This window comes from Exiguobacterium sp. s183, from assembly GCF_018617655.1.
Lineage (GTDB): Bacteria > Bacillota > Bacilli > Exiguobacteriales > Exiguobacteriaceae > Exiguobacterium > Exiguobacterium aestuarii_A.
Map to the genome: position 1 here is coordinate 57672 of NZ_JACSKN010000005.1, position 57671 is coordinate 115342.

General features: G+C 46.3%; 61 protein-coding genes, 2 tRNA genes and 1 other annotated feature (2 of these 64 cut by a window edge). Of the genes, 19 read left to right on the plus strand and 44 right to left on the minus strand.

What is annotated here, in order from left to right; translation table 11 throughout:
* Positions 1-847 carry the 5' portion of a CvfB family protein gene (locus KNP62_RS12155; protein ID WP_214696385.1) on the minus strand. The gene continues 5 nt to the left of window position 1, outside the view, so the window shows 847 of its 852 coding nt (coding positions 1-847); its start codon is at positions 845-847; its stop codon lies off the left edge, out of view.
* Positions 848-1135: 288 nt separating this feature from the next.
* On the opposite strand from KNP62_RS12155, the gene KNP62_RS12160 reads away from it, so the two are divergent.
* From KNP62_RS12160 to KNP62_RS12180, 5 genes are all read left to right on the plus strand, one after another.
* Positions 1136-1288 carry a hypothetical protein gene (locus KNP62_RS12160; protein WP_015880844.1) on the plus strand — a complete coding sequence of 51 codons (153 nt, stop codon included), beginning with the start codon at positions 1136-1138 and terminating at the stop codon, positions 1286-1288.
* Between the two features lie 129 nt (positions 1289-1417).
* On the plus strand, positions 1418-1660 hold the full coding sequence (locus tag KNP62_RS12165) for a hypothetical protein (protein WP_074033069.1): 243 nt from the start codon (positions 1418-1420) through the stop codon (positions 1658-1660).
* Positions 1661-1747: 87 nt separating this feature from the next.
* Positions 1748-2008 (plus strand): hypothetical protein, encoded by a 261-nt coding sequence (locus tag KNP62_RS12170; protein ID WP_026826759.1) that lies wholly within the window; start codon positions 1748-1750, stop codon positions 2006-2008.
* A gap of 78 nt (positions 2009-2086) precedes the next feature.
* The gene (locus tag KNP62_RS12175) at positions 2087-2788 is read left to right on the plus strand and encodes a lysophospholipid acyltransferase family protein (RefSeq protein ID WP_214785692.1); all 702 of its coding nucleotides are present in this window, start codon (positions 2087-2089) and stop codon (positions 2786-2788) included.
* The gene (locus KNP62_RS12180; RefSeq protein WP_214785693.1) at positions 2785-4683 is read left to right on the plus strand and encodes an ABC-F family ATP-binding cassette domain-containing protein; all 1899 of its coding nucleotides are present in this window, start codon (positions 2785-2787) and stop codon (positions 4681-4683) included. The genes KNP62_RS12175 and KNP62_RS12180 overlap by 4 nt, the downstream gene beginning before the upstream one ends.
* Before the next feature lie 83 nt (positions 4684-4766).
* On the opposite strand, the gene KNP62_RS12185 is transcribed toward KNP62_RS12180, so the two are convergent.
* The 7 genes from KNP62_RS12185 to KNP62_RS12215 all read right to left on the minus strand — a co-directional run bounded on the left by KNP62_RS12185 (position 4767) and on the right by KNP62_RS12215 (position 9807).
* Positions 4767-5696 carry an NADP-dependent oxidoreductase gene (locus KNP62_RS12185; protein WP_214785694.1) on the minus strand — a complete coding sequence of 310 codons (930 nt, stop codon included), beginning with the start codon at positions 5694-5696 and terminating at the stop codon, positions 4767-4769.
* Between the two features lie 93 nt (positions 5697-5789).
* On the minus strand, positions 5790-6329 hold the full coding sequence (locus KNP62_RS12190) for a GNAT family N-acetyltransferase (protein WP_214785695.1): 540 nt from the start codon (positions 6327-6329) through the stop codon (positions 5790-5792).
* Entirely contained in the window at positions 6326-6961 is a 636-nt protein-coding gene (locus KNP62_RS12195; protein ID WP_015880838.1) for a response regulator, read from the minus strand. The genes KNP62_RS12190 and KNP62_RS12195 overlap by 4 nt, the downstream gene beginning before the upstream one ends.
* A gap of 2 nt (positions 6962-6963) precedes the next feature.
* Positions 6964-7986, minus strand: coding sequence for a sensor histidine kinase (locus KNP62_RS12200; RefSeq protein ID WP_074033063.1), 1023 nt, complete (start codon positions 7984-7986; stop codon positions 6964-6966).
* Positions 7983-8672, minus strand: coding sequence for a cell wall-active antibiotics response protein LiaF (gene liaF / locus KNP62_RS12205; protein WP_214785696.1), 690 nt, complete (start codon positions 8670-8672; stop codon positions 7983-7985). The genes KNP62_RS12200 and liaF overlap by 4 nt, the downstream gene beginning before the upstream one ends.
* A 78-nt stretch (positions 8673-8750) precedes the next feature.
* Positions 8751-9395 (minus strand): PspA/IM30 family protein, encoded by a 645-nt coding sequence (locus KNP62_RS12210; RefSeq protein ID WP_214696394.1) that lies wholly within the window; start codon positions 9393-9395, stop codon positions 8751-8753.
* A gap of 22 nt (positions 9396-9417) precedes the next feature.
* Positions 9418-9807 (minus strand): lmo0954 family membrane protein, encoded by a 390-nt coding sequence (locus KNP62_RS12215; protein ID WP_214696396.1) that lies wholly within the window; start codon positions 9805-9807, stop codon positions 9418-9420.
* 245 nt (positions 9808-10052) lie between these two features.
* Between KNP62_RS12215 and rsgA the strand changes: the two genes are divergently transcribed.
* Entirely contained in the window at positions 10053-11018 is a 966-nt protein-coding gene (gene rsgA / locus KNP62_RS12220) for a ribosome small subunit-dependent GTPase A (protein WP_214785697.1), read from the plus strand.
* Positions 11019-11056: 38 nt separating this feature from the next.
* Here rsgA and pflA read toward each other — a convergent pair whose 3' ends face one another.
* The gene (pflA, locus tag KNP62_RS12225; RefSeq protein WP_026826768.1) at positions 11057-11773 is read right to left on the minus strand and encodes a pyruvate formate-lyase-activating protein; all 717 of its coding nucleotides are present in this window, start codon (positions 11771-11773) and stop codon (positions 11057-11059) included.
* A 56-nt stretch (positions 11774-11829) separates the two neighbouring features.
* Positions 11830-14076 (minus strand): formate C-acetyltransferase, encoded by a 2247-nt coding sequence (gene pflB, locus KNP62_RS12230; protein WP_214785698.1) that lies wholly within the window; start codon positions 14074-14076, stop codon positions 11830-11832.
* A 361-nt stretch (positions 14077-14437) separates the two neighbouring features.
* On the opposite strand from pflB, the gene KNP62_RS12235 reads away from it, so the two are divergent.
* The 3 genes from KNP62_RS12235 to KNP62_RS12245 are packed head-to-tail and all read left to right on the plus strand — an operon-like array spanning position 14438 to position 16721.
* Positions 14438-14860, plus strand: a complete 423-nt coding sequence (locus KNP62_RS12235) for a hypothetical protein (protein WP_214785699.1) — start codon at positions 14438-14440, stop codon at positions 14858-14860.
* A 53-nt stretch (positions 14861-14913) separates the two neighbouring features.
* A complete protein-coding gene (locus KNP62_RS12240) occupies positions 14914-16080 on the plus strand; it encodes a DEAD/DEAH box helicase (RefSeq protein WP_214785700.1) in 1167 nt (388 codons plus the stop codon).
* Positions 16077-16721: a hypothetical protein gene (locus tag KNP62_RS12245; RefSeq protein WP_015880828.1), complete on the plus strand. Its 645-nt coding sequence runs from the start codon at positions 16077-16079 to the stop codon at positions 16719-16721. The genes KNP62_RS12240 and KNP62_RS12245 overlap by 4 nt, the downstream gene beginning before the upstream one ends.
* A gap of 22 nt (positions 16722-16743) precedes the next feature.
* Here KNP62_RS12245 and KNP62_RS12250 read toward each other — a convergent pair whose 3' ends face one another.
* From KNP62_RS12250 to KNP62_RS12370, 25 genes are all read right to left on the minus strand, one after another.
* Entirely contained in the window at positions 16744-17856 is a 1113-nt protein-coding gene (locus tag KNP62_RS12250) for a hypothetical protein (protein WP_214785701.1), read from the minus strand.
* Positions 17857-17865: 9 nt separating this feature from the next.
* On the minus strand, positions 17866-18672 hold the full coding sequence (locus tag KNP62_RS12255) for a hypothetical protein (RefSeq protein WP_214785702.1): 807 nt from the start codon (positions 18670-18672) through the stop codon (positions 17866-17868).
* On the minus strand, positions 18669-19349 hold the full coding sequence (locus KNP62_RS12260; RefSeq protein WP_214785703.1) for an ATP-binding cassette domain-containing protein: 681 nt from the start codon (positions 19347-19349) through the stop codon (positions 18669-18671). The genes KNP62_RS12255 and KNP62_RS12260 overlap by 4 nt, the downstream gene beginning before the upstream one ends.
* Positions 19327-19719 carry a GntR family transcriptional regulator gene (locus tag KNP62_RS12265; protein WP_214747253.1) on the minus strand — a complete coding sequence of 131 codons (393 nt, stop codon included), beginning with the start codon at positions 19717-19719 and terminating at the stop codon, positions 19327-19329. Before KNP62_RS12265 ends, KNP62_RS12260 begins: the two co-directional genes overlap by 23 nt.
* 139 nt (positions 19720-19858) lie before the next feature.
* A complete protein-coding gene (locus KNP62_RS12270; protein WP_214785704.1) occupies positions 19859-20449 on the minus strand; it encodes a kinase in 591 nt (196 codons plus the stop codon).
* Between the two features lie 51 nt (positions 20450-20500).
* Positions 20501-22186 carry a b(o/a)3-type cytochrome-c oxidase subunit 1 gene (locus KNP62_RS12275; protein WP_214785705.1) on the minus strand — a complete coding sequence of 562 codons (1686 nt, stop codon included), beginning with the start codon at positions 22184-22186 and terminating at the stop codon, positions 20501-20503.
* A complete protein-coding gene (locus tag KNP62_RS12280) occupies positions 22187-22657 on the minus strand; it encodes a cytochrome c oxidase subunit II (RefSeq protein WP_214785706.1) in 471 nt (156 codons plus the stop codon).
* Positions 22658-22681: 24 nt separating this feature from the next.
* Entirely contained in the window at positions 22682-22801 is a 120-nt protein-coding gene (locus tag KNP62_RS12285) for a cytochrome c oxidase subunit 2A (RefSeq protein ID WP_224863290.1), read from the minus strand.
* Positions 22802-22979: 178 nt separating this feature from the next.
* Positions 22980-23690: a Crp/Fnr family transcriptional regulator gene (locus KNP62_RS12290; RefSeq protein WP_214785707.1), complete on the minus strand. Its 711-nt coding sequence runs from the start codon at positions 23688-23690 to the stop codon at positions 22980-22982.
* 153 nt (positions 23691-23843) lie between these two features.
* A complete protein-coding gene (locus KNP62_RS12295) occupies positions 23844-25229 on the minus strand; it encodes an aldehyde dehydrogenase (protein WP_214785708.1) in 1386 nt (461 codons plus the stop codon).
* Between the two features lie 149 nt (positions 25230-25378).
* Positions 25379-26524: an MFS transporter gene (locus KNP62_RS12300; RefSeq protein ID WP_214785709.1), complete on the minus strand. Its 1146-nt coding sequence runs from the start codon at positions 26522-26524 to the stop codon at positions 25379-25381.
* A 121-nt stretch (positions 26525-26645) separates the two neighbouring features.
* Entirely contained in the window at positions 26646-27359 is a 714-nt protein-coding gene (gene deoD, locus KNP62_RS12305; protein WP_074033044.1) for a purine-nucleoside phosphorylase, read from the minus strand.
* 15 nt (positions 27360-27374) lie between these two features.
* Positions 27375-28085, minus strand: a complete 711-nt coding sequence (locus tag KNP62_RS12310) for a response regulator (RefSeq protein ID WP_214785710.1) — start codon at positions 28083-28085, stop codon at positions 27375-27377.
* Positions 28082-29833 carry a sensor histidine kinase gene (locus tag KNP62_RS12315; RefSeq protein WP_214785711.1) on the minus strand — a complete coding sequence of 584 codons (1752 nt, stop codon included), beginning with the start codon at positions 29831-29833 and terminating at the stop codon, positions 28082-28084. Before KNP62_RS12315 ends, KNP62_RS12310 begins: the two co-directional genes overlap by 4 nt.
* A 101-nt stretch (positions 29834-29934) precedes the next feature.
* Entirely contained in the window at positions 29935-31152 is a 1218-nt protein-coding gene (locus tag KNP62_RS12320) for a M48 family metallopeptidase (RefSeq protein ID WP_214785712.1), read from the minus strand.
* Positions 31153-31248: 96 nt separating this feature from the next.
* Positions 31249-32346 carry a PQQ-dependent sugar dehydrogenase gene (locus KNP62_RS12325; protein ID WP_214785713.1) on the minus strand — a complete coding sequence of 366 codons (1098 nt, stop codon included), beginning with the start codon at positions 32344-32346 and terminating at the stop codon, positions 31249-31251.
* Positions 32347-32383: 37 nt separating this feature from the next.
* On the minus strand, positions 32384-33844 hold the full coding sequence (locus KNP62_RS12330; RefSeq protein ID WP_214785714.1) for an MDR family MFS transporter: 1461 nt from the start codon (positions 33842-33844) through the stop codon (positions 32384-32386).
* 63 nt (positions 33845-33907) lie between these two features.
* Complete coding sequence (locus KNP62_RS12335; protein WP_214785715.1) at positions 33908-34627, minus strand: ABC transporter ATP-binding protein; 720 nt, start codon at positions 34625-34627, stop codon at positions 33908-33910.
* Positions 34624-35415: a hypothetical protein gene (locus tag KNP62_RS12340; RefSeq protein ID WP_214785716.1), complete on the minus strand. Its 792-nt coding sequence runs from the start codon at positions 35413-35415 to the stop codon at positions 34624-34626. Before KNP62_RS12340 ends, KNP62_RS12335 begins: the two co-directional genes overlap by 4 nt.
* A 3-nt stretch (positions 35416-35418) precedes the next feature.
* Positions 35419-35997, minus strand: a complete 579-nt coding sequence (locus KNP62_RS12345; RefSeq protein ID WP_214785717.1) for a nitrous oxide reductase accessory protein NosL — start codon at positions 35995-35997, stop codon at positions 35419-35421.
* Complete coding sequence (locus KNP62_RS12350) at positions 35984-37168, minus strand: NosD domain-containing protein (protein WP_214785718.1); 1185 nt, start codon at positions 37166-37168, stop codon at positions 35984-35986. The genes KNP62_RS12345 and KNP62_RS12350 overlap by 14 nt, the downstream gene beginning before the upstream one ends.
* Positions 37169-37315: 147 nt before the next feature.
* A complete protein-coding gene (locus tag KNP62_RS12355) occupies positions 37316-38608 on the minus strand; it encodes an ABC transporter substrate-binding protein (protein ID WP_214785719.1) in 1293 nt (430 codons plus the stop codon).
* Positions 38609-38769: 161 nt separating this feature from the next.
* Positions 38770-39750 carry an aspartate--ammonia ligase gene (gene asnA, locus KNP62_RS12360; RefSeq protein WP_214785720.1) on the minus strand — a complete coding sequence of 327 codons (981 nt, stop codon included), beginning with the start codon at positions 39748-39750 and terminating at the stop codon, positions 38770-38772.
* Positions 39751-39820: 70 nt separating this feature from the next.
* Positions 39821-40061, minus strand: a binding site (T-box leader).
* Positions 40062-40166: 105 nt separating this feature from the next.
* Entirely contained in the window at positions 40167-41069 is a 903-nt protein-coding gene (locus KNP62_RS12365; protein ID WP_251125703.1) for a carbohydrate ABC transporter permease, read from the minus strand.
* Complete coding sequence (locus KNP62_RS12370; RefSeq protein WP_483299215.1) at positions 41066-41971, minus strand: carbohydrate ABC transporter permease; 906 nt, start codon at positions 41969-41971, stop codon at positions 41066-41068. Before KNP62_RS12370 ends, KNP62_RS12365 begins: the two co-directional genes overlap by 4 nt.
* A gap of 242 nt (positions 41972-42213) precedes the next feature.
* On the opposite strand from KNP62_RS12370, the gene KNP62_RS12375 reads away from it, so the two are divergent.
* From KNP62_RS12375 to KNP62_RS12385, 3 genes are all read left to right on the plus strand, one after another.
* Complete coding sequence (locus tag KNP62_RS12375) at positions 42214-43899, plus strand: formate--tetrahydrofolate ligase (RefSeq protein WP_214785721.1); 1686 nt, start codon at positions 42214-42216, stop codon at positions 43897-43899.
* Positions 43900-43913: 14 nt separating this feature from the next.
* The gene (locus tag KNP62_RS12380; protein WP_214785722.1) at positions 43914-44822 is read left to right on the plus strand and encodes an alpha/beta fold hydrolase; all 909 of its coding nucleotides are present in this window, start codon (positions 43914-43916) and stop codon (positions 44820-44822) included.
* Positions 44823-45012: 190 nt separating this feature from the next.
* A complete protein-coding gene (locus tag KNP62_RS12385; RefSeq protein WP_214785723.1) occupies positions 45013-47772 on the plus strand; it encodes an SH3 domain-containing protein in 2760 nt (919 codons plus the stop codon).
* A gap of 42 nt (positions 47773-47814) precedes the next feature.
* On the opposite strand, the gene KNP62_RS12390 is transcribed toward KNP62_RS12385, so the two are convergent.
* From KNP62_RS12390 to KNP62_RS12400, 3 genes are read right to left on the minus strand one after another with little or no spacing between them, the layout of a single operon-like run.
* Positions 47815-48228 carry a DUF3805 domain-containing protein gene (locus KNP62_RS12390; RefSeq protein WP_214785724.1) on the minus strand — a complete coding sequence of 138 codons (414 nt, stop codon included), beginning with the start codon at positions 48226-48228 and terminating at the stop codon, positions 47815-47817.
* Entirely contained in the window at positions 48225-48779 is a 555-nt protein-coding gene (locus KNP62_RS12395) for a hypothetical protein (protein ID WP_224863319.1), read from the minus strand. The genes KNP62_RS12390 and KNP62_RS12395 overlap by 4 nt, the downstream gene beginning before the upstream one ends.
* A gap of 2 nt (positions 48780-48781) precedes the next feature.
* On the minus strand, positions 48782-49141 hold the full coding sequence (locus KNP62_RS12400; protein WP_214696459.1) for a hypothetical protein: 360 nt from the start codon (positions 49139-49141) through the stop codon (positions 48782-48784).
* Between the two features lie 130 nt (positions 49142-49271).
* On the opposite strand from KNP62_RS12400, the gene KNP62_RS12405 reads away from it, so the two are divergent.
* The 4 genes from KNP62_RS12405 to KNP62_RS12420 all read left to right on the plus strand — a co-directional run bounded on the left by KNP62_RS12405 (position 49272) and on the right by KNP62_RS12420 (position 51004).
* Positions 49272-49345, plus strand: a tRNA-Gly gene (locus tag KNP62_RS12405).
* Positions 49346-49359: 14 nt separating this feature from the next.
* Positions 49360-49433: transfer RNA gene (locus KNP62_RS12410), tRNA-Gly, on the plus strand.
* A 156-nt stretch (positions 49434-49589) separates the two neighbouring features.
* Positions 49590-50390 (plus strand): MBL fold metallo-hydrolase, encoded by an 801-nt coding sequence (locus KNP62_RS12415; RefSeq protein ID WP_214785725.1) that lies wholly within the window; start codon positions 49590-49592, stop codon positions 50388-50390.
* Between the two features lie 407 nt (positions 50391-50797).
* Complete coding sequence (locus KNP62_RS12420; protein WP_015880796.1) at positions 50798-51004, plus strand: DUF3006 domain-containing protein; 207 nt, start codon at positions 50798-50800, stop codon at positions 51002-51004.
* 48 nt (positions 51005-51052) lie between these two features.
* Here the strand turns inward: KNP62_RS12420 and KNP62_RS12425 are convergent, their stop codons facing one another.
* Positions 51053-51619, minus strand: a complete 567-nt coding sequence (locus tag KNP62_RS12425) for a TlpA family protein disulfide reductase (protein WP_224863322.1) — start codon at positions 51617-51619, stop codon at positions 51053-51055.
* 74 nt (positions 51620-51693) lie between these two features.
* On the opposite strand from KNP62_RS12425, the gene KNP62_RS12430 reads away from it, so the two are divergent.
* A complete protein-coding gene (locus KNP62_RS12430; protein WP_214785727.1) occupies positions 51694-52548 on the plus strand; it encodes an aldose 1-epimerase family protein in 855 nt (284 codons plus the stop codon).
* A gap of 37 nt (positions 52549-52585) precedes the next feature.
* Here the strand turns inward: KNP62_RS12430 and KNP62_RS12435 are convergent, their stop codons facing one another.
* The 3 genes from KNP62_RS12435 to KNP62_RS12445 all read right to left on the minus strand — a co-directional run bounded on the left by KNP62_RS12435 (position 52586) and on the right by KNP62_RS12445 (position 54835).
* Positions 52586-52804, minus strand: a complete 219-nt coding sequence (locus tag KNP62_RS12435) for a PspC domain-containing protein (protein WP_074033027.1) — start codon at positions 52802-52804, stop codon at positions 52586-52588.
* Positions 52805-52824: 20 nt separating this feature from the next.
* Entirely contained in the window at positions 52825-53532 is a 708-nt protein-coding gene (locus tag KNP62_RS12440) for an SDR family oxidoreductase (protein WP_074033026.1), read from the minus strand.
* A gap of 79 nt (positions 53533-53611) precedes the next feature.
* A complete protein-coding gene (locus KNP62_RS12445) occupies positions 53612-54835 on the minus strand; it encodes an LCP family protein (protein WP_214785728.1) in 1224 nt (407 codons plus the stop codon).
* 196 nt (positions 54836-55031) lie between these two features.
* Between KNP62_RS12445 and KNP62_RS12450 the strand changes: the two genes are divergently transcribed.
* Positions 55032-55946 carry a hypothetical protein gene (locus KNP62_RS12450; RefSeq protein ID WP_074033024.1) on the plus strand — a complete coding sequence of 305 codons (915 nt, stop codon included), beginning with the start codon at positions 55032-55034 and terminating at the stop codon, positions 55944-55946.
* A gap of 185 nt (positions 55947-56131) precedes the next feature.
* On the opposite strand, the gene KNP62_RS12455 is transcribed toward KNP62_RS12450, so the two are convergent.
* On the minus strand, positions 56132-56359 hold the full coding sequence (locus tag KNP62_RS12455) for a hypothetical protein (protein WP_214785729.1): 228 nt from the start codon (positions 56357-56359) through the stop codon (positions 56132-56134).
* A 274-nt stretch (positions 56360-56633) separates the two neighbouring features.
* Between KNP62_RS12455 and KNP62_RS12460 the strand changes: the two genes are divergently transcribed.
* The gene (locus KNP62_RS12460) at positions 56634-57503 is read left to right on the plus strand and encodes a hypothetical protein (RefSeq protein WP_214785730.1); all 870 of its coding nucleotides are present in this window, start codon (positions 56634-56636) and stop codon (positions 57501-57503) included.
* Positions 57504-57569: 66 nt separating this feature from the next.
* Here KNP62_RS12460 and KNP62_RS12465 read toward each other — a convergent pair whose 3' ends face one another.
* Positions 57570-57671: the final stretch of a hypothetical protein gene (locus KNP62_RS12465; RefSeq protein ID WP_074033021.1), read on the minus strand. It continues 270 nt past the right edge of the window; 102 of the gene's 372 nt are visible here — the last part of the coding sequence; the start codon falls outside the window, past its right edge — the gene reads right to left on this strand; the stop codon is at positions 57570-57572.

Sequence of the window (57671 nt, forward strand, 5' to 3'; positions counted from 1 at the left end):
TCAATTTGTAGCCGTTGTCGAGCTTTTCAACTTGCTTTTCTTTTAGTAGTTTTCCGAGCGCCCGTTTAAACGCGGCTTTGCTCATCCCGAACTCACGGTCAATGACGTCAGGGGCTGTCTTGTCGCCGTAAGGCATTTGACCACCACGTTCCTCGATATAAGAGAGGACGCTCGCCGCATCGCCGTCAATCGCCTCATAGGCACGTGGTTTCATAGAAACGAGAACCGTTCCATCTTGTTTCACTTGTGTCACTCGAACCGTCAATTGTTCACCGAGACGTGGCCAACGTGTCATTTCTGCTTCATGTAAGAAACCGAGTGATTCTCCTTCGACCCATACGTTGACGCCAACTTCACGTTTATTGACGACAGTCGCTTGAACATCTTGGTTGTTCCATTCTTCTTTCGATGGACGTGCCAACAAGTTCAAGTATGCGTAAGGTGCCGGATCCCCAAGCAAACGTCCTTTTTGGTCATATTTCAAACGAATACACAATTGGTCTCCCGTTTGCGGCCAGTATGACCGGTTCTCTGGTAAGTCGTCCATCGAGACGAGAACATCTTTTTGAATCCCGATATTGACGAAGACACCTGTGTTATATCGAACGCCAGTCACTTCACACCATTCATACTCATCGAAAGAGACCGTCGGAATCGTCATCGTTGATGCGAGACGCCCTTCTGAGTCATGATATAAAAAGACACGAACCGTTTGACCGACCGTCACTTCTTCCGTCTGTTCTTTTCGATGAAGGAGTACCTCTTCGCGACCGTTACTAATGAATACTCCAAAATCAGCAGAACGTTCCGCGACCAAGTCTACTACTTCTCCTGCGCGCAATGCCATTACACCCACATCCTTTTCTAATCTATTACTGTCAGTATACCTATCTACACACGTTCCTAATCATATCATGTTCACTTTCAACATTTTGAATAAATGTGACGAATTTGTGAACGTGAAGTGAAAAGGGAAACCCGTCACAAGAAATGGAAGGAAGATGATTTATTAAAATTTTGTGACAATTTTGTGAACGTCTTTTTTTCTTCTAGTATCCTATTTTTGAAAACGTTATTATATAGGAAGTGTCCGGTATAGATAAGGTTTCATTTAGGATTGATCGGGGGATAATAAATGTTTGATATACAGTCTCGTTCGTTTGCAAAACGTTTTACAAAAGGGCTACTCGTCGCCTTTTTCGCATTACTCGCATCACTCAGCTTCATTTTTTCAAACGGTGTGGATACAAACGTATCGTCATCATCGACTTATATGACTCAAGAGTAAACGTCTTCCGAGCTACTGGAGGCGTTTTTTCTTTGCCAAACGCAAACAGGAATTTCCTACAAAAGGTCGAATACGATTAAAAGACCTTGCCTTTTTCTTTACTATCACATAAGAAAAGGAGACTCCGCTATGATTTTCTATTTTCTTACGACCATCTTATCGACTGCAGGCCTCGCTTTTTTGTTCCAGTCCGAACTATATAAAGATCCGATTGGAACTTTTCTATTTGCTGTCTTGATTGCGATGGGACTGTCTTCTTTCAAACAACTCTTTATGCAAGCGAGCGAGTTCTTTGTGGAAAGACGGAACCAGAAACGAATCAAACGCGTCGTGGCCAGAATGCATTCGACGACACGGAAACGCTCTACATAACGCTCGTCTTCCCTCTCCACATTTGGTATTCTATGAAGGAACAGACAACGTACATTGGATTTATAATCGCAGGAGGCACACAATCGTATGAATGAAATTCCGTTATCGAACGAATGGCTACTTCGTTATTCACCTGTCATGGAGCTTTGGTTAAAGGAAGATGGAATCTTACTTGTCGATGACGACAATCGCATCCGCCTCACCCTTGAAATCGGGAACGACCAAGCCATGCAAATTAAAAGTATTGAACAAGACGGCGCTTATTTCGTCGTCGATCCTGTGAATAAACGCATTACGTTCGAGCTTGAGGAAGAGGAAGAAGAGAGCGATTCTCGCTTTTGGGAATAAGGATTCATGCCGAAGGGTCGGATTCTCGTCAAGAGAAGAAGACTCTTTCTTGTTGTCATTATGAGAGGAGAAAATAAAATGATTCGAACAGCTGTATGGTTTTTCTCATTTTTTGCGGTGTTACCGATCACCGTCCCATTTTTACAAAAGGCGAAAAAAATCGATCCACCAAAGCGTTATCGCTACGTACAAGACATCGCCTATAAATGGGCGCAATTTTTATTGAAGGTTGCCGGTGCTGACATTCGTGTCCATGGACAAGAGCAGATTCCGGATGAACCGGTCGTCTACGTATCGAACCACCAAGGAAACTTCGATGTTCCCATCATGTTGACGGCTACGAAACGACCGAAAGCCTTCATCTCAAAAATTGAGGTACAAAAATTCCCGATCATTCCGCGTTGGATGGAATTGATGGGCTGTATCTTCATCGATCGTAGCGATCGTCGTCAATCAATCAAAGCGATTCGCTCTGGTGTCGAGACGATTCAGTCTGGTCAGTCGATGATTGTATTCCCGGAAGGTACACGCTCGAAGGGTGGTCCTATGAAAGAGTTTAAAGCTGGGAGTTTGACACTTGCGACGTCAAGCGGTGCGAAGATTGTTCCCGTTGCCATTCAAGGAAGCTACAAACTGTTAGAGGCTAAAAACCGAATTACCCCGGCAACGGTTGACGTCACTTTCTTACCCGCGATCGATCCGGCTGACTTACCGAATAAGGAAATCGCTGCAACAATCGAAGCAGCCATTCGTCAACAGATTGAAGGAGAGAACGCATGAGTTTATTAATGATTGAGGGCATTCATAAAGAGTTTGCCGACAAAGTCCTATTTGATGATGTGACGATGACGATTCATCCAGGAGACCGCATCGGAATCATCGGGGTGAACGGTTCTGGAAAATCGACATTCATGAAAATCATCGCCGGCGCCGAGACGGCAGACCGGGGAGCGATGCAACATCCAAACGATTACCGCATTCGTTATTTGACCCAAACGGTCCAGTTCGACGAAGGGCAAACAATTCTTGATGCCTTGTTCACGAGTGATACACCATCCGTTCAAGCTCTTAAACAATTCGAACGTGCCCGCCAAGCGCTCGAAGCGGATCCAACGAGTGAGCAGTTACTCGAACGTTTCATGAAAGCTCAGCAGGCTGTCGATGCCGCAGACGCTTGGGAAACGGAAGCAAAACTGAAGTCGATCTTGAACCGTCTTGGTCTTCCTGACGTGTCCGTCGATGTGAACGCCTTGTCAGGTGGACAACAAAAGCGTGTCGCTCTCGCCGCAGCATTACTCGACGAAGCAGACTTACTGCTCTTAGATGAGCCGACGAACGAACTGGATGCCGATACGATCGCATGGCTCGAGACGATGCTTGCGGATTATCGGGGAGCCATCCTTCTCATCACCCACGATCGTTATTTCTTAAATCGTGTCACAAACCATATCTTAGAGATTGCAGACGGGACGAGTTATTTCTATAACGGGAACTATGAGCTGTTCCTTGAGAAGCGGGCCGAACGAAAAGCACGGGCACAATCGATGGAACAGAAACGGCAAAATATTTTACGTCGTGAACTCGCTTGGTTACGTCGAGGCGCAAAAGCACGAACAACGAAACAAAAAGCACGCATTCAACGTGTCGAAGACTTGAAACATCAAGAAAGCTTGGCCGAAGAAGAGTCACTCGACGTTTCCGTCGGATCACGCCGACTCGGTAAAAAGGTCATCGAAGTCGAGGACTTGTCTTTTGGATACGACGATTCGCTCCTCATTCAGCAGTTCAATTGGATTTTCGGACGCCGTGAACGCTACGGCATTGTCGGACCGAACGGGAGCGGGAAATCAACACTTATGAACCTGCTCGCCAAGCGTTTGGAACCGACAAACGGTACCATCGTGCACGGGGAAACGGTCCATCTCGGCTATTACGGTCAACAAGTCGAGTTTGAAGACGAATCACGACGCGTGATAGACGAAATCGAGCGGATTGCGAAAGTGATTTATACGCCGGACGGCGAGACAATCACGGCCGGTCAAATGCTCGAACGCTTCCTCTTTTCACCGGACGCGCAATATAAACCGATTGCGAAGTTATCGGGTGGAGAAAAACGACGCCTTGTCCTCCTGCGGATTCTCATGGACGAACCGAACGTCTTGTTCCTCGATGAGCCGACGAACGATTTGGATACGGAAACGTTATCCGTGTTAGAAGACTATTTAGAATCGTTCCCTGGCACCGTCATCGCCGTCAGCCACGATCGTTATTTCTTAGACCGTGTTGCCGGACAATTGATCGCATTTGAAGACGGGACCATCCAGGTATATCATGCAGAATACAGCGATTACTTGACGATGCGCCAAGAAGAGGTTCGTCAAGTGAAGAAAGAGAAAGAACCAAAAGAGAAAAAAGAACGGGCGAAGTCGGAAGTCGTGAAATTCACCTTCAAAGAACAGAAGGAATGGGACACGATTGAAGAAGACATCGCCGCGCTTGAAGAACAGATTGAAGCACAAGAAGCGACGCTTGCGACCGCGGGCAGCGACCTCGGAAAAGTAAATGAATTGTACGCAACAATCGCCGAACTGAAAGAATCACTCGATGCCAAGATGGAACGTTGGACGTACTTGTCTGAAATCGATGAACAGATACAAGCACAGAAAAAGGGCTGATCTTCACATGAGGTAGCCTCTCAAATAAAATGAAAAGGAGTTGGATTTCCGGTGCGTACTTCGGGAATCCAACTCCTTTTTTATCATTTCACTTTAATGACGATTTTCCCTTTAGCATGCCCTTCTTCTCCATAGTCATGAGCGAGTTTCGTGTCTTCTAAATCAAAGACCCGGTCAATCACAGGTTTCAATTCGCCTTTTTCAACAGCTTCCGCAATTTTTTTCAAGCGCTCCCCTGTCGGTTGCATGAAGACATACTCGGCGCGGGCATTTGCTTGTTTGGCTTCCTCTTCATTCGGTGGTGTGGAGATGGAGACGAGCATCCCATTTTCTTTAAGCATGTGATACAGTTTGCTCTGTCCGTCTCCTCCCATCGTATCGAATACGAAGTCAAGATCGCGGACGGTCTCTGATGGATCTTGTCGTTTATAATCGATGACCTCGTCGGCCCCAAGTTCGCTGACCCAGTCCACGTTCGGCGTACTGGTTGACGTGACGACATACAATCCGTGTGCTTTCGCAAGCTGGATGGCAACCGTTCCGACACCACCTGAACCAGCACCGATGAAGATTCGGTCACCCGGTTTCGCATCCATCACTTCGAACATGACTTGCCATGCCGTATGCGCGACGAGCGGAAGTGACGCGGCCTCCTCGAAGCTCAATGAATTGGGTTTCTTGACGACGAGATGGGCATCGACCGCCACATATTCGGCATATGTGCCTTGCCGCGCAATATCCGGACGGCTGAATACTTCATCGCCGACCTCAAGCTCGGTCACATTCGCCCCGACTTCTTTGATGACTCCCGATACATCCCATCCGATGACCAGCGGCATATCGAAATGAAGCATTTCTTTTAAGTATCCTTCACGTAACTTCCAATCCACCGGGTTGACACTTGCGGCATGAACCTCAATCAATACGTCATCTGCATCGATTGTCGGTTGGTCAAGCTCCCCTACTTTGAATTCGTCTGACCCACCATACTGTTCGATATATGCTGCTTTCATCCTATCGTCCTCCTTTGAATGATTCACCTTTATTCGGTTCCCATTTTAGTCGCATCACAAACGAAAAAGCACACCGCTCGTTAGGCGATGTGCTTAGATTGACTGATGGGTCATATAGCTATAGACATAGACGTCATGGGCTTGTCCCCGCTGACGCATGTAATTATGTAGTCGACCTTCTTGAACGAACCCATTCTTCTCAAGCATGCGTTGCGACGCGAGATTGTCGATATAGACAATGGCACCGACACGTTCAATCTCACATGTCTCGGCAAACTGTAGGGCCGCATGGAGGGCTTCGGTCGCATAACCCGAACGCCAATATTCTGGTCTGAGTTCATAACCGATTTCGGCGCGACGGTGTGACGGCGCCCGATTGTGAAAACCGATTGTTCCAATTAACGCTTTTGATTCTCGATGTTCAATCGCAAAACGGATGATGGCCCCCGTCTCAATTTGGGTGAGCATATGGGTAAGCATCTGCTCCGTCTCTTCAAGCGTTTGATGCGGCTCCATCCCATAATGCTGGAGCACGCGTTCATTTGAAAAAATGGCGAATACGTGTGGACTATCCTCCATTTGAAGGGGGCGCAGTCGAAGACGTTCCGTATCAATCACCGGGAGCCGATTCATCCTTTACTCACCAGATTATGTTGAAACGCATACACGACAGCTTGTGTTCGGTCATAGACATCAAGTTTCGTCAAGATGTTCGAGACGTGCGTCTTCACCGTCTTCAGTGAAATAAACAATTCGTCCGCAATGACTTGATTCGACTTCCCTTCTGCCATGAGTTGCAAAATTTCTCGTTCACGTGCAGTCAAGCTCTCATGGAGGGTCATCTCCGGGTGACGTAGACGTTCGAGCATCTTTCCTGTCACTTGGGCAGCCATAACGGGATTGCCGGCAGCCGTCTGACGAATCGCGTCGGCAATTTCATTGGCGTTTGCCGTCTTGAGGACATAGCTCATCGCGCCGGCTTCAATCACCGGATATACTTTCTCGTCATCCAAGAAACTCGTCACGACTAGAATCTTTGCCTCTTTCCAGCTTGCTTTGATTCGTTTTGTCGATTCAACCCCATCCACAGGTTCCATGACTAAGTCCATGAGGACGACGTCCGGTTTTTCCGCAATCGCAAGCTCCGCTCCCGTCGCGCCGTCCGATGCCTCACCGACGACTTCAATGTCCGGTTGTGTCGATAAAAAGGCAGACACGCCCGCTCGGACCATTTCATGATCATCAATTAATACAACTCGAATCATCATTACCCCTCCACTTGTTGTTTCACACGTACTTCGATTTGTGTTCCGACATTCGGCACACTGACCAATCGTAACGTCCCACCGACTTCCGCCGTGCGCTCTCTTATCGATTGTAATCCATATGAGGCGACTTGTGTATCGTCCACGTTAAATCCGATTCCGTCATCGTTGATCTTTAAAATAACCGTCTGTTGCACGGTTCGCATCTCAATTTCTAGGCGAGTCGCCTTCGCATGCCGCAACGTGTTACTGATTGCCTCTTGGACGATGCGGAACAGTTCATTTTCGGTATGCCGTGATAGCTTCACTTCTTCTAGACGCCAGACGAGTTCAGTCGACTGTTTACGCGACAGTTCTTCTAATAGGCGTTCGATCCCGGTTTTTAACGTCATGCCCTCTAATTCCACCGGTCGTAGTTGTAGGAGTAACGAGCGCATCTCTGCCTGTGCCGTTTGAGCCATGAGCTCCACTTGCTCCATTTGTTTACTCGCTAATTCCGGTTTCGTTTGCATCGTTTGTTTGACCGCAGTCGTCATCATCGAGATGGCGTAAAGCTGTTGACTCACGGAGTCGTGCAGTTCGCGAGCGACGCGACGTCTTTCTTCGACGACCGCTTCACTACGCGCCTCTTCGACACTGACCGGGCGTTCGCCAACTCGTTTCGCCATTTCAATCATCTCTTGACGTTGTTTTGAGACGCGAACGATTCGTTCGAGCGTGTCTCGGTAAGGAGACAACGGTCGGAACGTGATCTCTTTTTGGTTCTCTAGTTTCCAAAGGGCGTTCGCGACCTCTCGAAAGTCTCGACGTAAGTAAAAGTATGATGCGACTCCAAAGATACTGCCAATCAAAACGGCAATCACCAAAATGGACACACCGAAAGGCAACCCTTCTTCACGCGAAAATAAGTCGCTAAGTGAAGTCGAGTCACCTATGAGAAACGCTACTGTAATCAAGAAAGCCGTCAAGAGGCTACTGAACAATTGATGCCAGACGACCGTTCGTGGATAAGAATCCTTTTTCATACCGTCATCACCTCAACACTTCCGCTCATGAGCACGATATGAATCCGAACTTTCCGCGTAGCCTGGACATAATCATCAGACGCCGTATAGAAGCGACGGTTAAAAACCGGTGAATAGTTCGAATCATCAACTTGGACTTTCCCAAATCCAATCGACGCATCAATCGAATAATCATAACCAGCCGGAATGAGGATACGGATGTCTCCCGCAAGTCCATTTAGGAGCAAGAACGTCTCCCCTTCAGGAATGATGGCTTTTGATAGATCCATCTCAACATCACGTAGCAAAAAGAACTCATTCGTATCCCGTAACACATAGTGTCCCGATTCTTTCATACCGAACGAGAAGGCTTGTTCCTGACGAAGAGGCGTCCGAATTTTTGATTCGACCGGTCGATTCTTATAGAGTCGGTACCCGAATAGCAACAACAGACCCGAGAGCACAAACCCAAACGCGGCTGACGAGAAGATCAAGCCAATCAAGAGAATGCCTCCGATGGCGTAAAAGATATAGCTGGCCGACTGTTTACCTCGACGACTGAAGCGTCTTCCAATATAAAGAAGAAGCAATGGGAGGATCATGCTGAATAAGACGCTATTCCCACCCGTCACGATGTCGATAAAGAGTCCAACTGAAAATAAAATAATCATGAATCCAATGATTTGACGTGTGTTCCAACGTTCCATGTCCATTCCCCCTTTCTGTTCATATGTATGAAGCAAAGAAAGCGATGACCTTGTTCAGGTCATCGCCGAACCGTCACCTCACTCTTGTTTAAAGCGACGCTCCAGTTCTTTTAGTTTTGCTTCAAAATCATCTTCATCTGCTTGCGTGTCTTTCTTCTCTTCAACAGGTTGTTCTTTCTTCTCTTCCTCGGTAAACGGATGAGACTGCGACGTGTTTTGACCGAAGATTTGGTCAAGTGCCCCTTTTAGAAGATCTAAATTTTCACGCATCGCAAATTCATATCGTTTGTTTTGCATTTCATCGAGCTTGAGTTTCATCTCGAGTGCACGACGCTCTAGCGCATCCAATTCACGCTCTCCTTCATCAATCAACCCTTCGAAATAACGATACTGTTCTCCGTAGTGTTTTGACTCAAGAGCTGCACGTTCTGCCAACTTCTCTTCACCAGCCTGCTTCGCCAGTTCTGTCTGTTCATATCGTTTATCTGCCATCTTTTTGGCATCATCACGCTTTTCAGCAAGCTCTGCAAGTAGTGTGCGTTGACGTTCGACGAGACGCTCAACCGATAACGCTTCCTTCTCCGCTCCACGGATATGACGGTTCAATTCCGCTTCTCCACTCGAACGTGGCATCTCTTTATCTTGATACTTCTTCACTTCTTTTGAAATCTCTTTCGTCAATTCATTCGCTAGTTCACGAAACTGATCAAACGGTGTCTTCATGGTGAATCCTCCTTATGAAATCTTAACGACGATTAACAAATTTTTGCCACACTTGATCGAACTGTTGGAAGCTGCTACGGCTAGCACGCGTTCCGTCTGCATTTAAAATCTCGACTTCCGGGTCACGTTTTTCACCTGTATACATCATATACCCTTTAAACAACAACCACGCGACAATGATTCCGACGAGTGCCCAGATGTTTGAGAGCATCGTCCCAATCCCGATGACGGCAAGGATCCCGAAACCAACTTTAGCACCGATGTGTGTCACAGCCTGAAAACGGACTCCAGCCCAAAGCGTCAAGAGCGCTCCTAATCCGAATAAGATCATATTCGGTAAAGAACCGATCAACACGAGCACTAGAGCGATCGCGGCTACGATGAACAACACCTTTTTCACTTGGTGATTCATCTGTCATCCCTCCTTGTTAAGTACACTCTTATCATAATACGTTATTTTGTATAGGTCGACGAGCGGAAGGCTTGTTTTGCCTAGGTCTGTAGACTGAGATGTTATCGTTTTCAATTCATGTGGTACACTTATGCTATCGAACAATGAAAGGATGATGTTTTATGAGCAACATGATGCATGCACGTCACCAAATGTCAGCGAATCGGAGGGCTGCCGTCCTCCATCATTAAAAGGAGGATTCTAATTTGTTTCAACAAACTGAAACGGGACGTGTCACGGCACAGTTCCAACATCTTTATACGGTATCAATCGGAGAGAACGGCTATATGTGCGGGGTTTCCGGAAAATTTCGACATGAGGCGACGAGCGAACGAGACTACCCGGTCATCGGCGATTATGTCACGATTCAAGTTCGCGAGCATGGTCAAGGTACGATTCACCATCTCCTTGAGCGTCGGACCATTCTATCACGAGCGGCAGCCGGCAACGAGACGCGTGAACAACTGATCTGCGCGAACGTCGACTACGTCTTGATCACGATGGCATGCGGACACGACTTCAACATCCGCCGCCTTGAGCGCTATACGCTAGCCGCTTGGGACACCGGGGCCATCCCCATCATCGTCCTGACAAAAACGGACCAAGTCGACTCGGTCGACACACTGCTCGAAGACATTGAGCTAAACGCACCTGGAATTCAAGTATTTCCTGTCAGTGCAGTGACGGGAGCAGGGGTTTCTGAACTTCGTCAGGCGTTACCGAGTGAAAGTACGATTGCCTTCGTCGGTTCGTCCGGAGTCGGAAAATCTACGCTGACAAACGCCCTCGCCCACGAGACACTTGCCGCCACGCAAGCCGTCCGGACGCAGGACGAGCGCGGGAAACATACGACGACACACCGCGAACTGTTTCGAATCGACGACTTATACGTCATCGACACACCAGGGATGCGCGAGTTCGGACTATGGGAAGGAAGCGAGCATCTCGATGAGACATTTCGTGACATCGAAGCGCTTGCCGAGACTTGCCGCTTCCGCGACTGCTCACATCAGAAAGAACCGGGCTGCGCCGTCCAAGAGGCGCTAACGAACGGTACGTTAGATGCGAAACGCTATGCAAGCTTCGTCAAACTAGAACGGGAACTTCTCTATATGGAGAAGAAACAGGCAGAGCACGCCCGCGTCTTAGAAAAGAAGAAAAAGCGAGTTTAACGTCAAACAAGCGCAGACCACATCGGTCTGCGCTTGTTTTATACAGTTCCCTGTAAGATTCCTTCCGCCCATTCGACTTCATCAGACGTCGGGGGTTTTGTTCCTTTGAGCGGATAATCGAGTCCGAGCGCCTCCCATTTATAGACGCCCATCTCATGGTAAGGCAGAATCTCGACTTTCTCGACATGGTCTAGTTTTTGAATGAACGCGGCGGTGCGACGAAGCGCCCCTTCTTCAAGCGTCCATCCAGGTACGAGGACGTGGCGAATCCACATTTTCGTTCCGCGCTCGGAAAGGTGTTCGGCAAGCGCGAGCGTGTTGGCATTGCTACGTCCGGTCAATTTTTTACACATGTCGTCGTCGATATGCTTGATATCGAGTAAGACGAGATCGGTGTGATCTAAAATCGCATCCAAGTTAGGAGGACGGAGCGCACCGGACGTATCGAGTGTCGTATGGAGCCCATGCTTTTTCGCTTCACGCAGTAGTGCCTCTAAAAATTCAGGTTGCGCGAGTGGATCACCACCTGAGATGGTGATGCCGCCGTTCGATGCCTCCATGAACGGTCGGTAACTGAGCGCCTCTTGAATGACGTCTTCAGCCGAGCGGTGGTTATTCTTTTTGAAATCCCATGTGTCCGCGTTATGGCAATAGAGACAACGTAACGCACAACCTTGTAAAAAGACGATGAAGCGAATCCCTGGGCCGTCAACTGTTCCGAATGATTCGACCGAATGTACATATCCCATTGTCATCGAAATGACCTCCTAACGAATGAGCGGCCCACCGTGGAAGGCCGCTAAGCCTTTACTTACAACGAACCGTGGAACGTACGGTTGATGACATCAATCTGTTGCTCACGTGTCAACTTGATGAAGTTGACCGCATATCCAGATACGCGGATCGTGAGTTGTGGATACTCTTCCGGATGTTCCATTGCGTCGAGAAGCGTCTCTCGGTTGAAGACGTTGACGTTCAAATGATGTCCTTTGTACTCTCCACTCATATACCCATCGAGAAGTGCCGCCAAGTTGAGTTCACGTGCGATTTCTTCTTTTCCGAGTGCTTTCGGTACGATTGAGAACGTATACGAGATCCCGTCTTGTGCGTGTTCAAACGGAAGTTTCGCAACAGATGAGAGCGATGCAGCCGCACCTTTCGTATCCCGTCCATGCATCGGGTTGGCACCTGGAGCGAATGGTTCACCGGCACGGCGACCGTCTGGCGTATTCCCTGTTTTCTTACCGTAGACGACGTTCGATGTGATGGTGAGGACCGATTGCGTATGAAGCGCGTCACGGTATGTTTTATGTTTCCGTACTTTTTCCATGAACGATTCGACGAGTTCTACGGCGATTGCGTCGACACGGTCGTCATTGTTACCGAATTTCGGGAAGTCGCCTTCCGTTTCGAAGTCGACGATGATTCCTTCTTCGTTACGAACCGGTTTGACGTTCGCATATTTGATTGCTGAAAGACTATCTGCCGTCACGGAGAGACCTGCGATCCCACAAGCCATCGTCCGTAAGATTTCTGGATCGTGAAGCGCCATTTCGATGCGTTCGTACGCATATTTGTCATGCATGAAGTGAATGACGTTGAGCGTATTGACGTATAGCTCTGCCAACCAGTCGAGTGTACGGTCAAAGTCGGCATATACTTTATCGTACGTGAGCACATCTTCTGCATTCATCTCCCAAGCTGGAGCAATTTGAGCGCCGCTCTTCTCATCACGTCCGCCGTTCATGCTATAAAGAAGGGCTTTTGCCATGTTGGCACGCGCACCGAAGAATTGCATTTGTTTTCCGATCTTCATCGGTGACACACAACATGCGATACCATAGTCGTCACCGAATTGTGGCATCATCAAGTCATCATTCTCATACTGAATCGCCGATGTTTCAATCGACATTTTCGCACAGTATTGTTTGAATCCTTCGGGAAGCTTCGTCGACCAGAGAACGGTCAAGTTCGGCTCTGGAGCAGGACCGAGGTTCGTGAGTGAATGTAAGAATCGGAACGAGCTCTTCGTGACGTTCGAGCGACCATCTTCACTCATCCCACCGATTGACTCCGTTACCCAAGTCGGGTCACCTGAGAACAATTCGTTATAGTCTGGTGTCCGTAAGAATTTGACGATCCGAAGCTTCATGATGAAGTGATCGACGATTTCCTGAACGTCTGATTCTGTTAAACGACCAGCTTCAAGGTCACGTTCAGCGTACACATCAAGGAATGTCGAGACGCGTCCGAGTGACATCGCGGCACCGTTTTGTTCTTTGATCGCAGCAAGGTATGCCAAGTACACCCATTGATACGCTTCTTGCGTGTTTTCCGCAGGGCGACCGAGATCAAATCCATAAGCGGCTCCGAGTTGTTTGAGTTCTTGGAGGGCACGAAGTTGTTCCGATAGTTCCTCCCGGTCACGAATGTCTGATTCAGATAAGAATCCACCTCGTTTCGCCAAGTCTTTTTTGCGCTCTGCCATCAAGAAATCAATTCCGTAGAGAGCGACGCGGCGATAGTCACCAATAATGCGTCCACGACCGTACGCATCCGGAAGACCTGTGATAATCCCTGATTTACGAGCAGCTCGCATTTCAGGCGTATAGGCATCGAACACACCTTGGTTATGTGTTTTACGAATCTCTGAATAAATTTTTGTGATTTCTTCATCTGGTTCGAAACCATATGATTCGAGTGCGGCATCCACCATGCGAATCCCGCCATTCGGGTGAATCGAACGTTTGAACGGCTCATCCGTCTGAACGCCAACGACTTTCTCTAATTCTTTGTTTAAGTAACCTGGTCCATGCGACACGATTGTCGATGGTGTGTGTTGATCGACGTCCCAAACGCCTCCGCGTTCACGCTCTTCTTTTGTCAGTTCCATCACACGATTCCAAAGAACGTTTGTCGCTTCTGTCGGACCTGCTAAGAACGTATCGTTCCCTGTGTATTCATGACGATTCAAACGGATAAACTCACTGACATTGACTTCATTCGTCCACTGACCAGGGATAAAACCTGACCATGCGGATTTGATTTCGGTTGCCATGTTGATTCACTCCTCATTCTCGAAAGTAACTGCGTGTTATCTATACTGTGAGTGTACGTGAAAACGTGAACAATATGTTTTACATTCTTGTGAAACTTGTAACAATCTTATGAACGTGATGAAATAGCCGTTTTTGAAAGCGTTTTACAAACTGTTATATTCGATTAATTATATAGTTTGAAACAGCTAAATCCCATTTAATTAGGGTCGAACTATGATCTGTACTAATTTGATTGTTCTGTGACGAACTATACAGTTTTTGGGGTGATAAATCTCACATCACTCGGTTAGAACTTGAATTTTTGTGTCGTATCAGACACAATGAAGGCAGAACATTGTATAAGAGGAAGGGGTTCTACTCATGACGTACGAACCATTAACACCAAGCCACGCCTTTCAAGTCGGCGATCGCATCTCATTGAAGGTCGAAGAAGCCGGTGAAAAGCGTGATGGATTTATCACAGAATTTGAAGATGGAGGGTTTTGGATTCGCTTTGACGATGACATCGAGAACGAAGATTTTATCGATTATCGCGACCAATTACTCGCCGGACTTTTGTCGCGTCCAATCCATGTCATCACGACACATCCGGAACTGAAACCGTTCGAGAAAATGACGTCCGAGTTACAGTATCGCGTTTATCAAGGATTCACGATTGAGAAAGTGGAATTGACAGCAGAAGGCGCGGATGCCCACATCCAACTCATCGAAGACGGTCAAACGTATACACAGACGTTACGTTCTTCAATGGAAGATGGTCAGGAGCATGTTCGCTATATTTGACGAGGGAGCGCTTTCGCTTCCTTTGTTTTTGCCTAAAGATAAGGAGACCTATTATGAATTTTACAAAACCTTTTATTAACGAGACGTGGGAACGGATGGGCTTTAACGAGCCGATGCCGGTCCAAAAAGAGGCGTTTCCCCTACTATTAGATGGAAAAGACGTGACAATCGAGGCACCGACCGGAACGGGTAAAACGCTCGCTTACCTGCTACCAGCGATTGAAAAAATCGATCCATCGAACGACCGAATCCAAGTTGTCATTGTCGCTCCAACTCGTGAACTTGTCATGCAGATCCAACAGGTCGCACAACGTTTCACCGAAAAAGGCGATGTTCGCATCGGCTCGTTCATTGGCGGTGTCGAATTGAAACGTCAAATCGATCGAATCAAGAAAAAGCCGCATTTAATCGTCGGGACACCGGGACGTCTCGTCGAATTGATTGACAAGAAAAAGCTGAAGCTCCATGAGACGCATACGGTCATTCTCGATGAAGCCGACCAAATCATCGACAGCGGTTTGACAGAGGCGGCTGAGCGCATCATCAAGCATACCGCGCATGAGCGTCAACTTGCACTCGTCTCGGCAACACTCACCGATTCACTCAAAGAATGGTCGGCACCGTTCATGAACGAGCCGGCACAAATCAAAATCGAACGTGCTGTCAGCGATCAAGTGACGTACGGTTACTTGTTGACGACGCGTCGCTACAAACCCGAACTGTTACGCCGTCTTTCGCACGTCGATGGCGTAAAGGCACTTGCGTTCATTAATAACCGCTCGTTCTTGCCACCACTTCGTGGGGAGCTTGAAAAGTTGAAAGTGGACTACCGCATGCTCGACAGCTTGAAAGGAAAGCGCGAACGCGTCGAGACGCTTCGTGAATTCCGTAAAGGCGAATACCCGCTCCTCATCACGACGGGTCTCGCAGCGCGTGGTCTCGATATCGAAGATGTGACGCACGTCGTCCATTTCGATTTACCAGAATCCATCGATGACTTTATCCACCGTTCAGGCCGTACGGCTCGTGGTAACGCAGGCGGGACCGTCCTTTCTCTCGTGACGACGGACGATTTACCACACTTGAAATCATTCGCGCGTCAACTCGGTGTCGAATTGAAAGAACTCGAGATTTATCGTGGTGATGTAATCGAGAAACGAATTGAGGAGAAGCCTCCTGTCGTCAAACGCCCTGCGAACAAGCGAGGACCGCGCCGATGAAAAAAGACCGGAAAGTAATTCCCTTCCCTTTGCTCGTCGAAGAGTCCGAATTGCTTGCCGAACTGAAAAAGTTATATGAGCAAGCCGCTCTTGCGCGAAGCACACAATGGACGAACTATATTCAAGAAATCGCATCAGAAGGGACATGGCATTTAAAAGATGCCGAGCTCTTCCGTGACCTCTTCATTGATTGGGCCGTCTTCTTTGAAACGGACGAAGATGGCATGACGCCCCACGGTCGCTATTTGGCTGATCATAAGGGCGACATGTCACCTGCTCTTTATCACGCACTCCGTGGACTAGCCGTCCCGCGCTGCAGCATCTTTGAAGTGACGGAAGACGGTCAGTTGAAAGACTGGGAGTCAAAAGAGACGTACGCTGTTCAGTTACCCGAAGAACGCGAGACCGGCGACCTCGTCCTCGGAAAGTTACTCGACATCCGAGGCAGCTGGCGCTTCGGTTCGGCGTTCCTCGCCTTACCTGCGAAAATGTCTGGAAACGTGGCCGACCTATATATCGACTTTACGGATGAAGTCGGTCCCGGTGCCTTTTTGGAGCAGTTTCCGGAGTTCTGCGCGGAACTGATCGACTTGTTGCTTGATTTAGAAGAAGGCGTCATCATACCGAAACCATCAAAATAAGCAAAGGGCCGCGGCCCTTTGCTTATTTTTGTCTGACGTACACGTCAATCTGTTTGAGTATGTCACGAGCTTCTTCATTTTCAGGCGTGATTGCCGCACTTGAGATTTGTTCCCCATCCTCGTATACATCGATGACGACACCATCTTTCGCTTGACGCGTTTGGTACAGACGACCGTTTGAATAGAAGGAGTGATCAACCGAGTCGAGAACGCTTCGGGTCATGTTCTTCCCTGTGTTCAAGTCGATGACGACTTCCTCGCCATCTTCATTTATCGCTAACAGGTTTTGGCCCGACGTTGTATAATCCCAAAAGCCTTGGTCTTCAGCCAATTGAACGACTTTCTCCGTTTTCGTGTCATAAGCGAATTGACCTGGCAATCTGTCTTCAACATTGAACTTATCTTCTCCTTCTTCGATAACATCGTAGAAGCTAACACCGACAGGGATATAACGTGTTTCTGTCATCTGAGAGGATACATCGGTAGCGTAAAAACGATTCGTATTGATGACATGGGTGATAAATCCTTTGTCCATGTTCAATTCTTTGACGCTTACGTCATTCATCGCTTCATTAAACGTGGCAATCATTGTTTTTACGTCTTCGTCACCATCATATTCATCCCGATAGATTAAGTTTAACTGGCCATCATTTAGGAATATGCCTGACCATACCCCGTTCACGATGTCGTATATTTTTGAATCACTTGCATCGAACGCGAATCTCGATATTTCTTTTCCTTTTAATTGTTGAAAAACGATGAGCTCTTTCATCCCATCCTGCCCGACTCCGATATATCCGTCTTGTGTTTGAATCGACTGCGCATACGTCCATCCATTCATGAGTCTATGGATGGAACGTACATCTCCATTCAAACGTTCACGATATTGTTGTCCCTCAGCTATATAGTTCAAGTTTGATGTGATGCGACTTTCATCAGCCGTCACTTCAAACCGTTGATCAACAGCATCATCAGAACTATAAGTCATCTCAACAATTTGATTTTCCCAAACAGCTGGATTCGAACTGATGTCTAACGACCATTCTGCTTTCGGTTCTGTCGCATCAACAGCAAACGTCCCAAGCCCAATCACGATGACCGCACCGAGCGCAGCCACGTTCCACATTCGTTTCATCTTCTCACCTCACACATTCAATTTCGTCTGTAAAAATCTTCGACCTAGCCAAATCGTCACACTTGCCCAAACGACCAATACCATACCGACGTACACGATCGTCTCATCATAAATCAGTCGATTCGACAGGAACGCGTAGCCTAAAATGGGAATAGTTAAGATGACAACTAGAATCGATAAACTAAGTACAGGCGACCACATCGTCCGTTGCCAGAAACTGCGTTCAATCAATACAAATGTAAAAATAAATAACACAACGATGATGATCAACAATTGATGGATGACGAAATTTACGAGTGAAGAAGGATACATGACCGTAAACATCCCATGATAGGAAATCGCTTGCTCGAAGGAACCTCTCATTGGAATCATCTTTTCATCGAACCAACTCGTGAACGCTATGTACTGTAACTTGAGAGCAATCCATTCGATGGCAAACAGTCCCAACGTCATCATCAAAATCGTAGCGAGTTTAGCGAAGAACAAGGTCATTCGTTTTTGTGGCATCGTCAGGAGTCGCAACATGAACGTCCCTCGTCCTTGAAAATCGCGATACCAGATCCAGGCGCTGTATAATAACATCGCCGCGACCGCAATTCCGAGTGACAAGAGATATGGCGTACTGCCGAGATAATCCAAGAACGTATATTGATAGTCCGCGTTCCCTTCACGTCGTAACCGTTCAAATAGATTTGTCTCATCCCATAAAAAGTAACCGAGATACCCAAACTGGACGACGAGGAGGCCAGTAACTAACATCAAGAACGGTTTTGTGACACGCTCGATTTCCCAACTCAAAAGTTTCAATAGATTCATGCCCCGTACTCCTCTCTCATCACATCGACGATGGACTTCCCGTGAATGAAACGGACATCTTCGACATCAAACTCACGGACGATTCTTCCGTTATTCAACATGACGGCCTTGTCGATCAAGTACTCGATATCTTCAATCTCGTGTGTCGTAATGAGCACGCCACGATTCTCCATGACCTCGCTCGAAAATAGTTCGACAATCTGTTCTTTTGAGAAGACATCGATTCCTGAGAACGGTTCATCAAGCAATAAATAATCCGGGTCTTGCGCAATCCCGAGTGCGAGGTTCGCTTTCGCGAGCGTCCCTTTCGATAACTCGCTCAACTTATCTTCCGGAAACAACTTGAAATCATCGACGAGACGGGTAAATAATACCGAATCAAATGTCGGATAAAAATCTTTCATGAACGCCTCACATTGTTCGATTGTAAAGTGAATCGGGAACATCGCATGGTCGGCGACGAAGGCGACACGATTCAAATCAATCGGTTTCCCATCGATCAATACCGAACCTTTGTCGAAAGGTGTCAATCCCATGATGCCTTTCAACAACGTCGACTTCCCCGTACCGTTCAAGCCGATGAGACACGTGATTTCACCTTTATTCGCTGTGAACGATACGTCTTCAATGACTTGTTTCCGCCGATAACGTTTTTTAACTCCCAACACTTCGATCATCGTACATCCCCTCCTTGTACTGTCGTTTGATTTTTTCAACAAGTTCGTCTACCGAGACATCAAGTTCTTGAATCGATTCTACAAATACGGCGACCGCGTCATCTACGATTTCAGAGCGGATTTGTGCCAATACCGTTCGATCTGTCGTCACGCGACTCGGTCGATTTCGTTCGGTCGTAATCAATTGTTGGTCCTCCATTTCCTTGAACGCTTTTTGAACCGTGTTCGGATTAATTTTTAAATCATTCGCAAGCTCACGCCGAGATGGCATCTCATCCCCGGCTTTCAGTTCACCGAGCGCCATCTTCTTTTTGAAGTAATCGACGACTTGTAGGTAAACCGGTGCCCTCGTATTGAATTGCATGTTCATCACCTTTCTAAGTGTATGACATGGTTAATACACTTTCTAACTGTATTATTAGCATAATACACTTTGACGTCAATCATTTTTTCAAATTTTCTCCAAATTAAAAACACCTGACGCACGCGTCAGATGTTGAAACGTTCAGTCAGAGCACGATATCTGCTCCTCTTTTCGGGTCGACGAGTTGAAGATAAAGATCTTCCCCTGGCCAATAGCGCCTCTTGTATTTCGCAAGCCGTTCCTCCGGGACGCCGAGATATGTATCTCGATTCAATACCCGTTCATACCGAACCTCGCGGGGACAGTCGAGATAAACCACGTAATCGTAATATGGTCGCCATTCCGGTCGTTGTAGAAAAATCCCTTCGACGACAATGGTATAAGCAGATGACACATCGATTACTTCTTCAACGATGACATCTCGTTCATGATCATATCGCGGTAATGCTAACTCCTTAACCCCTTCTGTTAAAGGACGGAACAGTTCGTTCTCAAGACGCGACACGTCCCATTGAAGTGCGTAATACTCGGTCGATTCAGGCTGTCCGGTCTCATAGCGTTTGTCTCGTTCGACAATATAGTCATCAATGTGAAGAACAAGTATAGTCGGCTCTTCGCTCAAACGCGAGACGAGCGTTGTCTTGCCCGCTCCACTCAATCCATCAATCGCCACGACAAACGGGCGATTGGCTGAATGCATCGAACGCGCTTCATGGATGACGTCTAATACGTTCATATCGTTCCTCCCCACACAAAAAAGTCAGCTCACGTATGAGCTGACTTTAGTTTACCAGAGTACCCAACCACGCGCTCCAGGAGGCGCACTCTCAATCAAGTGCCAAATTGGAACCGTGTATGCAAATGCAATCAAGACGAACGTTACCGTAATCCACAATTTCCAGTTTTCGAAATAGCGCGGTGTATCCATCGCCGCCTCTTCTGTCTCAGCGAGCGGGAATTCCTCTTCGCCTTTTGGAGCGAGGAATGACAAGTTGAACATCGAGTAGACGAAGATCAGAACCGAGATGAATAAAATCGTTCCTCCAATCGCCATCATGACGTGGTACGGAATCCATTCACGCGTCAATGCATCCGAGAAGTAAGTTGCTGGACCCGTACGACGTGGGTTACCATTCAATCCTGAAATGTGCATCGCATATGACATGATGGCCATACCGAACGCCCACGTCCCTGCTTGAATCAATCCAAGCTTGTTCATCGCTTTTGTCAACGTGCGACCACGAAGTACTGGTACGAGCCAGTATGCCGTTCCGAAGAACGTCAAGGCGACAGCCGTTCCGACTGTGATATGGAAGTGACCTGTGACCCAAAGCGTATTGTGAACCATCGCGTTCAATTGGTGAGACGCGTTGATGATCCCACCTGCACCGGCAGGAATGAAGAATAGCATCCCGATGAATGGTGCGAGGAAACGAACATCACCATACGGCATTTTCTTCACCCAACCGAACAATCCTTTCGCGCCGAGCGCACGTCCACGAAGTTCGAACGTCGCAAAGAGCGAGAATGCTGTCATGAACGATGGGATGACGACCAAGAACGTCAAGATAACTTGAACGAACTTCCAGAACGGTTCAATCCCCGGTTCTGTCAACTGATGGTGGAAGCCGACCGGGAATGAGAAGAGCAAGAACAACAAGAACGCCATCCGTGCCAACGCATCCGAGAAGATCTTCCCACCGATGACTTTCGGCACGACTGTGTACCATACAATATATGCCGGCATGAGCCAGAAATAAACGAGCGGGTGACCGAAGTACCAGAACAATGTACGAGATAACTCAATTCCGACTGTATCTGTCCATCCTAACGAGAGAGGAAGGAGTTGGAACAGAATCGTTGCTGCGACACCGAGTGTCGCAATGTCCCATAGAAGCATCGTCATAATACTCATATAAGCCGGGAGCGGCGGATGAACGCCTGGGTTGTCGCGTTTGTAGTCCGCATACATACGGAACATCGCGAATGACGACAACCACGTTCCGACTACGAACAGGACGAGTCCGACATAAAAGAGCGGATCTGCCATGAGCGGTGCATAGAATGTATACAATACTGTCCCTTTGTTGGCCAAAATCATGACCGTTACCATGACGGCACCGATAATTATCGTCCAAAAACCGAGCCAAGCGACACGTGTCGGGAATGATTCAAACCGACCGAACGACTTCGCAAGCAACGCATACAAGAGACCGATGATGAACATTGTCGTGAAGACGAGCCCGAGCATAATACCGTGAGCCGTTAGTAATTGATAATATCCAAAGATTTCAGGAATGACTCCGGTTCGAATCAACGTCTGTGTCAAACCGGCCAACGCGCCGATCAAGACGGCGAGAATTGATACGAGAACGTGACCGTATGCAAGGCGCGCCTCTTTCGCTCCGATACTTGGAACAGGAACCCCTCGCTCCATCTCCCATTGTTTCAGTTTAGATGATACGTCGTTCATTTACTCCACCACCTTGATTTTAGTCGACATCATGTGATGCCCTGTCCCACAATATTCGTTACAAAGAATCAAAAATTCGCCAGCTTCCTCGAACGTGTACGTCAATGAGTTAATATGTCCAGGGACAACCATCATGTTGACCGGAGTACCTGTCAACTGGAATCCGTGTACGACATCAGGTGACGTCACAAGGAATGTTACTTTTGCGCCTTTTGGAATTTCAACATTCCCTGGTGTGAACGTAAACGCTTGTGCGATCATGACGAGTTCGTATTCATTCTCACCAATTTGATGAATTCCTGGTTTGTCGAATGGAGCCGTCTGATTTACTTTGGCCGGGTCAATCAAATCCGCATCCGATGCTGGCTGGTTCCCTGCCGCGAATGCCGATACCCCGAGAACAGTCAAGAAGACCGCGAGTAGGATAATACCAAATGTAAGCCAATACTTTTCTAGTTTATGAATATGCACGATGAGACCCTCCTCCCTACATGTTTATCGTGTGACGAATAAGTAAAATACTGATGACCACATGGCGATGATGACACCTGCAACGATCATGACCGATGTAAACGTTCCTTTTAGGTTCGGTTCTTGCCCATCTTTATGTTCCACGTGTAAGACCCCTTTCGGTTGTTTTTCCACTTTCATTGTATGCAATCACCTAAGGGATAATATGTGACTTTTGTCACTCAAAAAGTGACAATCACATCAATTTTGCGTAGTTTCAACACACAAAATTCACATTTCCATAAAAATAGGTCACAAAAAAACCGCCTTCACATGAGGCGGTTCATAAACGACATATTCCTGATGGACAACCCTCGCAATGACAAAGCTCTTTCAAAAAATCAACATCATGGATGACGATTGATTTGGTCGTCGTACTAATGACTCCTTCTTTTCGCCATTGACTGATCAAGCGGTTCACCGTCTCGCGTGGCGCTCCGATCAATTGTCCGAGTTCTCCGTCTGACGGATGGCGAGGAATGACGATTGTATCCTCTTCCTCCACACCGTGCATAGCTGCCATACGGAGTAGTGTCGAGGCCAGAGCGCCTGGCTTTCCGTACAACAATAAGTCGCGTACCTTCATCTCTGAATGTTTGCGCATCATCGATGTCCATCGCAAAATTTCTCCGGCAAAGCGGATGTCACGTTGCATGAGCGATTCCAATTCGCGTTTTGAAATGGTCCCGATGGTACTTTCCTCAGTCGTCTCGATACTGTATGAGCTAGGGAAAGTTTCGACGATGTCAAACTCACCAAAGAAGTCATCCGAACCATACATGAACATGACGAGTGGATTACCTTTTTTCGTGATTTTTGTGAATTTGACAGAACCACTCTTCAAGTAAAAGAACTTATCACACTTTTCACCTTCCCAACATACGATACTCGCTTTCGGATGATGTTGAATCGTCATCATTTCCAGTAGCAATTGTTTCGTTTCATCTGAGAATACAAAACTGTTCGGTTGGGTCGTTCCACATTGCATTGACATAGGTCGGTGCTCCCTCCACGTTTCATTCGTACGTTCCAATTATGACTTTATTATACAGGAGTGTGACAGGGAGTATCAGAAAAGTATGTGACATTTCAAACAATCTTTTTCAAAAAAAGAGACCCGGCATTCGTACCGAGTCTCTCTATAGCTTTATCGTTGAATCAATCGAATCAATTGTTCGGCCGGTTTGAAGTTCGGATACCGGACTGGTAAATCAAATTTTGTCGTGTTTTTCAAAATAGACTTCGCATGACTAAACGTCTCAAAGCTCGTACGTCCGTGATAGGCACCCATACCGCTCTCACCCACTCCACCAAACGGGAGATTCGGGTTCGTCAAATGCATGATGACATCGTTCACACATCCTCCTCCAAAGGAGAGGTGTTTCATGATCGTTCTTTCCACATCTTTCGATTCCGTAAAGAGATAGAGCGCGAGTGGATGCGGCCGGTCAGAGATGAACTCGATCACTTCATCTAGTTGACGATAAGGAATAACCGGTAAAATCGGACCAAAAATCTCGTCTTTCATCACATCAGCATCTTCTTCGAGATTCGTCATGACAGTCGGTGCAATTTTTAGCTCATCCCGGTTCGTTTCCCCGCCAAAAGCAAGTTCACCTTCTGTCAAATAGTGAGACAAACGGTCGAAATGCGATTCGTTGACGATGCGCGTGTATCGTTTCGTACCGACACCGTTCCCGAACATCGCAAACGCCTCTTGTTTGATCGCCTCTAAAAATGCCTCTTGCTGCGATTCATGCACGAGTACATAGTCTGGCGCGACACACGTTTGCCCGGCGTTCATCCATTTCCCCCACGCGACACGTTTTGCCGCAATGGAGACATTCGCATCTCCGTGAACGATGACAGGTGATTTCCCTCCGAGTTCGAGTGTGACAGGTGTCAGATGTTCTGCTGCCGCTTTATTCACGATTCGACCGACTTGCGTCGAACCTGTAAAGAAAATGTAGTCCCATTTTTGATTCAAGAGCTCTTGGGCTGTGTCTTTATCCCCTTCGACACTGGCTATATATCGATCGGTGAAAGCACGTTCTAGCACTTGTGTCAGGACACGCGCGACGTTCGGTGTCAGTTCTGAAGGTTTGACGACCGCTGTGTTTCCCGCGGCAATGGCACCAATGAGTGGCGCGACCGCTAGTTGGAACGGATAATTCCACGGAGCGATGATCAATACCGTACCGTATGGCTCATATTGAATTTCACTCTTCATTCCAAGATGGATGGCAGTTCCACGTACACGCTTCGGACGCATCCATCGTTTTAATTCGCGTGTCGTCCGGGAAATCTCGTCATAAATGAATCCGATTTCTGTCGTATACGCATCCATCTCCGATTTGTTCAAGTCCTCTTTAAGCGCTTCTAGCAAATCCGCTTCATAATGCTTGATCGATTCCTTTAAAAACGTCAGCATACTTAAACGGAATGCCATTGATTTCGTCGCCTGTGTTTTAAAGAAACGACGTTGTTTTTGGACAAGCTCGTCAATCGTCAATTGTTCAATCGGTGCCAGCATGAACTTTCCTCCTTATGATTCATCACATTGATTTCATTTTATCATCGAGTGAAAAGTGAATCAAAAAAACGCTTTCATCGATGCGAGTTACACTAACCGTTTAAATGTTTAAACATTTAAACATAGAGTAATACATTACTTCTATCGTGTCAAAATATCTGTCTCCTCTTTACCACACTGACAAGAAAGAGGAGGCTCGCCCCCCATAAAATTAAACCAGTCAGCGTGAACTGCTCGACGACTGAAAGTGGCAGAGCACTTAAAAAAGAAGATCCCGCTACCGTACCGAGAGAGAAAAAGGCATAGAATGCCCCGTATGCTTTTCCTCGATTTTGAGGAGAAGTTGATTGAATCAACAATGTGTTGATGGCCGGGAAAAGAATCGCAAACCCGACACCATATAAGGCAAGTACCCCATAAAGGCTCGTTTGTACACCTGCTTGTCCAATTAACATCTGGCACGTCCCAATAATCGCCACCCCAAGTGCCGTCAATTTGGTCGGTGAAAATCGATCGAACAATCGGTTCGTCGGTAATAAAAAGAATAAGACGGCGACCACGCCGAACATACTGAGCAACGTCCCACTCAATCGTGAATCATAGCCAAGCTCCTGCACATGAACCGGTAACAAAAACGCAAGTGCCCCTTGGGAAAACATGAGGAAGAATGCCCCCCAATAGGCTCGAATCACTTTCGGGTCTGGTTTTATCGGTGCTGTATGGGTATCTTTCTTCGAATCCACCGTTTGATTCAGTCGCATCGTTACGATTGTCACGAACAGAATCACCCAGCCGAATAAAGAAACAAATAAAAAGACGGTCGGTGGTGATGTGATACTGGCGACAATTCCACTGAACGCAGGACCGATAATGGCCGCTAATCCGACGAAACTACCGGTGATGGCGACTTTCTTCCCTTGACGATTCATTGCTGTGATGTTCGCAGACAAGGTAAACGCAGCCGGGACGATCAGTCCAGCCATAAAGCCGTGGACACACCGGACAAGCAGTAATATGGATGGCGAGTCGACGAATTGGTAAGCGAGTAAACTTAAGCTCGTCAGAAACAAACCGAGAACCAATACGCGATATGGACCATTCTTGTCAGTCCATATACCGGACAGCACATTTCCAAACGTGTTCGTCAACGAATAAATTGCGATGGAAAAACCAGCGATAAATGAGGATGCCCCAACGGATAACGCAAATGTGCTCATGATTGGAAGTTGGGCGAACAGATCAAAAAAAGCAAAAAATACAATTGCATATAATATAAAACGTGATGGAGTTTTCATTAGACATTTCCTCTTTCTCGGTATCTTATCCTTAGTCTAGCTGGAGCTCCAACCGTTTCATAGGGATGAATGGGTTTGGACACAAAAAATCCCTACAGCCAAAGACTGTAGGGATAACTGTTTAGTTCGTCACTTCAACCGCTGTATCGAGAGCGACACGAATCATTTCATCAAACGTCGTCTGACGCTCTTCTGAAGTCGTTTCTTCACCTGTCAACAAGTGGTCAGAGATTGTGAGGATTGTCAACGCGTTTACTTTATGCTTCGCCGCAAGCGTGTAAAGACCCGCTGCTTCCATCTCGATTGCGAGGCAACCGAAGTCCGCCCACTTCTTGAAGTGGTGGAAGTCATCTTGATAGAATTGGTCCGCTGTGAAGATTTGTCCTACTTTGACCGGGATGCCGGCTTTCTCTGCATTCATATACGCACGATGTAGGAGGTCGAACGTCGCTGTTGGTGCATAGTCCATTCCGTTGAAGCGGACACGGTTTTGACCCATCTCACTTGATGCGCTCATGGCGATGACGACATCACGCACTTTGACGTCTTCTTGAATTCCGCCGGCAGTTCCGACACGGATCAAGTTTTTTGCACCGTACGACATGATGAGTTCGTTCACGTAAATCGACATCGAAGGCACACCCATCCCCGTTCCTTGGACCGAGATGCGTTTTCCTTTGTACGTACCTGTGAAACCGTACATCCCACGAACTTCATTATATAATTCGACGTCTTCTAAAAACGTCTCCGCAATATACTTGGCGCGAAGCGGATCCCCTGGAAGTAATACCGTTTCTGCAATTTGTCCTTCTTGAGCTCCAATGTGTACACTCATGTTTGAATTCCTCCTTTAAGCTTGTCGTTGAACCTTTTCCCGAAATTCGTTCGGAGTAACACCGACTTGTTTTTTAAAGACCTTCCGGAAATATTTATCGTCCGAAAAGCCGACTGCTTGGGCGACTTCATAGATACGCTGTCTACTCGTCTCTAACAGGCGCTTCGCTTCGTTCATCCGAATCGTCAATACGTATTCGGACAAGTTCACGCCATATTGTTGTTTAAAACGTCGCGAGATGTACTCTCGACTTAAGTAAAATCGTTCGCTCATCCCTTGCAAACTCAGTTCTTCCGAAAAATGCTGTTCAATGAACGTTCCAATCTGAGAAATCGGGTCTTCACTCAATCGATCCACCACGTCCCCTAACGCGCGTGCCAACGTATCATTCAATACATCCGGGTCGATCGGTTTTAACAAATAATCAAAGCTCCCATACTGGATGGCGCGTCGCATATACGAATATTCATCGTATCCTGTCAACACGACAAGCTTAGAAAATGAAGCATGGTCGTGTACCCACTCCATCAGCTCGATCCCATCACAATGGGGCATTTGAATATCGGATAAGATGAGCGCTGGACGTTCTTGTTCGATGAGCGCCTGTGCTTCACGCCCATCCGTTGCTTCAAGAACCGTCGTCACACCGAACCGTTCCCATTCACCGAGTAATTTCACCGCTTCCCTTACCGGAGATTCATCATCTACAATCAACACTTTCGTCATGACGCCACCCCCTCAGAAGAAGCGGGAAAACGCATCATAATTCGAAAACCGCCTGTTTCAGGTGTAGCCAACATAAATTCTGCCTCCCGATTATAGTTTAACATGAGTCGATCGCGAATGTTTCGTAATCCTGTGCCTTCCGTGTCATAAAATGTCGAATCACTTTGTTCAATCCGTGACATGACTCGTTCCCATTCTTCGGTCGTCAGCGAACGACCACTGTTCTCACAACGAATCACGAGTGACGTGCCGTCCATCCAGGCCGTCACATCAAATCGATTCGCTAAAGCAGAGCCGTCCCGCTCGAACCCATGCTTGAAAAAGTTCTCTGCCAACGGCTGCAAAATCATTTTTGGAACAATCAGTTCATGGAGGTCTTCAGGAACTGAAACGGTCACTTGAAACTGATTTGGAAATCGTACGTCTTGAAGACGAATGTATGAGTTCAAATGCTCGATTTCTCGTTTCAGTGTCACCATCGACTCTTCTGGGTGCATGGTATACCGCATCATCGAAGACAGTTGCGTGATCAATCGATAGACCGTCTTGCCATCTCCCTTCAATGCCAATGTTCCGATTGACTGTAACGTATTAAATAAGAAATGCGGATTGGTTTGCGCCTGAAGCGTACGAAGCTCATTCGTCCGATTCTCTAAGGCGAGCTTATACTCTCGTTGAATTAAATCATCGATCCGTTCAATCATTCGCTTGAACTGTCTTCCGAGTACGCCGAACTCATCATTTCCGAGGGAATCAAATGAGACGGTCATGTCCCCTTGCTCGATTCGCCAAATATTTGAGGTCAACGTCTTGATCGGTGTCGTCAATTTCATCGAAGCATAGGTCGCTCCGATCAGTGCCAAAATGAGCGAGACCATCCCGACAAGCAAGATGATGAATGACGTTCGTGAAGCCGGTTCGGTCAAGAGTTCATCTGGAATCGATTTACCGACATAAAACTGCTGATGGTCAAACTCGAATGTTTTCGTGATCTGATGATGTTTTCCATCGGTCGAGATGGATCTCGGCTGAAATGAAGACGGAATTTCTCCCTCACCAAGATGGGCAAACACACGGTTGTCTTCACCGACGAACCATAAACTCTCATCTGGACTATTTTGTAAAGAAGCCAGCTGCCCGATGAATAAATTTTCAGGGATATCGAGCGAAAGAATAGCAAGTGGTTCATCCGTTTCAATCTTGTCCAGCCTGAAATGAAGCGTCACGACGTCTTCTTGTGTCATGATCGGCCCAAAATCATGATAAGCAACAAGTGGATGGGATGCTTCCAATAAGACACGACTTTTCGGATTATCCAAGAGCTGTTGTTGGACGACGCTCGGCTCTTTTTTCGATCGTGGTGACACTTTCATTTTATAAGCCGCAAATGAATCCATATCTTCGAGCATTAACAGCTGAATTTGCGCCACGTCTTCTCGGGACAGATACATCGCGAGGAGCGCGCGCCGCACTTCAATCTCCGTTTCTCGTAACGAAAGCCCCGGTCCATACTCCAAAATGTCTAACACGTCACGATCAGCGTATAAACTCGTTGGCAATCGACTCAAATCAGAGATATAGCGTTCCATCTGACGTGTCCCCCGTTCGAGCGACCATTCGGTCATCTCAAGACCACGTTCACGCTCCCGATCTTGCACGTACCAAAATGAAACAATCGTCGCTAAAATGACCGGTACAATGATGGTCAACGCAATCATCCCCGTTAACTTTGTCCGTATGCTATTCACCGATATCCCTCCTACCCAAACAGTATATCACGCGTTATGCAAACGTTTGCAAAAAACCACAAAAAAATTCCCTCGTCTCTTTTGAAACGAGGAAATTTCTTTTATTCATATGCTTCCATTAATTCAATGAGTTCAGAACTATGTCCCCAATCACGTGCCGTATCAATCGGTGTCATCCCGCTATCATTTTGGAGCGTGACGTCAGCTCCGTTGTCTAGCAAGAGTTGAACTGTTTCTTCATCAACCTCATCATTGTAGAGCAAGTTGTGAAGTGGCGTTTCGCCATACTCGTCTTGAATATTCACGTCAGCACCATTTTGTAATTCTGCTTCGATTTCTTCATAGCTCGCATTATTATACGTCAATTCTTGGATTGGTTCTTCCCATTCCAACGCCCAATCATCTGCAAGGTCCTCACTCATCGCCGCAGATACAATCTCCGTCAAATCATCGTTAATGAAGAGAAATGCGATAAGTGCCCCGTTTCCAATAACCGTCAATAAAATCATCGAAATGATCGAAGCTTTCACATATCCAGCCGTCTTGAAGACCGGAATGTTTTCTTCACCTGCAGCTGTTGCAATCGATGCGATTCGTTTCGGTAACGTTGGATGCGTCGACAACAACTCACTATACTTTGCGATAAAACCGTTCTCTCGACTTGCTTCGTATAAATAGTCGAACTCATTCACTTCTTTCGCAAGCGGTCCCCCGATTGCAAGAACCGTTAACGCACGCTTCGACGCCCCGAAGTCTTGAATGTAATGAGCAGCCATCCGGTCACACGTATATTCACAAGCACGTGAATAGGCAGAACCTAAGAAAGGAATGATACTACCGAGCAAGACGACCCACTGCTTTTGGACATGGTTACGACGAATGTGTGCCAGCTCGTGTGCGATGACAAACTCCACTTCTTTCGTCTGTCCCGTCCGTGTTAATTCCACGACATCCGAATACAGAATGACCATGTTCTTCTGGAAGAAACGTGTGGCAAAAGCGTTTAATACACCACCCGCTTGTAAAATATACACATCTGGCAACAAGCGGATGCCCATATCTGCCCCGACGCGTTGAACCATCTCATGAAGTTCTGTAAACTGACGAGCCGTCACTTTGACACCGTTCGTCCGAATGTACCCGATTTGAATCCAGTGAGTAAAGAGCGAGAGCGATACGATTGTACCGATGATCCATAAAAAGAGACCGAATGAGGCTACTGTCAGCACGATCCCGAGGATTAACATGAGCACGCTTGCTGCAACTAATAGTGAGAAGTATAGTTTTTCTCGTTTATGTACCAAGTTTGAATGATTCATCTATTTTCTCCTTCTTTTGCCAAAATACATGTTTAATTATACCGTTACTTCCAGAAGAAACAACAAAAAAATAGAAACTGACAAAGTCGTCAGTTTCTAGCGAATCGTTACTTGATAAAGTTGATCGTCTTGAGGCTGTGGGTTGCCTCGTCCGTCCGTATTGTTCGAAATAAAATACAAGGTGTCATCTTCTAACCACACATCACGAATCCGACCTAAATCTTCGACAATCGTCGTCACTTGTTTCGTTTCCCGGTCGATGGCAACAAGCCGCTCGTTCCGAAGCGTCGCCATATAGACGTACTGTTCATCCGTCGCGATACCAGAGGGTGCCCAAGACGTCTCGCCTACTTCAAACCACGGTGTGACAAGACCTTCTTGTTCCTGATTCACCTCAATGATCGGCCATCCATAATTGTTTCCTTCTTCAATCACGTTGACCTCGTCATGTCCGCTCGCCCCGTGTTCGCTCGCATAAAGAACTTCATCAATTTGACTCAATCCTTGAGGATTGCGGTGACCGAGCGAATAAATCCAGTCGGTCGGTTCACCTTCACCCGATAATGGGATTCGTAGAATCTTTCCGGCTAATGATGATTCGTCTTGTGCAAGTTCAGGCACGAGCGCATCTCCCGTCGTCACCCAAAGATGCTCACCGTCCAGCAATAGGCGACCTCCGTTATGAAAACGTGCACCTGGAATCTCGTCAAGTAAGACATTCGTCTCTTCAAAGCGTTCTCCATCCCATGTCAACTCGATCACACGATTTTGAACGTTTCTCCCTGACGATCCATACGTATGATACGCGTAAAGGATTCCGCTCGATTCAAAATCTTCGCTTAACGCAAGACCAAGGAGCCCTCCTTCACCAATCTCAAATACACTTTCCTTGAAGTTCACGTCTTGTCGAGTTGCGCGACCCGAACCGTCAATCACGGTGATGGTGCCACCACGTTCGGATACGAACCATCCCTCCTCTGTCCGAGCGAGTGACCACGGGATGGACAAGTTCTCGGCAATGGCGGTCACTTCTCCAATCTCAAGATTCGACTCTTCCGTCGTACTCGTTTCACTGTCAGTCTCTGTCTCACTACGTGTCTCTTCTGAAGTAGGTGGTTCTGTTCCTTCATTCGTTTGTTCTGGCGCACATCCCATCAGAAACAACAATGTCATAATCCCAATTTGACGTTTCATGTCGGTTCGCCTCCCTTTCCTTCATCATACCCTTGTTTCAAGAGCGCTGTGAAGGTTCGGGTGGGCGGGCCGGCAAGCGGGACGCGATGACGAACGCGATGATTGCGGCGACCATCGCTCCGATAAAGATGCTGTTCAATCCGGTCGCAATGATTTGTTCTCCTTGAAGTCGAACCGAAGCGTTCAACGTCTCCGTGACGCTCTGATTGAAGAAGTCTTCTAATGAAACTTGAGATAGCGCGCTGCTCTCTTTAAAGTCGTTAAGAACAACAAAGTTAAAGACTGCTCCGAACACCGCTACACCGAGCGTTTGACCAACCGTGCTTAAAAATGAGTTGGTCGCCGTTGCCGTTCCACGCTGTTGATAGGAGACGACAGTTTGTAAGACGACGATAAACATCGGTTGAGACAATCCGAAGCCGACGCCAATCAGCGCCACTGCACCGTATACCCATAAATCTGAACTAGATTGTGATAACAGTGTTAAGGTAAGCGTCCCGATGATGAGCAATCCCATCCCGATCAAAGCGCGTCGTCTCGGAGAAGCCACTCCGAGTGTACGCCCCCCGATAATCGATGTGAACGTCCACGCGACCGATAATGGCATCAACATAAATCCAGCCTCTGTCGCTGATTTCCCTAACACAGCTTGTGCCCAGATTGGAATGTAAGCAGACATGGAGACGAGCACCCACGCCGCAAAGAAGACCGAACCGTTGATGGCAGCAATCGTCGGTTGCTTGAGTAATTCAAACGGCAATAACGGAGATTTTGCTTTTCGTTCAGATACGAAGAAACCAACCAATAAGATGATACTGAATACCCCACTGGCAACAATGGTCGTCGTCCATTCATTCGTTTCACTGAATGTGATCAGGGCGTATAAGAATGCTGTCGTCCCACCTGCGAACAAAAGCGCGCCTTTCAAGTCAATCCGTTCAGTCGTCTCAGCGACTTTTTCTTTATAGAAGATGATAATCATGATAAACGAAAGTAACGCAAATGGTACGTTCAATAAAAAAACGTAGCGCCAAGATAACGTTTCGACTAAAAAGCCGCCGATGACTGGACCGAGTACACCCGACACGCCCCATACGGCACTTAAAATCCCTTGAATCTTTCCGCGTTCCTCATATTTGTATAGATCGCCGATAATCGTCATCGAAATCGGAAGGACCGCACCGGCCCCTAGACCCTGTAGCGCCCGAAAGACGATCAGCTGTTCCATCGACGTGGCTAACCCACATAAGAGTGAGGATAGCGTGAACAACCCGATGCCAAACAAGAGGACACGCTTCCGCCCGAATAAATCCGCCACTTTCCCATATATCGGTGTCGATACTGCTGTAAATAGTAAGAAGGCAGCAAATACCCAGCTGACGAGCGTCGCCCCGTTCAACTCACTGGCGATGACAGGCGTCGCAACTGATACGACCGTCCCTTCAATCGCCGCTAAAAAGGTTGCCAATAAGAGGGCAACCGTCACATTTTTTCTCATCCGTTCCATCTCCCCAAAAAAATAGTGGCGTCGGAAGGTTCCGAGCACCACTTCAACTGTCTATTATTTTGTGCGAGCCACGTTCATTTGACAAGTGTCATCTTTCGATTTGAAAAAGAATTCTCTTAACCGTTCGTATGCGGCTTGTTCTTCATGAACATGTACCTTCCCACAAATGGCTCCCGCTCTCATCATCCAGACTTCATCTGCTAACATCGCCGCTACATCTAACTGGTGAGTGGAAAATACGATTGTCGCACCTCGTTCTGCCTCTTCACGTAGTAAGTCTTGAAGCATTTGCATCCAGATCGGGTCTAGACCGTTCGTCGGTTCATCTAATAAAAGGATAGCCGCCTCATTGACGAGCGCTTGTGCCAAGAGGAGGCGTTGGCGCATCCCTTTAGATAATTCGGCGATTTTCTTGCGTTTATAATCATATAACCCGACCCGTTTGAGAACTTCAGGAGTCGGACGGGCGCCTTGCAAGATCGCGTAATAGGCGAACGTCTCTTCAACCGTCCATGTATCGTCAAACGAGAAGTCGTCTGGCATATAACCAAAGCTTTGATTGTATTTCATTCGTTCAGTTGTCGTGAAGCCGTTCAACTGAATGACCCCGGTGCTTGGTTCGATTGTACCATTCATCAGATTTAGAAGCGTTGACTTTCCAGCCCCATTACTCCCGCATAAAGCAATAATTCTCCCTGAGGTAATCTCTTCACGAATCGGATGGAGCGACCACGTATCGCCATATTTTTTTCCTACGTCTATACAGTGAATCATGATGTTTTCCTCCAAGCCACTTTCGAAGCAAACCACAACAAGACACTACTCATCGTCATCAAGGTAGCCCAGACGACGATGGATCCAATCGGGCGATTCATCCAATTTAACCAGTTGAGATACACCTCTCCAAACACGTCCGGAGATGACACTGTTGTACTGGCCCAAATGCGCATCAAATCAAATCCATTCACAAACAGCGCAAGGATCATTCCATTCACCTGAATACCGTATGGAAGCAAGGAAATCATCGTCACGAGAATCGTCGGCCACAATAGTACGAGGACGACCCACGTTAAAAAGGCGAGTAACATCGCCCGGATTCTCGTACGACCGAATAGTCCGATTAACGTACCGAGTGCCGTCGCATACATTGTTAATCCGGTCGCGTAGGCAAATAGGATGACCCATGTTGTAAACGATTGACCGACGACGAGTGATGCGATGAAGAATGCCAATAATAAAACGAGTACTTGTGTGACCAAAAACGAACTGAAGCGGATGAAAATGAATTTCCACTTTGGATAGGTAAATGTCGAAAGCAAACTTAGTCGTTTCGATTCTTGCTCTTGTCCCCAATGGATTGCCGTGGTCAGTAAGATGAAAAGCGGAAGCAATAGACCGAGCACCGTGATCAGCGTTGCGCTTATGTTCGTATAGTCGGCAGCAATCGGTAGCGCTTGTCCAAGTCCTCCGAGTAGAACGAGCGTGAGAATCCACGTCAGGAGAAAAGCATAGTTCTCTCGCTTTCGAAGGCTGCGTGCCCATTCCATCCTCCATAGAGACATCGGTTACTGCCCTTCTTCTTCCGTATCCATCTCCATGTCCATCTCACTATCTTGATTCATTCCGTCCATCGAGCCTTCGCCATCCATCATCATGTTCATCTCGCCACGTTCCCATGTATGATCTTTCAATTGATCGAAGTTCATCATCTCGCCGCCGTTCTCTTCCATATACGCTTCCGCGTCCGCCTCTTTTGCGAACGATAGAATATTGTAAGCCATCGGTGTTTTCGACTCTTTGTCGTAAACAAACATCGCTTCGTCTAATTCGACCCAATCTTTCGTATTGAAATCTTTTACATACATGGCAGCAATATCGTCTTCTTTTTGTTCTGGATACCAATCACGCATCAAGCATCCAATATCATCGAACGCATAACCTTTTTCATTCTCCATGATTGCTTCCGCTGCGAACTGCTCATCCATGATTTTCATCTTACACACTTCGCATTCCGTTTCGCCCCATTTGATTTCAAACGGTTCTGCCGATGCACTTGAACATGCACCAAGTGCCAACGATAATCCTGCTACTGATAATAGTCCTGCTACTGATAATAGTCCTGCTACTTGTTTATACGATTTCATGTCGTTTCCTCCCAAATCTCCAAATGATCATGAGCAATAAAATACTTCCTACATTCCAGACCGAACCGTTCCATTTCCACATCGGAGAATAAGTTTGTGGTGAAACATCTGTCAACGATACGTCTTCCGGGCTCCTTAGTATACTTTTTAGTAAAAGAAGACCAGGTGACCCATACAATAATTCGAATGCCTCATATGAATCTGTCAATAAGAATAAATATGGGTCTGTGCGAAATGGAACCTCACTATAGCCGTCGCCATTCAGGTCAAGGGTTATGTCACCCCACACATTTCCTTGCACGATGTTTTCAGATGACTCGACCATCGTTACGGGTTCTCGATTCCCCAATAGATTATTTTGGAGAATCATCATCCCTCTTGCTTGCTTCAATTGAAAGCCAATGTCATTTCCATTAATTGCATTCTGTTCGAGCGTCGTCCCAGTCGACTGCTCCGCATATAAACCGATATGATTCCCATAAATACTCGTCTTCTCAATTGTTGTATCGATGGCTTCATATAACATCAGTCCCGTCGCCGTTCCACCGACTTGATCATGCACATTTCCATTTTGGAAAGCGACTTGATTCGTCCCCATAATCATCGCACCCGTCAGGTTATGATGTAGTTCAGGTACAGAAATCATAACGTCAGTCGGAAACATCAAGTGAATGCCATAGCGTGAATGCGAGACGACTGGTCGCACAATCGTGTGCTGAGATCCGTTTTCTATGTATATCCCGTCTCGCACTTCTTTCGCGACGACTCCTCTGAGCTCTGACGCTTCGCTATTGAGAAGTACAATCCCATCTGCCTGTCCGTTTCCTTGAATTGATGTTCGAATGACACGTACGCCGTAACCATTCTCAATCAATAGTCCAGTGCCCGAGGATTCGATGGATACATCGATTAGTTGGTGTCCGAGACCCGATACTTGAACGGCGGGTACACGATCACTCTCGCACTGTTGAACCGATACACGTTCAAGAAGAGCACCCGTTCCTCGAAGAATGAACGCCGGATGTCCACAACTCGTATATGTTTTTCCGGCCCCATCAAATACTTCGTTTGATTCGATGACGATTGGTTCGGTCAATGGAGTCAGCGTTTCTTCCGCATTCACATGCGGCACCCAACACATAAATAGAATCCCTACTAGTAATCGTTTCATGCCCCCTCCTTCTCTCAACCGCTTACATCACTTATTCTACTGAAACCCCCGTGGGTATGTGTGTGGTTTATATGGGATTCTTGTGACAGTTTCTTCATAAAAAAAAACACAGACGGTGAAGGGGTCGTTTCACCGTCTGTGCGTCGCTTATTTCACTTTGTCTTGCCATACTTTCGTGAAGTCTTGAAGCATCTCTTCACCTGTTTTTTGCCCACCGACATATGCCTGCATGAGGGCACCGTATTCATTCACCGCACCATCCGGGTACTTGAACCAGTTCCACGAGATGGTCTTTCCTTCATTCGAGTATGCGAGGATGTCATCCGCGAGCGGTCCGAGGTCGTTCGCTTCAATCGACTTGAATGCAGGAATAAACTTAAACTTGTTGACCATATAGTCTTTCCCAGTATCAGATGTCGCCATCCATTCTAAGAAATCTTTTGCTTCTTCTTTATACTTCGAGTTCTTGTTGACGACCCAGTTGTTCGGGACACCAACCGGTAGGCGGTCCATTTTCTCGGCATCATCGTTGATTGGGATTGGAACGAAGCCCATCTCCATATCCGGATTCACATCGAGAATCATCTGTTGTGCCCAGTTCCCTTGTTGGAGCATCGCTGTCTCTCCTTGGGCGAATTGTGTGACTTGTGTATTATAGTCTGTCGTCAATGGATTCTTATTTCCGTATTTGATCGTCAAATCAAACAGCTTCAAAAACTCTTGGAACTGTTCGTTGTCTTCAAACTTTGCTTTATTTTCGTTCAACGCTTGAATGAACGCATCCGGATCATCTTGCTGCGCCATCGGAATATTTAAGAGATGAATGCCTAAAATCCAAAACTCTGCATAACCGACAGAGAACGGTGTGATTCCCGCCTTCTCTAATTTTTCTGCCGCTGCAGTCAATTCAGAAAGCGTTTTTGGTAACTCATCGATGCCAGCTTTTTCAAACAGTGCCTTGTTATAAATAAAACCGTATCCTTCAAGGTTCATCGGCATTCCGTAAAGCTTACCATCCATCGTCATCGGTTCTTTGGCGACTTCCGTCAAATCACCGACCCACTTCTCGCTCGACAAGTCTTCGAGTTTGTCTTTCCACGTCTGTGCTTCTGTGAAGCCACCGTTATTAAAGATGTCCGGTTCATTGCCTGAAGCGAATTGAGACTTGAGGGCCGCGCCATAGTCCGCACCGCCACCGACCGTTTGAACGGTGACTTTCACACCTGTTTCTTCTTCATACTCTTTTGCCATCGCTTCAAGATCTTTGGCGATCTCCGCTTTGAACTGGAAGACATTTAACGTAACGTCTTTTTTGTCACCGCTATCCGCACTTCCTTCAGAAGACCCTTCGTCTGTAAGAGATCCTCCTCCACAAGCCGCTAATGAAAGTACCATTCCAGCCGTCATGACCGCAGTCGACAATTTCCACTTCCGTTTCATTTCATTTCCTCCCTTAACCTGATCCATTCTTTACAAAATCAACTTTAAATGAAAACGCTTCCATAATGTAGGTGTCAAATTTGACGAATAGGGTGGAAAATGTTGCACAGAAAAACAGGACTCACATTTTGGAGTCCTGTTCCGTGTTTCTTCTTATTATATTACAACAAGCTGATGCCAGCTGCTTCGCACGACTGAATTACTTCTTGTGGCCAGACTGACGTTTGTACTTCCCCGATGTGACGCGCACGCAAGAGATACATCGCTACACGTGATTGACCGATTCCTCCGCCAATCGTCAACGGAAGTGTACCTTTGAGAACACCTTGATGGAATGGATATGCCCGTTTCTCGTCCGCACCCGCTTTCTTCAGCTGTGCGTCAAGAGCCGTTTCATCTACGCGGATTCCCATCGACGATAATTCAAATGCCGACTCGAGTGCCGGATGCCAGACGAGGATATCACCGTTGAGTGACCAGTCGTCATAGTCTGCCGCACGTCCATCGTGTTTCATGCCAGAGGCGAGAAGATCTCCAATTTGCGAGATAAAGACGGCGCCATGTTCTTTACAGATGGCACTCTCGCGTTCTTTCGGTGTCATCGTTGGATATGCGTCCTCCAACTCTTGACTCGTGATGAAATGAATAGCTTCCGGAAGGATTGCTTCAATGCCATACGTTGTTTCCACTTCCGATTCTGTTTCACGGAGTGCCGCATAGATCGACTCGACCGTTGCTTTTAAATATTCCATCGTCCGCTCTTCCCGAGCGATGACTCGCTCCCAGTCCCACTGATCAACGAAGAGAGAGTGTGTCGCATCGAGTTCTTCATCACGGCGAATGGCGCGCATTTGCGTGTATAACCCCTCTCCGACTCCGAATCCATAACGTCCGAGTGCCTCACGTTTCCATTTTGCAAGCGATTGAACGATTTCAAGTTCATGTCCTGGATACATCGTATCGAACTGAATGATGCGCTCCACGCCGTTTAAATGGTCGTTGACACCACTTGCTGACTCTACGAATAGTGGTGCCTGCACTTGCGTGAGTCCGAGTTCACGTGAGACCTTCTCCTCGAAGAGTGCCTTCACTGTCGCGATTGTCTGCTGTCTTTCCTTCATCGTGCTTGTTGCTGTTGTCATTTTCCGTTTCCTCCAATTGTGGAATATTTGAAAATGAAGCCATGAAAAAAAAGCCCTCCATTCCCATTGAACATGGGACGGAAGACTTCGGTTCCGCGGTGCCACCCAAATTAGTAGACGAATCTACTCACTTTTTCGAGACAATCATCTCGTAACTCCGATAACGGGGAGCGGTCCGGCTACGTCTACTGGCAAAGCGTTCGGGTAGCGACTCCAGGAAGTTTTTCGACGAAGGGTTAAGACCGGGCTCACACCACCCCCGGATCGCTTGACTCACTACCTTCGTGTACTCGTCCTTTCGACGTCGTTCACAATTGAATTGAGTTCATTATTATAAATATTCAGACTAATGTCAACGACTTTTTTCAAAAAAAATTAATCCTCCGTGTAGCGAACGGAGGATTCCCTTGGGAGGGTTATTTAATCGAGCCACTTGTAATCCCTTTGATGATATGTTTTTGCATACCGAAGAAAAAGACTAAAAGTGGAACGATTCCTAACACTAAACCAGCTAACGCAAGATCCCATTGCTTCGTGTACTGCCCAAAGAAATAGAACGTTGCGAGCGGGATGGTCCGCAACTCCACATCACGGAGAACAAGTGATGGCAATAGGAAGTCGTTCCAAATCCATAGGCTATTCAAGATGACGATCGTCACCGTGATCGGCTTGAGTAATGGGAAGACGATGCGCCAAAAGACGCCCCATGTCGAACAGCCATCGATGATTGCGGCTTCCTCGATCTCTTCGGGGATTGATTTCATGAATCCGTGGTACAGGAACACGGAGATTCCAGAACCAAATCCGAGATACATGACCATCAATCCCCAATGACTGTTGAGTAACCCGAGAATGCTTGAGACTTTCACAAGCGGAATCATGATCGATTGGAACGGAATGACCATCGCTGCCACGAATAAGAAGAAAATCATCGTAGAAATCCAATGCTTCGTCCGAACAAGTTTCCACGCTGCCATCGATGTGAAGATGACGATGATCGCATTCGCCCCGACTGTAATGAACAGTGAGTTTAAAAATACACGTCCATAATTCATCGCTTCCCATGCTTCCGTATAGTTTGACGTCAACCACTCATTCGGCAACGCCGATGTGTTCGTAAAGATTTCAGCCATCGATTTAAACGAATTGGCAACAACGTAATAAAACGGGACCAAATAGAGAAGTCCGAGCAAGATGGCAACAAGCTCAATGATTCCAAGGTTCCAAGAATACGTCCCCGAGCGAAGTGGACGTTGCGGAACACGCTTCGGTGTCTTCTCTACGTTTCTCTCGACATGTTCCAATTTCTCAGTCGTCATGCTTCCACCTCCCGTTTTTTCGTCACGTACACTTGTGTCACCGTAATCGCAGCCACGACCAAGAAGAAGATGACCGCTTTCGCTGACCCAAGACCATAGTTATTATTCACAAAAGACTCCGTATAAATATTTAAAGCTAACATCTCCGTTGATTTGAACGGTCCGCCGTTTGTGAGTGATAAGTTCGTATCAAACACTTTGAACGACCAAGAAATCGTCAAGAATAAACAGATGGTGATGGACGGCATAATCATCGGCAACGTGATGTGACGAAGCATTTTGAAACGGTTGGCTCCGTCAATCCGAGCCGCCTCCATCAAATCCGTCGGTACATTTTGTAACGCCGCGATGTAGATGACCATGACATACCCGCCCCCTTGCCAGATGGCGACAATGACGATTCCCCAGAATGCTGTTTGCGCATCCCCGAGCCATGGTAGTTCAAACAAACTCCAACCCGTCAACGCTCCGATTGAGGCAAAGCCTTTTACATAAATGAACTGCCAAATGAATCCGAGAATCAATCCACCGATCAAATTCGGCATGAAGAAGATTGTACGCAAGAAATTTCGTGTTTTAATGTTCATTGTCAACAGCAAAGCCAACGAGAATCCAACGATGTTCGTCAGTAAGACAGAGATGATTGTATATTTGGTCGTCATCCAAAATGAAGCACGGAACTGCTCGTCTTCAAGGAATAATCGCTGATAATTATCAAATCCGACAAAATTCAATTCTCCGGTCACACCATTCCAATCCGTAAAACTATAGTAGATCCCATTGAAGAACGGAATGAGCACGATCGCGACGAACGCTAGAAAAGCAGGTCCGACAAATGCTACAAAACTCGCTGGTTTCTTCCAATTTCGTCTTCGTTTCATCCGTTTCGAAGTTTCAGTCATGTGTATCGCCTCCACTATCAATGTATCCTGAAGAACCTTTTATGAAAACGGATACATTTGACGGAAAGGGTGGAAAATATTGAACGGAATGAATGAATTTCACGATCTGATGAGTTATGATAAAATCAATGATATTACGAACGGGTTGGATATCAATCGATTCTTTTCGTACTCAAAAACGTTAAAACCGAATATTAAATGACATATAAATACACATCGTTCGAAAACGGAGGTACTTCCCTATGACAACAACGAAACCATTATCCGATCTAACCATCGCGCAACAAGCTAAAACATTGCCCATTAAAGAGATTGCAGCAAAAATCGGACTTCAGGAAGACGATCTTGATCTTTATGGAAAATATAAAGCCAAACTTTCTTACGATGTCCTCGATCGTCTGAAGACAAAAAAAGATGGAAAACTTGTGCTTGTTACAGCCATCAATCCAACGCCAGCCGGAGAAGGAAAGTCGACGGTAACGGTCGGACTCGGCCAGGCCTTAAACCAATTGAATAAACAGGCAATCGTCTGTCTCCGTGAACCTTCACTCGGACCGACAATGGGCTTAAAAGGCGGAGCGGCTGGCGGTGGTTTCAGTCAGGTCCTTCCGATGGAAGACATCAACCTCCACTTCACAGGAGACATGCATGCCATCACGTCAGCTCATAATACAATCAGCGCCATGATTGACAATCACCTTCATCAAGGAAACGATCTCGGCATCGATGTTCGTCGAATTGTTTGGAAACGCGTCCTTGATTTGAATGACCGCGCCCTTCGTCACGTCACTGTTGGTCTTGGCGGCCCCGCTCATGGCGTACCACGTGAAGAAGGATTCGATATTACTGTCGCCTCTGAAATTATGGCGATCCTTTGTCTCGCAGACTCTTTAAAAGACCTTGAAGATCGGATTAAGCGAATCGTCGTTGCTTATGATCACCAACAAGAACCAATCACTGCTGAACAAATCGGAGCTGCTGGGGCTGCAACATTGTTGTTGAAAGAAGCGTTCAAGCCAAATTTAGTTCAGACGATCGAACAAACCCCTGCCCTCGTCCATGGGGGGCCGTTCGCGAATATCGCCCACGGCTGCAACTCGCTTATTGCGACAAAAACAGCATTAAAACTAGGAGAATACGTTGTGACAGAAGCCGGGTTTGGAGCTGATCTCGGAGCTGAAAAGTTCTGTCATATCAAGTCTCGTGTCGGGGAGTTAAATCCAGATGCAGTTGTACTCGTTGCGACCGTTCGTGCTTTGAAGATGCATGGCGGCGTAGCGAAAGACCAGCTCCATATTGAGAATGTCGGTGCGGTCGGTAAAGGGATGAAACTGCTTGCGAAACATATCGACACGATGAAAAAACTCGGTCTCCCGACCGTCGTTGCCTTAAATCGTTTCAATTCAGATATCGAAGAAGAGATTGCAGCGGTACTTGACTGGTGCACAGCACATGAGATTCGTGCTTCACTGAGCGAAGTATGGGCGAACGGCGGACTCGGTGGACAACAACTCGCTGAAGCTGTCATTGATGCGGTTGAGTCAAACGAAAGTAAACTATCACCACTTTACGAATTGACCGATTCGATTGAACAAAAGATTAAAACGATTGCCCGGGAAGTATATGGAGCGGCCGATGTCACGTTCACAGCAAATGCTAAAAAACAAATGCTTGAGATTGAACAGAAAGGTTGGGCAGACCTACCGATTTGTATGGCGAAGACACCGTTTTCTCTATCGGACGACCCTTCCAAATTCGGTTATCAACAAGGATTCACCATTACGGTACGCGAATTAAAACCATCAGTAGGAGCAGGTTTCCTCGTTGCTCTCACAGGTAACGTTTTAACGATGCCGGGCTTACCGAAACATCCAGCTGCCCTCAATATGGGCATTGATGAATCTGGAAAAGCAATCGGACTTTTCTAATAGGAGGATGACACATGGTTCTTTCGGAATTGACGTATCCAGACGGATATCAGACAGAAGTAATGGAAATTCGAGCAGAGCAGTCCATTGGAAAAATATTCATCTTTCACGGAATGCTTGAACACCATGAAAGATATATTGAGTTCGCTCGTTTTCTAACAGAAAATGGATACGATGTTTTCATATGCGACTTACGAGGGGCGGGTTCAAGCGCCCACGAACAACAGACTTATGGACACCTCTCTCCGGGCGAGGGCTTTTTGCAACTTGTCGAGGATGCTCAATATCTGATTAACCGCTACGAAGATGAGCGCCCTACTTATGTATTAGGTCACAGTTTCGGTTCTCTGCTCGTTCGTCGACTTGGTCAAATCATGGGGCATGCCTTGGCTGGAGTGATTGTCGTCGCGCCTCCCCCACATCCTGGGGTTGCAGGCGAAGTCGGGCATCGTTTAATCGCTTCCGTCATGAAACGTAAAGGTGCCACGCATCAATCACGTTTCTTTGAACGCCTTTTGTTCGGGCGCTACAACCTTAAGTTTTTGCCTGCTCGAACGGATAGTGACTGGCTATCAAGCGTCCCCGAGGAAGTTGATTCGTATATCGATGATTCGAATTGTGGGGGGCTTCCCTCACTCGGATTTTTACATGAAGTGACCCGTGCCTCACTTGATGTCACGACCGTCGCACGCATTCATGAGCATCCGAAGTCTCTTCCGATGTTGCTCGTTGCCGGGATGGACGACCCTGTGATCCATGACGGGGAGGGGTTGAACGGAATCATCGAAAAATATCGCAACGCGGACGTCGAACTGTCCGTTGCGACATATGACGATGCCCGACATGAAATTTTGCGTGAAGCGGACCGGGAACAAGTATGGTCAGACATACTCATGTGGATGAAACAAAACAAAATCCATTAAATGGTTTAAGCTCCTTTTTGAAGGAGCTTTTTATTTTTTCCAAATTTCATACAAATAACTTCAATGATTCACCTCTTTTTTAAAAGATAACCTTCTTATCAAAATTTAAGTACGTTATACTTAGACCGCATAGTGAAAATCATCTACATCGATCGATGACCAATCGATTGGTGAAAGGAGTAAATAGACTTTGAAATCAAACCTTACACGATTGAGTGCAGCCGTCCTTGTTTCGACCTCGTTATTTAGTGGATTGGCTCCCGCTCCATCATACGCAGCAACATATGAAGGAACCGTCAACACAGAGATTTTAAATGTCCGTTCTGACTCGTCTACGACTTCTTCGATTGTTGGAAAGCTAACTGAAGGAACAACAGTAAACGTTTATTCATCGAATAATGATTGGGCACAAATCGAATTTGAAGGTCAAAAACGATATGTCTCTTCTGAATATTTGACCGTCAATACGTCCATTTCTAAATCTTCAACTTCCACTGCTACTGCCCTATACACTGCTAAGGAAGCGACAAATATGTATTCATCGATGACGACTTCTTCCTCGGTCGTGAGTGCCATTCCGAAAGGTGCGACCATCACTTACATATCGACGCATGGGGCGACGGGTTCTTGGTACAAAGTTTCTTATAACGGAAAAACAGGTTATGTCGCTCAAAAATATTTTGTTGAGCAGGCATCTGCAAAACAATATGTCGCAGAAATGAACGTCAACTTGAGAGCAGAAATGACGACTTCTTCTGCTGTATTGACGGTCATTCCTAAGGATGCGGTCGTGAACTATATCTCGACACATGGCGCGACAGGATCTTGGTACAAAGTTTCTTATAACGGGAAAATTGGTTACGTCGCTCAAAAATACTTTTCTGCATACGAGGGTGGTAGTGTGACGCCTCAAGTGAACCCGACACATATGACAACTGATTCAACAAAAGTATATGCATCGATCACAACGACTTCTCGTGTATTGACGACTCTCCCTAAAGGAGCGAAAGTCAGTCTTCAATCCACATATGGCGCGACAAATTCGTGGGGTAAGATTTCTTATAACGGAATCACTGGCTATGTAGCCATGCGCGACCTACAATCGCTGACTGCACCTAAACCGATGTACATTAGCAATCAAACGACACTTTACAACTCTATGTCGTCAAGTAAGAAAGCCATTCGTACGTTAACACCTGGTACAGCGGTGTCTCAACTTTCTACTCATGGCGCGACTGGATCATGGTCTAAAGTGACCTATCAGTCTACGACAGGATATGTCCCGACGCGTGATCTCTCTGAGAAATTCACACAAGTGGTGACACCTTATTACGCTCAACAAGATACGAAGTTATATTCTTCGATGTCTAGTTCAAAAACGGTGCTACAGGCTATTCCAAAAGGAGCTAAAGTTGATCAATTTGCGAAATTTGGAGCGACCGGTTCATGGTATCAAGTCCGTTACAACAACACGACTGGTTATGTTGCAGCTCGTGACTTTGCGTTGACGCCACCGACAACGACACCGACTGAACAGTACGGTCCGGAAGCCGAGTACCGGATTTATGTAGAAGGTGGCAGTACGTTAAACGTACGTTCTACTCCTGCCGTCCAGTCAGACAACCTTGCTGGAACGCTGAGCACCGGGACGATTGTCAGTGTGAAACCGATCATCGGTTCAGATTGGGGATTATTGACGAACGGTACGTATAGCGGAAACTATATTCACATGGATTACGCAATCCCTGTCACGACAACGCCACCAGGAAGCGGTGTCATCAAGAACGTTTTCTATACGAACTATCCGATGTCTGTTCGCGACATGGCAGAGCGTCAATATAATCAAATCGCCTTGACAGATTTCCATCGCTACGAAAAAGCTTATTTGCCAAGAGCTTGGGTCAGTGTCACTGATAACGTGGGTACAATCGTCAATCAAGATATGACCGTCATCTCAAACGTAGGTGCTGCTTTAAAATCGTCTGCTTCATCAACTTCTATGACAGTGGCAACAGTTCCGAAAGGTGCAACAGTTCAATATGTAGAACGCGCTTCTTCTTCTTGGTATAAAGTCAAATACGGTACAGCCACGGGTTATATCACATTGAGTTCCGTCGTCGGTAAGGCCAATATTTTAAGCCAACCAAGCCTTACATCTCATCCATACGGTCAAATCAACCCAGGCGAAAAAGTAACCATCACTGGACAGACAGGCACTTACTACACTGTTTCTTACAAACGGCCATCGGGGCACAACCTTCGAGTGTTTGACAATACTTGGCGTCGTGCATCAGTCGACGAAGTGTTGACATATGTTGACCCGACTGGCATCGATCCGAATTCACGCTCATTCTACCAATTCTTAGATTTATCGAAGAGTGCCGGAACGACAGCGACAACACTCAATAAGCTACTCCTGTCGAAAGGTACACTTAGTGGCTTAGGTCAAGCGTTCGTAACTGCCGGTAGTCAGTATAATATCAACGAAGTTTATTTGCTTTCGCATGCACTTCACGAAACGGGTAACGGTACCTCAAAACTAGCGTCTGGTGTACCCGTTGATAAAGATGGGAACGCCTTGATTAACTCAAATGGTGACCGCATTTATCCGGAGCGACCTGTAGCTGCTACTGTATACAATATGTATGGCATTCAGGCCTTCGACAGCAATCCACTCGGAAGTGGAGCCAAATATGCGTTTGAACAGAAATGGTTCACGCCTGAAGCAGCCGTGATTGGCGGAGCCTACTGGATTGGTTCTAGCTACATTAATCACCCAACTTACAAACAAAACACACTTTATAAGATGCGTTATAACCCTGATTCTCCAGGTACGCATCAATACGCAACGAATATTGCTTGGGCAGATATTCAAACGAGACAGATCTATGACGTCTATCAATCGCTTGATGCCTATACACTCAATTTCGATGTTCCAAAATATCAATAAAAAAATGAGACACGCGCCTCTAACTTGGCGTCGTGTCTCATTTTATGTCCATTCGACTGAGTCGATGATTGATTCAATCTCCATTTTTTCATTCGTCACTTGATCGGCAACGTACGTCATGAATAAAAGGCGTTTTCCGTCCGTCAAAGACCAGACATCTAGATGCATCCCGTCTTCGATGCCGCTCGCATAAGCTGTCGTCATGTCACCTGTCTCGTCAGTCACGCTTGGCGCAATTTTTACGTCGATTGGGAACTCTCCTAAGAACGTATTGAGTTCGCTTAAGACGGCTTCTCTTGGTTCTTGTGAATCCTCAGACTCATAGATGGAGATTTGAAGCGTTCCTTGCGCATCCTCTTCTGTTGAATAGAAGCTCACGTAGTCTTCTTCTTCACTGTATTCGTAATGTTCCGGATACGTCAGGCGGAACCACCCATCAATTTCATACTCTTTCATGCTGTTTTCTCCTTTACTTGCTTAAATGCCAGTCCTGTGACCATTTTTGCTTGTAGTGCATATTTTAGTCGTTCGGTCACATACAGACGTTGGCTATTTACATCTTGGGCAATCATATGTCCAAATAAGTTCATTCGAACCGTTTGATTGGATAGGAAATAGAATCGATCCGTACTCAACGGGCGAAATTCGTTCGAGTGTTCGAGGTATTCGATTTCAAAGCGTCGGAGCACATTAAGTGCGCAATACCGATCAGTCTTCCCTGTACTTGTATGAAGCTCGACACGGACGAGCTGAACGTCATATGGACAGACATTCATAAAGATTGGACTGACTCGCTCATGAATCAAGAGGATGCCCATATCGGTTTCAATCAGATCAGGTAAAGACCCTTCATCTTGCGAAATGCTCAAGACGACATACGGCCGGTTCGATGGTGCGAGCAATTCGCCTTTGTAAAATCGAAATCGCTGAATTCCTGTTAGAACCCGGGCCCGCCAAGCACTCCCTCGTGCTTCCGCTTCCATTCGATACAACCTCTCTTCACTCACGCTTACTCCCCCTTCACTTGTTTGAGCGCATCGACGAATGTTTCCCATTCTAGGTTGTCACAAACAACCTTATTTTCCAATCCCCATTCTTCATCGATTGTCAAACGTACTTCGTTCGATTCAGGGTGACGTATGATTCGAAGATTCCCAATTTGAATCGAATCAAGAGCAATATCAAATGTATGACTCGGTAACCCGACCCACTTGACCCGATTCGAACGTAACACGACATACCATTCATTATCGTGATGAATCGAGAACGTCCAGCTTCGAAGAGACACTGTTTGATCCGTTTGTTTGGACTGCTTCAACATTCGAAATCCTTCGCCCATCAGTTGTAAATATGATTTTCGTTCACTCATATTTGATTTCTCCCCTTTTTTCTATTATCTTCGTTGTGGATAGGATTCTGCAACCTAAAAAGTTTTTTAAAAAAGGGTTTGCAAATAGAATCTGATATGCTATTATATCAAAGTAACGTTAAGACGTAACGCGGGTGTAGTTTAATGGTAAAACCTCAGCCTTCCAAGCTGATGACGAGGGTTCGATTCCCTTCACCCGCTCCATATTTTTTCTTCATGCGGGTGTAGTTTAATGGTAAAACCTCAGCCTTCCAAGCTGATGACGAGAGTTCGATTCTCTTCACCCGCTCCAATATCGACATATACGCGAGAACCTCTCGCACACATACAATGCACGGTTGAGACCTTGCAAAAGCAGAAAGTCTTCTGACTTTCTGCTTTTTTGTTGTTCCATTGATTGTTTTGGGGAAAAGAGTGAATGACTCTAATCAGATGAGGAGGAACTCTTTTGATTCAAGCGAAACTTCAATCATTCACGATTTATGAAAGTGCATTGATGCGAACGACATCCACCTTGATCGATACACCAGACGCCATTCTTTTGATTGACCCCACGTGGCTTCCTGAGGAAATTGCCACGATTCGTCGAGATATCGAGCTAAGACGCGATGATCGCCCACTTTACGTCATCTTCACCCATCATCATTTCGACCATATTATTGGGGCTTATGGTTTTAAGGATGCGACAACGATTGCCTCACAGGCATTTGTAGATGCCGACTCGTCCGATCAGCTCGATGAGATTCGCGAGTTCTATGAACAGCACTACATCGATCGCCCGATTCAAAAGCCTGATATCGATATCGTGGTCCAATCGAATCAGACACTTCTACTTGGATCGTTACCCGTTACGTTCATCTCGACACCGGGTCATGATGCAACTCACCTATCTGTTCTAATCGAGCCGATGCACCTACTCGTATGCGGAGATTACGGTTCGAATATCGAGCCACCTTTTATCGAGCATGATCCGACCGCATATCTCGAAACATTACAAACGTTGCAAACCCTCATTTATGAACATGAAGTTCGATGGTTCGTGCCTGGACATGGTGACCTATGCGACAATCGTAGCCAAATGATTGAACGTTTGAGTGCGGCAGAAGAATACATCTTAGCACTTCCCGAAGAGCGCCACTGGTCTCCTATGTGGCCAGAACATTCTTTTTTCGACCGTGTCCATGAACGTAATCGAAAAATGGTGGAACAAAAAGAGACCGATCGCCGGTCTCGTCAACAAGACTATTAAAAAATCGCAACGTCTCCCCAAGACGTTGCGATTTCCCCCTATGTAGACCTATTTCTTTGTGACGCGTTCTGAGCGGACCGTGAACATACGGTCAACCCCATAGATCGTTACTCCCGTCAGAGCGAGTAACCCAATCATTGCAGAAGAAAACATGACCATCCCCCCATTGTTCACAGTTTCGTCATAATCACCCCGTGCTTTCATTATAGAAGACCATTTTAAAAAAAGAAAGCGTTTTCTTCAAACTTCCTTCACATTTATCAAATTTATCCTCTTGTGTTTCTTGGAATAACTTCCCTTATCCGATTGGACAGACACTCGTAAAAATGTGTAGCTTTTGTGGAATGTGGGAATACATGATGTAAGGATAAAAAGAGACAGAAGCTGCTCGTCGAGGAGGAAGAGGCATGATTAAGTACGGTACATTGGTGCGAATCGAGGGAAAATATGCCGTATTGAGATGGAATAACGGCTCAAGTTTCATTCCTAGACGATTCTTACCTTCCGAAGCACGTGTTGGTGATACAATCATTCGAGACAATCATCATTATTATCTTGAAGAAGATATGACCCCAAATTTTGATGCATTGATCAAGCAACACTATAAAAGCTGAACGATCTGCCCTCCCATTAAGGGCAGATCGTTCAGCTTTTTTGAAATATCACATTGACGTCTTTTCAATCTGTTGCTGAATCCACGCTTCGTCGACGGGACCTGTCTGCTTCGCCACAATGACTCCTTGTTCATCTAACACGTACGTTGTCGGTAGCGCGACGACACGATACTGTTGCTCTACGACCGCTTCTTCATCTAACAAGATTGGAAAATCAACCGGGTACTCCTGTAAAAAAGCCTCGACGTCCGCTTTTCCTCGTCGTTCATTTTTGGTGACATTCACACCGAGAACCGGAATGCCTGTCGCTTCTTCAAACGAAACCAGTTCAGGGAACTCATCTCGACAAGGCGGGCACCAAGAAGCCCAAAAATTAATGACTACCGGCTGTCCTTGGAACTGTGAAAGGGTCAGACTCTCCCCCTCTAGCGTATTCAAGGTGAATTCCGGAGCTTGTTGCCCCACTTCGAGCCCTCCTAATACCGATTCATTTTGGACGATTGGAACCGCCTCTTCTTTCTTTTGTGTCATCATATATTCTTCGTAGCCCTTGTAGGCAAGCCCAGCAATCAATAGAAGGATGAGCGTTCCGATTACGATTCTTTGTAAGCGCATCATTTACCCCTTGTTTGTTTTACTTAAGATTTCTACACTTAACTTATCACAAACCGTAAAGGAGCGTATGTATTGTGCAACTTCAAAACAAGAATGTTCAGATTACGTTAAAAGCACAGGGTGCTGAGATGACTAGTTGGAAAGTAGCCGAAACGGAATACTTATGGCAAGGTGATCCGACGTATTGGGGACGACAAGCCCCTATTCTTTTCCCGATTGTCGGGCGATTATTGGATGATCAATATGTATATGAAGGCAACACGTATACGATGAGTCAACACGGCTTTGCTCGTGATGCGATTTTCGACATCGAATCATCGACTGAAACTTCCGTTCGTTTCACCTTGAGAGATACGCCTGAATCACGTCAACATTACCCTTTCCCGTTTACTCTGAACGTATCGTATCAACTTGTAGGAGAAGAAGTCATTGTCACCTATCGTGTCCATAACCCGGGTGAAACCATGTTACCGTTCAGTATCGGTGGGCACCCCGCATTCAACATCCCTTTCAAGGGTGGTGCGTTCGAGGACTATACGATCGACTTCGGAGAAGTACGTACACTTGACCGCTATCTATTAGAGGGACCGTATTTGACAGGGGCCTATCAACCACTAGGTGATCGGCAATACATCCCGCTTACCCATTCCCTATTTGACGACGATGCATTGATTTTCGAAAATGTGGAGTACGCCGCACTACGTCATCAGCCGTCAGGCACGGCAATCGTGATGGAAAGCCCTTCATTTACTCACTTTGGCATTTGGTCACCACCCCATAAGGATGCTCCATTCGTTTGTCTTGAACCATGGTTCGGTCACGCAGATTATAAAGGACACCGAAAAGATTTTCTACACAAAGAAGGAGTTCAACTCCTTGCCCCAGACGAGACGTTCGAAGCAAGCTACACCTTATACATCGAAAAATAAAAGCAATCCGACAGTCATGTCGGATTGCTTGTTTTCGTTAAAAACGATCTTCTTGTTCCGCCTCATATTCTGATGGCGGTTTTTTCATGATGATGGCCAGAACGATATAAATCAGAAGCCCTGGACCACCTAATAGTGCCATTGCCACAAACAGAACACGCATGATTGTGACGTCCACTCCTAAATAGTTCCCGAGCCCCGAACAGACTCCGGCAATCATTTTATTATTCTGATCTTTATACAATTTTCGTTCCATGTCATCTTCTCCTCAACTCGTTATGATCGTTGTGGTCGGCGTAACGTCGTTCTACCTCCGTTCGCCACTTCTCCACGGCCTTCAAAATCAAGCGCTTCATTAATCGGCGTACTACCCGACTTGATTTCGATTCGGCGACCGTATAGTCCACGGTTGTCAAGAGATGCAGAGATGACAGTCGCGACATCTGTCTCGGAAATCGTCGCACCGTCCGCATCGTTCAAGTCTTCAGATGCTTCGATGGAACCTTTACTCGGTTCATCGACAATGGTCACTGGGCAAATGATCGTATAGTTCAAACCGCTATGTTCGATGTATTCGTCGGCGGCATTGTTGGCTGACAGAAAGTTAAAGAGTTCCTTTGGTGCGGCATTCGGTTGGTCCGCGCCATATGCACTGAGCAAGACGACGTGACGTACTCGTTCTTTTTTAGCAGCATCAATCGCGTTCATCGCGACGTTTCGGTCGAGCAGTTCAATTTCGGTACTCGATCCGTCTGCGCCAGCAGTCGCCGCAATGATGACTGCATCTTGTCCACTTGTCGCCTCATGAACTTTTTTCTCAAGTTCTTTCTCGACATCAACCGTCAATACGCGCGCACCCATTTTCTCGTACTCTGCTTGTAGTTCAGGATAACGAATTAAAGCGGTCACTTGATGGGTCTTCGCTAGACTTTTCAATACACGTTTCCCGATCTTTCCTGTTGCTCCAATGACTAATACTTTCATTCAAATTTCCCTCCTCAAAAGAGTAGTTCATTTGTTTAAAATTCCTCTTTCAAGTCAGAATCAAACCCTTTTCTTAAAATTATCTGACCGTGCCCCACATCGATAAATCGAGGGCGTCCCGAATGGATTGCACACTCTCTTCTAACGGTTCGTAGTAATAGACATTGTTGATATAGGCATCTTGTCCTTCAACTTGCATCTTATTCACGTCTGGGTTCGAGATCATCGTCAGACCGACAGATGCCATTTGTAAGACATTCATCTCAAGACCCATTTCCTCTTTCATGAAACGATACGTTGCCGGAATCTTCGTCCAACCCGAAGGACTAGCCAATTTTTCTGCGACGGCTGTCATAACTTCGGTTTGACGATTCGAACGGGCACCGTCCGTATCCGACTTACGGTGTCTCGCATAGGCAAGTGCCATGTCTCCATCCATTGCGTAAGAGACACCTTCTGTATACTCATACGTCTGGTTAAACCCTTTCTCACTAAACGAGTGTGTTGCCGTCACATTGACACCACCAATCAAATCAATCAATTCCATGAACGACTCAAATGTGATCACGACTTGTCCGTCAACCGACGCATCGGTCAGTCCTTCAACAGCACCTACCGTACACGTTGCACCACCATAAGCGAACGCATGGGTGATTTTATCGCCATCCCGGTCTGGCTCACATGGAATGGCCGTATACGTATCGCGTGGAATCGACACGTTTTGAACAGTACGTGAACGAGGGACAAATTCCATCAATTGTAGAGAATCTGTGCGGGACCCCGAGAGGGATCCCCCCACCCGTGCGTCACTTCCCATAATGAGGAACGTGAACGGAGAAGTCGCGACATACCCTCCGACAAGCAACATGAGAATGAGAAGAAGGGCCACTTTCCCTTTCCATTTACGCTTTCGTTTATTTGTTGGTTTTGCTGATTGCTCGACTTCACGTTTTGATGGTTTTGACGGATTGGACGGTCTCGATTGCTGCGCAGCATGGTTTGACTTCGGTCGAGACGTTTTGCGCTTTGGTTTTGAGAATGACAGCATTCGAGGCATCCGTTTTCGCCGGTTTTTCGATGTTCCCTCGGTTGACTTCGACGCTTCTGACGATTTCTCGTTCAAGAAAGGATGCTCCGACTGAGACGTCGTCCTTTCTTGATGTCGATTCGGTTCCGATACTTCATTTATATTCTGTAGCTCGTCCGTTGATTGCTCATGATTCAAACGAGACGCTTCGAGTTCTTGTTGTTCGAGTTCGCGCTTTCTACGTTCTACACGCGATAAACGTTGATCATCTTTCATATTTTCAATCCTCAACTTTATCAATTTTTCTCTATTATCCCGAACCCGCATTGATCTGACAACGTTTCTAAGGAAAATCCGTCTTAAGCATGAGACCATATGATTGTTTCAGATGAAATCCGGGAAAGGAATATTAATTGGTGTCTGCCCAAATCAGAGATGCATACAATAAGTATGAATGAAAGGAGGAGAGCTGATGCGCATCGGAAAATTACGCATGCTGTTGGAGCAATATGGTGAGGCGACGTTACGTGATTTATTGGTCGAGATGTATCGTCATACTCCAAAAGATGTGATTGATGATCAAGACTTTGATTTTATGATCAGCCAGTTCACACGCTATAAAGAAAAAAAACATTCGGAAGAGCGTCATTCGCTCTCACAAACGATTACGTTAGCTGAACGTTTTGTCGATTCAGCATATGAACATTTATATATTCGTCCCAATCAAGTCATGTCCGACCGTGATCAAAAAAATTGGTATATCCACGCCAAAAAAATCATCCGTGATTTAGCCCACTATGCCGAAGAATATACTGAGGCACGCACGATGTATGAAGAGATGTTTTATCTTCTATCAACGTCAGCCGGAGAAGAACCTCTCTTTTCAACGAGCGACCCGTTTCGCCTATTGAAAATCTCACAAGTCACGATGCTCCAAAAACTCATCCACTACTACCAACTAGACGCACCCATTGATACCGTCTGGATTGACCGCGCTTTATATACTGCCCTCCACGTGCCAAAAGACGTGGATTCCACACGAATCGACTTACTATCAACCTTGCCGATTGAACACAGCCAAGCCAACACGAGAAAGATTCTTCACGCACGCATTCTCAAACTGTGTGAGCGGATGTTGGAAAAATCCCAGACAGAAGATACCGCACTTGAAAACTATCAAGCTCTTAAAATGTTAGAGCTCCGCCTCCTCGTCGCCGAAGGTAACTTACAAGAAGCCGAACAGAAGCTATTTTCAGAGTATATCCCTTTCTTTTCACATCGTTCCGAACCGTTCCGTGTCTACGTCGATTTCTTAGAGAGCCATGGCCATACGGATGAAACAAAACGATTAAAACGATTAGCAAAAGAAAAACGTATTCGATTTTAGATAGACAAAAAAGGGAGTCAATCGATGACATCGGTTGACTCCAATACATGATATGAACGAGGGGTGTTCATTTGAAAAGGAGGACAGAAAGTTGGTGCAGAACTTCCTTCCTACACATATAAGTATAAAGCAACGTTTGTAACCGTTACCAAACGACTTATTGCGTTTTTGTGAACGTTTTCACGTTATTCGATCGTGTTCATGATTCCTAAACCAACGACAGATAATAACACGATTAATACGAAGACATACACCATCTCATTGGGTGATTGAAATCCTTCGTGAATCTCTACCTCTTCTTCGACAATGATGTTCTCGTGAATCACTACCGGTTCTGTTTCGGCCATAACCGTCGTGGGCGCACCAATCATGAACAACATAGATACGAGAATCAGTTGATAAATATATTTCATCATAAACTCCTAATTGATTGGTTTCATTGTGATTAAGTATATCATGTCTTCGACGCACGTCACGTCTGACATTTGACGAAACTCACAGATCTATCAGCGTAACTAATCAGTTTTTCTGAATCGGATGCTTACAATCTATTTAATTTCATGTTTTTATGAAAGTTGTTGATTATTTTCATCAATCAGGTTTCATGAGAATGCCATACAATTTTAAGTAAGATAGCGCTTACAATTTAATTGTACTTATTAACTCATTCAGAAAGAAGGATTCTCCTTGAAACGAGCGCTACGCTTTGTAGAATGTAGGCAATTAGCTATGCAGGAACGCATCTCCATTCAGTCGTTATACCCCTTATCAAAGACACCCCCGCTCCTTTCCTTACCTCCTCATCAGCACGTGTACATCGCTTTAAACAAAAATAATCCATTAGCTGCTTTTGTTGCGAATGACGAGCATTTAGAAGCGTTTCAAATCATTCAACTCTCAAAGGTCTCATATATTGATCGTCATGTGTTTCGCGGGTTGCTTGACCGAATCATGTATGAACGAAGTCGAGAAACCACACACCCGATTACGTACTATCTTCAGGAAGAGGACTATCATAATCAAGATAAGCTTCGAATATATGAGACAACTGGGTTTCAAGTATTCCATCACACGAATACGTATCACTTGCCATTCATTCCTTGTGAGAAAGCATCGCATACGTACTGGACCCTCGAATTGATAGACTATTCACGAAGAGCGGATTGGCTCACTTTTCGTAATGCGCATTGTCATGTCTTGCCGGGCGCCATCCCGATGACGCATGAACAATTCGCACATGCAACTCGGCAACAAACACTGTTCTACACATTAAACTGGTGTCACCAACCAATCGGAATCATGAAAGTACGACTACATATGTATCACGTGTGCGTCCAAGAAATTCAATTAGATTGTGACGAGTCTATGTTGCAGGATGCCCTTTCCTTTCTTCAACAAAAATTTTACGATGCATTCAGATATATCGACGAGGCTCGTATTTCTACGACTAACCTGCAATCTGACTTGAATTTTGCACTTCGAAAGCAAGGTGCTCAAGTGTCGTCAGGCGGGATATATATGCTTACACAACAAGTGCTACCTGCTCCACTCTATTGATCAATAAAAAAGACGTCGATTGTATCAACTCGTTCTCACACGAAAAAGTTGTTCATTCGACGTCTTTTATTCTGCAGCAGTTGTCGACTCCATCGCCAAAGGCGGCATTTCCTTAAACAGTTCTGTCCGGAGTCCCGTGTCTCTCAAATCGAGCGATTCAATCCGATC

Coding starts and splice junctions, on each gene's coding strand:
- KNP62_RS12160 (WP_015880844.1), top strand. CDS start 1,136: ATGTTTGATATACAGTCTCGTTCGTTTGCAAAACGTTTTACAAAAGGG.
- KNP62_RS12165 (WP_074033069.1), top strand. CDS start 1,418: ATGATTTTCTATTTTCTTACGACCATCTTATCGACTGCAGGCCTCGCT.
- KNP62_RS12170 (WP_026826759.1), top strand. CDS start 1,748: ATGAATGAAATTCCGTTATCGAACGAATGGCTACTTCGTTATTCACCT.
- KNP62_RS12175 (WP_214785692.1), top strand. CDS start 2,087: ATGATTCGAACAGCTGTATGGTTTTTCTCATTTTTTGCGGTGTTACCG.
- KNP62_RS12180 (WP_214785693.1), top strand. CDS start 2,785: ATGAGTTTATTAATGATTGAGGGCATTCATAAAGAGTTTGCCGACAAA.
- KNP62_RS12185 (WP_214785694.1), bottom strand. CDS start 5,696: ATGAAAGCAGCATATATCGAACAGTATGGTGGGTCAGACGAATTCAAA.
- KNP62_RS12190 (WP_214785695.1), bottom strand. CDS start 6,329: ATGAATCGGCTCCCGGTGATTGATACGGAACGTCTTCGACTGCGCCCC.
- KNP62_RS12195 (WP_015880838.1), bottom strand. CDS start 6,961: ATGATTCGAGTTGTATTAATTGATGATCATGAAATGGTCCGAGCGGGC.
- KNP62_RS12200 (WP_074033063.1), bottom strand. CDS start 7,986: ATGAAAAAGGATTCTTATCCACGAACGGTCGTCTGGCATCAATTGTTC.
- liaF (WP_214785696.1), bottom strand. CDS start 8,672: ATGGAACGTTGGAACACACGTCAAATCATTGGATTCATGATTATTTTA.
- KNP62_RS12210 (WP_214696394.1), bottom strand. CDS start 9,395: ATGAAGACACCGTTTGATCAGTTTCGTGAACTAGCGAATGAATTGACG.
- KNP62_RS12215 (WP_214696396.1), bottom strand. CDS start 9,807: ATGAATCACCAAGTGAAAAAGGTGTTGTTCATCGTAGCCGCGATCGCT.
- pflA (WP_026826768.1), bottom strand. CDS start 11,773: ATGACAATGGGATATGTACATTCGGTCGAATCATTCGGAACAGTTGAC.
- pflB (WP_214785698.1), bottom strand. CDS start 14,076: ATGGCAACCGAAATCAAATCCGCATGGTCAGGTTTTATCCCTGGTCAG.
- KNP62_RS12235 (WP_214785699.1), top strand. CDS start 14,438: ATGACGTACGAACCATTAACACCAAGCCACGCCTTTCAAGTCGGCGAT.
- KNP62_RS12240 (WP_214785700.1), top strand. CDS start 14,914: ATGAATTTTACAAAACCTTTTATTAACGAGACGTGGGAACGGATGGGC.
- KNP62_RS12245 (WP_015880828.1), top strand. CDS start 16,077: ATGAAAAAAGACCGGAAAGTAATTCCCTTCCCTTTGCTCGTCGAAGAG.
- KNP62_RS12250 (WP_214785701.1), bottom strand. CDS start 17,856: ATGAAACGAATGTGGAACGTGGCTGCGCTCGGTGCGGTCATCGTGATT.
- KNP62_RS12255 (WP_214785702.1), bottom strand. CDS start 18,672: ATGAATCTATTGAAACTTTTGAGTTGGGAAATCGAGCGTGTCACAAAA.
- KNP62_RS12260 (WP_214785703.1), bottom strand. CDS start 19,349: ATGATCGAAGTGTTGGGAGTTAAAAAACGTTATCGGCGGAAACAAGTC.
- KNP62_RS12265 (WP_214747253.1), bottom strand. CDS start 19,719: ATGAACATGCAATTCAATACGAGGGCACCGGTTTACCTACAAGTCGTC.
- KNP62_RS12270 (WP_214785704.1), bottom strand. CDS start 20,449: ATGAACGTATTAGACGTCATCCATGAAGCGCGTTCGATGCATTCAGCC.
- KNP62_RS12275 (WP_214785705.1), bottom strand. CDS start 22,186: ATGAACGACGTATCATCTAAACTGAAACAATGGGAGATGGAGCGAGGG.
- KNP62_RS12290 (WP_214785707.1), bottom strand. CDS start 23,690: ATGTCAATGCAATGTGGAACGACCCAACCGAACAGTTTTGTATTCTCA.
- KNP62_RS12295 (WP_214785708.1), bottom strand. CDS start 25,229: ATGCTGGCACCGATTGAACAATTGACGATTGACGAGCTTGTCCAAAAA.
- KNP62_RS12300 (WP_214785709.1), bottom strand. CDS start 26,524: ATGAAAACTCCATCACGTTTTATATTATATGCAATTGTATTTTTTGCT.
- deoD (WP_074033044.1), bottom strand. CDS start 27,359: ATGAGTGTACACATTGGAGCTCAAGAAGGACAAATTGCAGAAACGGTA.
- KNP62_RS12310 (WP_214785710.1), bottom strand. CDS start 28,085: ATGACGAAAGTGTTGATTGTAGATGATGAATCTCCGGTAAGGGAAGCG.
- KNP62_RS12320 (WP_214785712.1), bottom strand. CDS start 31,152: ATGAATCATTCAAACTTGGTACATAAACGAGAAAAACTATACTTCTCA.
- KNP62_RS12325 (WP_214785713.1), bottom strand. CDS start 32,346: ATGAAACGTCAAATTGGGATTATGACATTGTTGTTTCTGATGGGATGT.
- KNP62_RS12330 (WP_214785714.1), bottom strand. CDS start 33,844: ATGAGAAAAAATGTGACGGTTGCCCTCTTATTGGCAACCTTTTTAGCG.
- KNP62_RS12335 (WP_214785715.1), bottom strand. CDS start 34,627: ATGATTCACTGTATAGACGTAGGAAAAAAATATGGCGATACGTGGTCG.
- KNP62_RS12340 (WP_214785716.1), bottom strand. CDS start 35,415: ATGTCTCTATGGAGGATGGAATGGGCACGCAGCCTTCGAAAGCGAGAG.
- KNP62_RS12345 (WP_214785717.1), bottom strand. CDS start 35,997: ATGAAATCGTATAAACAAGTAGCAGGACTATTATCAGTAGCAGGACTA.
- KNP62_RS12350 (WP_214785718.1), bottom strand. CDS start 37,168: ATGAAACGATTACTAGTAGGGATTCTATTTATGTGTTGGGTGCCGCAT.
- KNP62_RS12355 (WP_214785719.1), bottom strand. CDS start 38,608: ATGAAACGGAAGTGGAAATTGTCGACTGCGGTCATGACGGCTGGAATG.
- asnA (WP_214785720.1), bottom strand. CDS start 39,750: ATGACAACAGCAACAAGCACGATGAAGGAAAGACAGCAGACAATCGCG.
- KNP62_RS12365 (WP_251125703.1), bottom strand. CDS start 41,069: ATGACGACTGAGAAATTGGAACATGTCGAGAGAAACGTAGAGAAGACA.
- KNP62_RS12370 (WP_483299215.1), bottom strand. CDS start 41,971: ATGACTGAAACTTCGAAACGGATGAAACGAAGACGAAATTGGAAGAAA.
- KNP62_RS12375 (WP_214785721.1), top strand. CDS start 42,214: ATGACAACAACGAAACCATTATCCGATCTAACCATCGCGCAACAAGCT.
- KNP62_RS12380 (WP_214785722.1), top strand. CDS start 43,914: ATGGTTCTTTCGGAATTGACGTATCCAGACGGATATCAGACAGAAGTA.
- KNP62_RS12390 (WP_214785724.1), bottom strand. CDS start 48,228: ATGAAAGAGTATGAAATTGATGGGTGGTTCCGCCTGACGTATCCGGAA.
- KNP62_RS12400 (WP_214696459.1), bottom strand. CDS start 49,141: ATGAGTGAACGAAAATCATATTTACAACTGATGGGCGAAGGATTTCGA.
- KNP62_RS12420 (WP_015880796.1), top strand. CDS start 50,798: ATGATTAAGTACGGTACATTGGTGCGAATCGAGGGAAAATATGCCGTA.
- KNP62_RS12425 (WP_224863322.1), bottom strand. CDS start 51,619: ATGCGCTTACAAAGAATCGTAATCGGAACGCTCATCCTTCTATTGATT.
- KNP62_RS12435 (WP_074033027.1), bottom strand. CDS start 52,804: ATGGAACGAAAATTGTATAAAGATCAGAATAATAAAATGATTGCCGGA.
- KNP62_RS12440 (WP_074033026.1), bottom strand. CDS start 53,532: ATGAAAGTATTAGTCATTGGAGCAACAGGAAAGATCGGGAAACGTGTA.
- KNP62_RS12445 (WP_214785728.1), bottom strand. CDS start 54,835: ATGAAAGATGATCAACGTTTATCGCGTGTAGAACGTAGAAAGCGCGAA.
- KNP62_RS12450 (WP_074033024.1), top strand. CDS start 55,032: ATGCGCATCGGAAAATTACGCATGCTGTTGGAGCAATATGGTGAGGCG.
- KNP62_RS12455 (WP_214785729.1), bottom strand. CDS start 56,359: ATGAAATATATTTATCAACTGATTCTCGTATCTATGTTGTTCATGATT.